This is a genomic window from Nostoc sp. (genome assembly GCF_036917465.1).
GTDB lineage: Bacteria > Cyanobacteriota > Cyanobacteriia > Cyanobacteriales > Nostocaceae > Nostoc.
Genome location: NZ_JBALDL010000067.1, coordinates 115,344 through 162,067 on the forward strand (window position 1 = coordinate 115,344; position 46,724 = coordinate 162,067).

The window sequence follows — 46,724 nt, forward strand, 5'->3', positions numbered from 1 at the left end:
GGGCTTCCCGCGCCTTTTTCTCCTGCTCAAACTTGTATTTCCCGTAGTTCATAATCCGACAAACTGGCGGGTCAGCTTTGTCACTTATAAGCACCAAATCTAACTCTTTCTCTTCTGCTAGTTGTAGTGCTTCTTGTGGGGGCATAATTCCCAGTTGGGCACCATCAGTATCAATAACCCGAATTTTCGGGAAGCGAATTCGTTCGTTAATTTGGGGCAGATCGCGAGTTCTTTTCTTCTCAATCACAGCCATTATGATTAGTGGGAGCTCTTAATGAAGGATTTTGTGTGGTCTTGATTGTTATGCTTCAGAGGGCAATATACGGAAATAACTCAGGACTGAAAACATAGTCTACAGTTCTAGAATAGCTAATCCATAAAAGAGTTGCGTCCTTAGTATTTGTCATTCTACTAACTCTGAGAGAATTCCTCTGCAATAGTTAATCTAAATTACACAACTTAGACTCATATTAAATATTATTACAATTATTTAGCAATACTTTTGGCGATCGCGTAACCGCCCACCGTCAGCGATCGCATTGATCAAGATCATATCTCCAGAATATTAAGCTCATAGATGCAGAATATCTAGCAAAATGAATGTAACATATTATCTTACACTCGGTAAGCCTAGTAGTATTTATAGTCCAATATGCTTGGGTTAAGGTTAGTAGTCTTTGTAAAAGCCATTTTTTTTAACGTTCGCGGAGCATGCCGGAGGTATCACCACAGAGGCGCAGAGAACACAGAGAAAAGAAAGACAAAGAAAAGTTTTCTTAACCCAAGCTTATTGCTTTATAATCCACAAGCGCTGAAAATCTACTTTTAAAAGGGAGAAGCAGAGATAATAGTTTCCCCTCTGCCGCTTTCCACTTCTATTTTGTTAATAAGGCCACTTCCAGTCACGAATTTCCGGCAAATCGTCGCCGTACTTCTGGATGTAGTGCTTGTGTTCGATTAGCTTATCTTGCATTTCCTGTTTAACATAAGCTGCCCTATATCCTAGCTTTGGTACACGAGCAATTACATCCATTACTAGGTGAAAGCGATCGAGATCGTTAAGCACAACCATATCAAAAGGAGTGGTGGTAGTTCCTTCTTCCTTATAGCCACGCACATGCAAGTTATGGTGGTTAGTTTGGCGATAAGTTAGGCGATGAATCAGCCAAGGATAGCCATGAAAGGCAAAGATAATCGGTTTGTCTGTGGTGAAAATCGTTTCAAAGTCTTTTTCGTTCAAACCGTGGGGATGTTCGCTTTTTGGTTGTAGTGTCATCAAATCGACTACGTTCACCACCCGCACTTTTAAGTCAGGAAAGTGCTGGCGCAGAATATCCACAGCCGCGAGGGTTTCTAAGGTGGGAATATCCCCAGCACAGCCCAGCACTACATCTGGTTCGCCACCTTGGTCGTTGCTTGCCCATTCCCAAATGCCGATGCCTTTGGTGCAGTGCTTAATAGCAGCATCCATGTCAAGATATTGCAATGCTGGTTGCTTTCCGGCAATGATGACGTTGACATAATTGCGGCTTCTTAAACAATGGTCAGTTACTGATAGCAAAGTGTTGGCATCGGGGGGCAAATATACCCGAACGATCTCTGCTTTCTTATTAATTACATGGTCGATAAAACCGGGGTCTTGGTGGGAGAAGCCGTTGTGGTCTTGTCGCCAAACGTGGGAGGTAAGTAGGTAATTCAGGGAAGCAATCGGTCTACGCCAGGGAATATCTCTGGTCGTTTTCAACCATTTGGCGTGCTGATTGAACATTGAGTCAATGATGTGGATAAATGCCTCATAACAGGAAAAGAACCCGTGTCGCCCTGTGAGGAGATAGCCTTCTAACCATCCTTGACAATTAGTTTCGCTGAGAATTTCCATTACCCGACCGTCGGGGGAAAGGTGGTCATCTTCCGGGAGGATTTGGGCTACCCAATCCCGGTTTGTTACTTCCAACACAGCGCCCAAGCGGTTTGATACGGTTTCGTCGGGGCCAACGATGCGGAAATTGCGGGTTTCTTGGTTAAGTTGCATGATATCCCGGAGGAATTTGCCTGCAACTTGGGTAGCTTCAGCGATCGCTTGGCCTGGTTTGAGAACATCTACAGCATAGTCTTGAAAGTCGGGCATCTTCAGGTCGCGCAGCAAAATGCCGCCGTTGGCGTGGGGATTGTCACCCATGCGTCGATGACCTTTGGGAGCCAGTTCTGCTAATTCGGGAATCAGCTTACCATTACTGTCGAAGAGTTCTTCTGGATGGTAACTCTTCATCCAATCTTCTAGGAGTTGTAGGTGTTCTGGCTGTTTAGCGATATTGCCAAAGGGAACTTGATGCGATCGCCAAGAACCCTCAGTTTTTTTGCCATCAACTTCTTTGGGCCCTGTCCAACCTTTGGGGGTTCTCATGACAATCATCGGCCACTGGGGACGTTCAGTGAAACCATGTACGCGGGCTTCTCTTTGGATATTTTGAATTTCGGCGATCGCTATATCTAGAGTCGCCGCCATCTGCTGGTGGACATCTGCGGGATCTTCACCTTCGACAAAGTAAGGCTTGTAGCCGTAGCCTACAAATAAGCTTTCTAATTCCTCATGACTAATCCGTGCAAGTACTGTTGGATTAGCAATTTTATACCCATTCAGGTGCAGAATCGGCAATACAGCCCCATCATGGACAGGGTTGAGAAACTTGTTGGAATGCCAGCTAGTTGCTAAAGCACCTGTTTCGGCTTCACCATCACCCACGACAGCAGCAACGATCAAGTCAGGGTTATCAAAAGCAGCACCGAAAGCGTGGACGAGGGCATAACCTAGTTCCCCGCCTTCGTGGATCGAACCAGGAGTTTCTGGTGCAACGTGGCTGGGAATACCACCAGGGAAGGAGAATTGTTTGAAGAGTTTTTGAATTCCTTCAGCATCCTGGGAGATGTTGTGGTAATATTCAGTGTAAGTGCCTTCTAAGTATGTGTTGGCTACCAGTCCAGGGCCTCCATGACCAGGGCCAGCAATATAGATGGTGTTTAGGTCATATTTTTTGATGACCCGATTTAGGTGAGCATAAATTAAGTTCAGCCCTGGCGTTGTTCCCCAGTGTCCCAAGAGCCTGGGTTTGACGTGTTCCAGCTTTAGCGGTTCTCTGAGTAGTGGATTGTCGAGTAGATATATTTGCCCAACGGAAAGATAGTTGGCTGCACGCCAGTAGGCGTTGATGTTACGTAATTCTTTATCAGTTAAAGGCTTTGTTTGTGGAGTCGCTGCTAATGTCATTATCGACACTCCATTACAAAAAGGATTTTGACTGCGCTCATCACTAAGCAACTATACTTTTTTTCCAGATGATGGACATCTAACCCATGATGAATATTTGCAGCCTTTGTGAATAAATTTCTGTTTTTCAGTACAGGATGGAAAGCGATCGCTACCTCGATCATTGATTAATATTATAAATCTATATTTTCTTCATCATAATTATCTAGTTCTAAACTATAGTTTAATGCTACTTTTAGCATTAATAGATAATTATGAGAAAGAGTTCCTAATTTTCGGATTAATCGCTGTTTATCGATAACAACAATTTGATAACAAAGCACTACTGACTATTGCGTTAAACCGTCTTCACCTGAAGGTATGATAATTGTACCTGGTATAGTAGCACGTCGCAGATTAGTGGTTAAAGGAACTACTACTGATGTTGTTGTAAACAGAGCTAGTCTATCTCGCTGAATAATAACTGGGCGTATACCTACTCGCTCAGAACCTCGACTCGGATTCAAATCAGCCAAATAAACATCTCCTCGCATCAAACTTCGTCCTCTTGCTGAAGCCGCGAGAGATAATCAGTTAAAATAGATTCTGCAAAAGCTAAATCTTCATCAGCAAACTCAGTTTTCAATGCAGCAGCCTCTGCATCAGAAATAGCATCCCAATGCTGAGTTAGTTTTTTTTTCTGGAGAGAGATAGCAAGATATAGTACTTCTTTTTGAGAAGACAAGGGCAATTGGGACAATATTTCCAGCAGTTGCGTATGAATAGTTGCTGTTGGTTTTTCTGGCATTGCCACATTTCCTAGATTATCTAGATTATATAGATGGAGTGTATACTCTCATTTTCTCAGATTCATTCGTAGGGTAATAATTACGAATTATTAATTTCCAATAACCCAGGCGGCGGCGTAATTTCAATGCGATTAGATTTCAAGTCTACTACTGGTGCGATCGCTTCCACAAATGGAATCAAAACAGCCTTTTGTTTTTTGTCATTTGTCATTTGTCCTTTGTCAGTGGTAAAAGACGGGTGCAACTTGACTTCTAACAAATCATTGCCGGCGGCGATGATATCTACCACCGTACCAACGAGTTCGCCAGATGCTTGCATGAAGACTTCTAAGCCAATCAAATCGAGGACATGATATTCACCTTTGCCTAATTGGGGGCGATCGCTAACTGGTACCATTAACTTACAACCGCGCAACGCCTCGGCCTGATCGCAATTTTCCACGCCAGCTAATTTGATTACATACAAATTTTTGTTACTAATATAACGTCCTGTCAATAATTCTATTGGTTGTGGTTCTGTGTCATCTAAACGCAACAACCAACGTTTTCCCGGCACCTCGAATCTTTCGGGGAAGTCAGATACAGGATAAACCTTTAATTCTCCAGACAATCCTTGAGGGGAAACAATCTTACCAATTTCTAGCCAATCGTCGAGATTGGGGGCTGGGGATTGGGGACTAGGGATTGGGGACTGGGGACTGGATTTTTTTGATCCTCTTCCTCTTCTGCTTTTCTGCGCCTCTGTGCCTTTGCTCTCTATCTCTTTGTTGGCTTCTTCGTGTTTCATTTATACTTTCCCTACTAGGCAGTCACTGCCGCACTTTTATAAACTTCTTCAGCAACTTTTGCTAAACGTTGCATAGCAGTGGCTATCTCTTCATCTGTACCTGTGAGACTGACGCGGAAACATTGGTGCTTGTGCGCCCATTCTTCCTCTAAACCAGGGAAGAAGCTACTTCCAGGGACAATAATCACACCTACTTGCTTTAATTGCTGGTAAAATTCCCAGTCACTGATGGGTAAATCCTGTAACCACAACCAAGCAAAAATTGCTCCTTCACCGCGATGGAGGAACCAAGGTAAATTCTTGGGCATAGCTTCTTCTAAGCTGGTTTCTAAAACGGTAAACTTATGCTGGTAAAAGGGACGGATGACGGTGTGAGAAATTTCTACTAATGCACCAGAATTAATTGCAAAAGCTGCGATCGCTTGGCCGTAACGTGAAGAATGGAGGCTCATATTTGCCTGGAAACACTCCAGTACTTCAATCCATTTTTCATCCCCAATGGCAATACCAATCCTTTCTCCTGGTAATCCCGCTTTCGATAAACTCATGCAGTGTAAGATATTCTCACCAAACACTGGTGTCATTTCAGTAAAGTTCAATGCTGGGAAGGGAGGCGCATAAGCCGAGTCAATTAACACAGGCAAATTGTAAGGCGCAGCTAGGGCAGCAATTTTCTTCACTTCATCATCAGTGAGGACATTACCAGTAGGATTACAAGGGCGAGAGAAGAGAACACAACCCGTATTTTCTGTAATCGTAAGTTGGCTGAAGTCGGGGCGATATTTAAATCGATGGGCGGCTGCATCGATATCGAGAGTTGGTTTGTAGGCAGTTAAGGCTTTTGGAACTAAGCAAACACCGCCGTAACCTGTGTAATCAGGGCTGAGGGGTAAAACGATTTGTTTTAACTCGCCGCTAGGGGTGTAGCCACCGAAGCTATTTGCAGCATAGAAGTAAAGGGTTTGACTACCGGGGGTGATGAGGATATTGCGATCGCTTAAGTTTAATCCGTAGCGTTTGTTAAAATCATTAGAGATCGCTTCAATTAATGGTGCATAGCCTTGACTTGAACCGTAGCGACAAACTACCTCACCATATTCTGGGCTAGCTAAAAGCTGTGCGGTACAATCTCGCCATAACTGCTCTACTTCTGGCAAAATCAACGGATTACCAGCACTCAAATTAATAAACTGCTGCCCTGCACCCCCTCGCAAAGTCTCGATAATATCCTTCATGATTGCTCTTACGCCAGTCAGGTTGGACATTTGAGCGCCAATTTGAGTTAGGGCAGGGTTCATAAGCTGTAACAAAATAATGTATTAATCTAGGGGTGGACAAATTATTTGGGGGTTGCTGCTGACATCAAGTTTACATCGTTGCCAAAACAGCTGTTACCGCCTTTAACTAATCTAGCTAGAGAATGATATTTTAACAGAGTAATATTTATCCTTATAGCGGCGATATCAGTCATTAGTAAAGACGATGAAGTGATACAAAAGTGTATCATGCGCTCAATTATGTTCAAGTGAAATAATCCTCGTGTTTCAGCACTAGGGAGAACGTCAAATAAAATATAGGAGGCTGACGTTGCAAGTTAAAGCAGCAGTAGCTTACGGCGCAGGTAAGCCATTAACGATTGAAACTGTTCAACTATCGGGGCCACAAGCCGGCGAAGTATTAGTTGAGATGAAAGCCAGTGGAGTTTGCCATACCGATGCTTTTACCCTATCTGGTGACGATCCTGAAGGTTTGTTTCCGGCAATTTTGGGACATGAAGGCGCTGGTGTCGTAGTAGAGGTAGGCGCTGGTGTCACCAGTTTGAAACCAGGGGATCGTGTGATTCCCCTATACACTCCCGAATGCCGCCAGTGCGAATATTGTCTCAGCTTCAAAACTAATCTTTGTCAAGCCATTCGCTTAACTCAAGCACGCGGTGTCATGCCCAATGGCACTAGTCGCTTTAGTATCGATGGGCAGATGATTCATCATTATATGGGTACATCTACTTTTGCCAACTATACGGTGCTGCCGGAAATCGCTCTGGCAAAAATTCGGGAAGATGCCCCATTTGAAAAGGTTTGTTACATTGGCTGTGGCGTGACTACTGGTATTGGTGCAGTTATCAATACTGCCAAGGTGGAACCGGGAGCAAATGTTGTAGTTTTCGGCTTGGGTGGTATTGGTTTAAATGTCATCCAAGGGGCGCGGATGGTAGGGGCGAATATGATTGTCGGGGTAGATATTAATCCCAGCAAACGCGCTTTGGCAGAAAAGTTTGGCATGACGCACTTTGTTAATCCCAAAGAAGTAGAGGGTGATTTAGTTCCTTATCTGGTTGATTTAACAAAAGGCGGCGCTGATTACAGTTTTGAATGTATCGGTAATGTCAAAATTATGCGTCAAGCATTAGAATGCTGCCATAAAGGTTGGGGCGTTAGTGTGGTTATTGGTGTTGCTGGTGCTGGACAGGAAATCAGTACTCGTCCTTTTCAATTAGTAACTGGGCGCGTTTGGAAAGGTTCAGCATTCGGCGGCGCTAGAGGGCGTACAGATGTGCCAAAAATTGTTGATTGGTATATGGAAGGTAAGATAAATATTGATGATTTGATTACTCATGTGATGCCCATTGAGCAAATTAATCATGCTTTTGAATTGATGCACAAAGGTGAATCAATTCGGAGTGTAGTGACTTTTTAATTCGTAATTCGTAATTCGTAATTAGAATGGGTTTGTACCGGATGCTTATGCAGACAGTCCTGTTTCAAATAAGGTTTAAATCTTTATCTGAAACATAATTATGAATTATGAATTTTTAAATTCTAGCGTTTCCAACTCTGGTTAAGTACAAAATCACTCCTCCCCAACCCTCCCCTTACTAAGGGGAGGGTGCGTTACAGCGCGGGTGGGGTGTATTTCATGTGATTGGGAAACGCTATATGTAGACACTACAAACCGGAAAATCGGCAAAAAAACTAATGCAAAATTTCTATGAAGCAGATTTCTACAGTTGGACTCAAGAACAGGCTAACCTTCTGCGTCATCACCAATGGAATCAACTTGACCTACCCAATTTAATTGAGGAAATCGAATCTTTGGGAAGAAAGGAACGCCAAGAATTGAGAAATCGTCTTAGTATATTAATTGGACATTTGCTCAAATGGGAATATCAACCACAGCAACGAAGTCGTAGCTGGTTAGCAACAATTAGAGTACAACGACGGGAAATTCTCAAGTTGTTGAGCGAGAATCCTAGTCTGAAACCTTATTTTGAAGAGGCATTTCAGGATTCATATCAAAACGCTAGGGATTTAGCTTCGGGAGAAACAAATCTGTCACTCTCAACTTTTCCCAAGGGTTGTCTATATCCTTTTGAGGAAATTCTGAGCGATCGCTTTTATCCAGGTGAGGCTGCGACAGATGATTTAATGGAATAAAAGCGATGTCTATGAGTATATACGCTTACGACGCACTCACCAGAAAGTATCGATCAATTTCTGCCGTCAGCATTTCAAAGTCCACAGGTTTGGTCAAGTGGCATTTAAAACCAGACTTCAGCGCAAGCTCCTTTTCCTCCTGGCCACTATAGCCAGTGAGCGCAATCAAAATTGAGTGAGTAAATTTGGAGTCTTTACTCAGTTCCTGTGCAACGGCGAATCCATCCATTTCGGGAAGTCCGATGTCACAAATAATCACATGAGGCTCAATTTCTCTTGCAGTTTCTATCCCTAAAATTCCATTATTGGCAGTGGAAACTTCATGCCCGAAATGCTCAAGCACTGCTTTTAATGTTGTAGCTGAATCGTCATTATCTTCAATGACTAAAATCTTCAACGATTTGTTAGCCGCCTCTATAATCTCCAGATCGTTATCAAAGGTTGTAATCTCTTCACATGCAGGGAGAGTTACTTTAAATTCTGCCCCCAAATTGATCCCTCTACTTGAGGCTTCAACATTACCACTATGAAGTTCCACAAGACTTTTGACTACCGAGAGTCCTAAACCTAGCCCGCCCCTGGAACGATCTAAACTGCGATCGGCCTGGGTAAATGGCTCAAAGAGTTCTGGTAATATTGTCGGTTCTATCCCTATACCTGAGTCTCTTACAGATAAGGCTGCTACACTACCTGAGCCATTTTCACCGCGAATAAGTGACAGAGAAATCCAGATCGTCCCATCTGATTTTGAAAATTTTAAGGCGTTATCAAGAAGATTCCCAAAGATTTGAAAGAATCGCGTCGGGTCAACATAAGCCCACAGAGGCGTGTTTGGCAGGTCTTGTACTATGTTAAGGTTCGATCCCTTGATTGCTTGTGCATGGTCGTTGAGACTTTGGCGAACCAATTCTACCAGATTAACTTTCTCAAGGTTTAATGAAATCTTCCCATAAGTGATGGACGATACATCAAGTAACTCATCGATTAATTTCGAGAGGTGCTTAATCTGGTGTTGCATCTTTAAAACTGTTTCTCCGACTGCACCAGTCTCGCCTAGCTTCAACTTGAGTAGCTGAACCCCGTTCGAGATGGGAGCAACGGGATTCCTCAACTCGTGAGCTAGCATCGCAATAAATTTGTCTTTCAGCGCGTTTTGGTTCGTAAGTTTCTGGAAAAGTTGAACGTTTGCGATCGCCACTGCCGTAGTGTCGGTTAAAATTTCAAGCAGTTCTATTTCTTCAGGTGTGGCTAGGTGTGGTGTACTCCAGTAGGCTCCGATCGCACCCAATGGATCGGCAATCCGTATCGGAACCATCACCAAACTATTGACAAAAGTTACTTTATATGCATCAAGAGGAATTCTTGCATCCTGGTAAATGTCCTCAATTACAGCTGCTTGTTTATTGAGCATTGCCCAACCTGAGATGCAAGACTTGAGCGGAAAACGCATACCTTTCCAAAGCGGCCCGATGGCGTTTTCATCAACATAGTGGCAACATTCACCATCCCGCAATACAAAAGTTACTCCATCAGCATTAGTCAGATCCCTCGCGGCCAAACGCACAATCTCAATAATTTCCTCAATAGTCCGTACACAAGCCAAATCTTTGACGACCAAAAGTAGCCGATTATAAGACGAGATGCTATAGCTCTGATGTGAATTCTGTTCTTGAGAGATGGAGCTTTGTAATATATTTTTCATAAATAACTCCGCAAAAAAGGGATGTCTATGCAAAAACTCAGGTAAGGTGGGTAGACTTCAGCAGAGGCTTACTGTTAATCGTAATCTTAAGTTTAATGTTAACAGTACGAAATGTTACTGCATTTATTACGTTCTCTTTATGGGTATAAATATTTTCGTGCTTGCTAAGTAAATATTTTTAACTATCCGTAGAGGCGAATGCAAATTGTGGAATTTCGAGTCATTGGTCATTGGTACTAAGCTGTTGCGTATTTAATTTGTATATGCGACGCGGGCAATTTGTGCCGCACTACAACAATTTTACGTTTTCGTGTTATGGAATTTAGCTGCACATCAGCTTAATGACAAATGACAAATGACCAATGACCAATGACCAATGACCAATGACCAATAAAATTATTTTGCAACCGATAGATAATATTCAAATCGCGCCCGGAGTTGTTCAACCGTTAGATTTTGAGTCCAGTACTCTACTAGGGCGTGACCAAATGCCCAAGCGTTGCGATCGGGTGAAGTAGAATTTTCTAGCAGTAGCGGCCAGAGGGATAGCAATTCAAAGTTGAGCGGGTTAGTGTTAGCTGTATTCAAAAGCGAGAAAAGATCGTAAGCCATTTGGAGTTTGCCAATTACAATCGGCAACTGTTCCACGGGAATCTGCTCTGCCAGCATATATGCTAGGGCTGGAGATCCGGTTGAGAGGGTAGAAACAAACTGGAGGACGGGACTTTTGAGCAATGACGTTAGTCCCTGTGTTGTCGCCATCTGGAAGGTATAGTGGTCGATGATTTTGGCTGCGGCAACGGTACGGGCTTCAAGGTTACGCAAAAAACGGGCGAGACGGAGTTGCTTGGTAGGCGCGATCGCATCTAATAATCCCAACGATAGCGTTTCCACTCCCCAAGGAGCTCGACTTGTTTTCCTGTCACCTGTAACCACAGGTACAACTAGATTACAAAAGGTTCCCAGCAGTTTGGCACGATACTCAGTAGCTTCTCGAATGGCAATTTCTTTGGGGCGATTCCCCCATACCCAATCATAAGGCGGTTGCCATTCGCGGATGGGACGCAGACGGTCTACTTGAGTAACGATCGCTATTGCTGGTAAATCTGCAACTTCTGCTTTGATGTCTTGCAAAAAGTCTACATCCATTTGCAAGGCAGGATCGAGGGCAGGGGTAACTAATAGCAGCAAATCTGCATTTATGGCATAATCAAGCACTAAATTTCGGAGATTAGCACGGTTGACTTGTTCGTAACCAGGTGTATCTAAAAGCGTCAAACTTTCCCCACCTTGAGTCTGCCATTGATAACTTTTAATGCGATCGGTACTGGGTAAAACATCAACGGCTGCTAAATCTGCCTGAAATAGGGTGTTAATCAGGCTACTTTTTCCTGAACCTGTGCGTCCCACCAGCAGAATATTTACAGGTTTTTGCTCAACGGCTTTGGCTGGTTGAGCTTGAGTCAAGATTTCTCGGAGTGTTTGGGTTTTTGCTTTGGGTAAAGTCGTGGATACTACATTTGCTGAAACTGGTAATGTGCTGCGTCCGTAGAGTGCGATCGCTTGCCGACATAAGTTTCTTAGGGCAGCTTCCCGGAATAACTGACTCAAATTTCCCAATAATTGCTGAGTTGCCTGGTTACTAGAACCCTGACTGGCTTGTTTTGCCACCGCCGCCACCGGATTTAATACCCACTGTGCCCAGCTCCAAGCTTTCCAGAATTTTCGAGCCGATGGTTCCAACTTCCGATAGACTTCGTATCCTTGGTATGCTTGCCCAACCGTCACCTGATTGAGGACGGGAGATAATTTTTGCATCCACTGATCCATATCATCCACCGTTCCCCGAATCAGCCCGTAAGCTTGGGGGACGTAAATGTTCAACAGAGGATATTGAATTTGAGGATTGTAGATATGAGCGATCGCTACTACCAAATCCTGGCATCGCGTCCAAAAAGTTGTCCAGTCTTCCCAAATCGGGCGATCGCTTTGTGCCGCTTGCAGAATCTCTTGGAGTGCTATTTCTGCAAGCTTTGTCACATCACTTCCTACTGGTGCTGTTACTCTATCCTCTGCTGTCGATTCTAATTCTTCTTGAACCTGGGCTAATACAGCTTCCACTTGGTTAACAGCAGGTTGAGTCCATTTTACGAGTAGCCAACGCCAACCAACAAATAAAAAAGTGAATACACCCCAAATCCAACTGATACCCCAGGCGTGAATTTGTGAACCGGCGGATACCAGTAAGAAAATAATGATAAACGCTATCGGGATTGCTAAAACTACCCACTGCCACGGTTTTAATCGAACCATTGCCCCATACCTGCTTTGAAATGTTGGGAAATTCGAGTTTTTGCAAAAATTACTCTTATAAAAAGTTTATCGTCTTCAATCTAAGCAGGATATTTGATTTTCTTGGATTAGTGCTAGACTCCTAATTATTAGGGATAAATGTTTTATTTTGCTGTGGGCAGCTGAATAAACAACTGGGCATTTATATTTCTAGATTAGAAGAAGTTTTAAATTGCTCACTTGCTTATAGAAGCAAAATTTAGTAACCAAGCTATGCAAACCATTACCGACATTGGCACGCTAATTGTCAGCACACCAGGAACCTGTGGTGGTCGCCCTCGGATTGTGGGACACCGAATTACGGTACACAACATTGCGATTGACTTCAACGCAGGCATGAAACCGGAAGAGATAGTTGTCCAAAGACCACAGCTAATGTTGGCACAAGTTTATGCAGCGCTAGCTTATTACTATGCTAACCAGGAAGTAATTGACACGGAGATTGCCGCAGAAATTAAAGAATACGACCGTTTGGAAGCTGAATACACGGCGAAGAGACAGTGAGCCAAATTCGTTTGTATTTAGATGAAGACAGTGTTAAAAAGTCTTTAATCAAAGCTTTCTGTAATGCAAACTTGGATATTGTGACAGTGGCCGATGTCAGTAGGCAGAGCTATTCTGATGATGAGCAGCTAATTTGGGCGATACCTGGCTTGATTTCAAAAATCGAAATTTACTGGTGACATTGGGTTTTAAGTCTCTACTGATAGTTTCGGTTCAAACTCAGTCGGGTCGCTTGGGTGTGATTGTCTGCGAACATAGTAGAGCGCTGCGTTCTTGGAGCGATGATGAGGTCGAACTGATTCGAGGTGTGGCTGACCAGTTAGCGATCGCCATTGACCAAGCCCAATTGTATAATCAAAGCCGCGCTGCTACTACTGCTGCAACTACTCACGCAGAACAACTCAACCAAGTTTTGCACAACCTCAAACAGACTCAAGCTCAACTAATTCAAACTGAAAAAATGTCAAGTTTAGGTCAATTAGTGGCTGGGGTGGCTCACGAAATCAATAATCCAGTTAACTTTATCTACGGTAATCTGACCCATGTAAGTCAATATACGCAGGGCTTGTTGGAACTGGTAGAACTCTATCAAAAGTCCAATGCTAATTTAACGCCTGAAGTACAAGCTCATATAGAAGCCATCGACCTTGACTTTTATGAATAAGTAACAAAAAGGGCAGGTACAAAACCCACCCTCAAAGCAATAAATATTTGACTAAACTAAAGTAGCGATCGCAACTTAATTACCAATCTCCGGCGCACTCAAAGAAACCTTTACTGTTTCGTCTTTTTGCAATGCTAATGTCGGCACGGAATCACGCAATCTTGCTGTCAATTGTACAGTTGTCGCGTCATACATTTGAGTCAGCAATTTTGGATAAAAACCAATCCCAATAATTGGAATTAACAAACAGGCAATGATAAATACTTCACGGGGTTCGGCATCTATCAAAGCTTGGTGAGAAACTAATTCCTTGTTTTCTTCTCCATAGAAAATTTCTCGCAACATCGACAGCAGATAAATTGGAGTTAAAATTACTCCCACTGCCATCAAAAACACCACAATGACTTTGAAGGTAGAGCTATAAGCATCGCTAGTAGCAAAGCCAACAAATACCATTAATTCTGCCACAAAACCGCTCATCCCTGGCAATGCTAAAGAAGCCATTGAACAGGTAGTGAACATGGCGAAAATCTTCGGCATTCTCTTCGCAACACCGCCCATTTCATCCAACATTAGGGTGTGGGTGCGATCGTAAGTTGCGCCAACTAAAAAGAACAAACTCGCCCCAATTAACCCGTGAGAAACCATTTGCAATACTGCCCCACTCAATCCCAAATCGGTGAAGGAGGCAAAACCAATCATCACAAAGCCCATGTGAGAAATTGAGGAGTAGGCAATTTTTCGCTTCAGGTTGCGCTGGGCAAAGGATGTCAAAGCAGCGTAGATGATATTAACTACCCCCAAAACCACCAACACTGGTGCAAAATAAGCGTGGGCATCGGGGAGCATTTGGGCATTCATCCGAATTAAGGCGTAACCGCCCATTTTCAAGAGAATACCTGCCAATAACATGTGTACGGGCGCTGTAGCTTCACCGTGGGCATCAGGTAGCCAGGTGTGCAAGGGAATTATCGGCAACTTGACGGCGTAGGCAATCAGGAAGCCCGCATAGAGGGCTAGTTGGAAATTCAGGGCGAAATCTTTTAAGGCGAGCGATCGCATGTCAAACGTCACCGTATCGCCGTAAAATCCCATTGTCAGGGCAGATAGTAAAATAAACAGCGAACCGCCAGCAGTGTATAAAATGAATTTGGTCGCTGCATATTGCCGCCTTTTGCCTCCCCAAATCGAGAGCAGGAAGTATATTGGTACTAGTTCCAGTTCCCACACCAGGAAAAATAACAGCATATCCTGGACAGCGAACACGGCAATCTGACCGCCATACATCGCCAAAATCAAGAAGTAAAATAGCTTGGGCTTGAAGGTGATAGGCCAAGCTGCTAAAATCGCCAGCGTGGTAATGAATCCAGTCAAAATAATTAGGGGCATGGATAAGCCATCTGCCCCTACTGACCAATTCAAACCCAATTGTGGTACCCAAGGGTAACTTTCCACCAACTGCAAATCTGGATTGGAGAAATCATACCCAGTATAAAAAGCATAAACAATTAGTGCAAAATCTATCAGCCCCACGATCAGGGAGTACCAGCGCACTGTTTTGCCTTCTTTGTCAGGGATGATGGGAAGAAGTAGCGATGCGGCTATCGGAAACAGAATAATCGTCGTCAGCCACGGAAAATTAGCTATATTCATCACAATTAGTCTGCTATCAAAATCATGTTTGGCAAAAAGTCACTAGTTATTAAGTAACAGCTTTTTGGGGATTTCGTCTTCCTCGTTAGGTTGATTTAATTAAATTGGCAATCCCCTGTTTTTTCTGTTGGGAGTCTCTTTTGACACTTGGGGGTGCTGAATGTGGGTTGTGATACTCCGAGTCAAATCTAAAATTTACCCTAAAAAAGCCGATACAATTATAGTTTAGTGGTGCGATCGCAAAGCGAAGTCAGGCTAATAATTGAAACATGGAATTTAGGTATAGGTACAACTTCTGCGACAGAAACTGCAAAGGCACGCATTAAAGAGCGGTTGCTATCTCCTACGCCTGAACTAAAGCTTTACAAAAAGCAAAGGGGTGTAAACCGTACTAAGTAGGTTTAATTGCCGTATCTCCTGCTGAAAACCTTGATATCACTCCATTGTGGCAACCCAAGTAAAAACCTGAGTTATAATTTTAAAAGCATTTTTAGCCTCTGCTTGCGGCTGGCGATCGCCTACGGCGGGCGAAACAGCGCCATCGCTCAAAAGAAGAGATGGGCAATACAATGCAATACAATTATTCCTTTGGGCAAGAGTGGTAAGCGTCGCGGCGTGATGCTGAAGTTTGAGAATCTGAATATGACAAATTTGCTCAATTGGTGACAGATGCCCCACAGTGGACTGAATGGATGGGGTGAGAAAGTTGGGTACAGAAAGCGATCGCTAAAAGGTCAGTTCCTCCCAAGCAAAAAGAACTAACTCTTATCCAGCATCAAGGGATTATTAACTATGGGGGCTGTCTTTGAGCCTCACCAAAATTCTAGTCGCACACCAACGTCATCTGCTCAAAGTCGGCACGTGTCGTCCCCAACTCTGGACGATGAAAAAGAGTCCAGAGTTGTATAAGTTGGTTCAAAACATTCAGTATCTTTGGATCTGTGACTAAATTCGGTTCCATATTCTTCGACACAGTATCACAGTCAATATCCCCTAATATTAGATGGGGCGGCTCAAAGTCGTTTAAACTTTTTCTGGAGAAATCTCAATGAGCATTTCAATGTACCAAGCTTCAATACCTGTATTTATTCGCACACTGAATAATCTGGTAAATATTCTCCAAAAAGGTGCTACTTATGCGGAAACTAAAAAAATAGATCCTTCTGTGTTTATAAATAGTCGTCTATCCCCAGATATGTTTCCGTTATCAAAACAAGTGCAAATTGCCTCTGACATAGTAAATAGAGGGGCTGCACGATTAGCAGGTATAGAAGCACCCCAATTTGAGGATAATGAAACTACATTCCCTCAACTTATTGACCGCATTCAAAAAACTATCTCTCATTTAAATACATTCAAACCTGAACAAATTGACGGTTCAGAAGAAAGAGAAATTACCCTACAAATGCGTGACAAGACTCTATCTTTTCAAGGAATGCCATATCTGTTCTATTTTGTTTTACCAAACCTTTATTTCCATGTCACAACAGCATATAACATTCTCAGACACTGCGGTGTCGAACTTGGCAAACAGGACTTCCTTGGTCAGCCTTAACCCAAGCAATATCTAACCCAATTTTTTCGAGATTTTCCAATCAAAACTTGCGTTACACAAATAATTTAAACTAGCAACCCAATCCCTAATACCCAATCCCTAATACCCAATACCCAATACCCAATACCCAATACCCAATACCCAATACCCAATACCCAAAAATCCCTCAAAGCGCCCACGCTTTGAGGGATTTGCAATTTTCATGGTCATTGGTGACTCGCTAGCCCAAAAGATAATGACCTTGGAGGTGAAAGGCTGTCTGTAGTGGATTGTGGGAGGATAGAGGAGCGATCGCATCTACAGAATTTTGAAAATAAGAGTTCATTCCTCAAACATCGCATTTTCAACCTTGATTTATTGCGCTTGGCTCCATGTACATAATTTCCCAAATATGGCCATCTAAGTCAGCAAATCCATGTCCATACATAAAACCGTGATCTTGCGGTTCATTATAGGTTATTCCACCGGCGGCGACAGCAAGGCGAACCATTTCATCTACTTGTTCTCGGCTATCAGAAGATAAACACACAAGGACTTCTGTGCTTTTTGTGGCATCACAAATTTCTTTGGGAGTAAACGTTTTAAACTTCTCATACGTTAAGAGCATGACAAAGATGTTTTCGGACACAATCATGCAGGTGGCAGTTTCATCAGTGAATTGAGAATTAAACTTGAAACCGAGTTGAGTAAAGAAGTCTATCGATTGATTGAGGTTTTTGACTGGTAGATTGACGAAAATTTGAGTCCTCATGGATTTTCCTTTTAAATAATTGCACAGTAAAGGATCGGTGAAAAGGTTGAGGTTTGAGTCTTAAGGGAGACACCCGTAAGCGCTCCCCAGAATGACGGTTCAAGCAGTCTTCTGGCAGTTGATCATCCACGGAATGCCGAATTGATCGACCAACATTCCAAAGCGGACAGACCAGAAGGTTTGCTCGATCGGCATCTTCACTTTTCCGTTTTCCGCTAGTGCATGAAAGATGCGTTCTGCCTCGGCTGGCTCGTCAACGCTGATTTGCACGTTGAAGCCCTGGGGTGTTTCAAAATACCCAGGCGGACTGTCAGACCCCATCAAGAGGCGATCGCCTAAATCGAGGCAGACATGCATGATTTTGTCATGCCATCCAGCAGGTACATGCTCGGCTGAGGGTGCATCTCTGTGAGTCAGCATCATAACAATTTTGCCACCAAGACAGTGTTCATAGAACTTGAACGCTGCGTCACAGTTGCCGTTGAACATGAGATAAGAATTGATTTTCATGGTGCGCTCCTAAGATAAATTCAGTAGATTAGGCTATACGTCTAGCGTCAGGACAGCTTGAGATGTGTGCGGATCGAAGGGGACGGAACAATGTTCATGCACAATCTGCCATTTACCCTGTTGCCGTTGGTAGCCAGCAGTGAACCTCAGCCAGGTATGCATCGCGGGGTGATCTGGAGCCATCTCTGTGAAGCGTAAGAGCCAGTGGGCAAAAGCCAGTGAGCCGCTCACGAAGATGTTGAGATCCCGCGTCTCTGTTTTGAAGGAGTCTGGAAAGTAAGGGAAACACTCCTCCCAAATGCGACGTAAGGCATCTGCACTTTGGGTTTGGAATGGCGGTTTACAATCGAAGTAAATGACATCCGTGGTGTAATAAGCCATGATTCTGTCTACGTCTTTGGCACAGATGGCACTTTGTTGATCGACGATCAGTTGTCGAATCTGTCCTTCGTCGTGTGTATTGGTGTTTTCCGTTGTCATCTGGGTAGTCATATTTTCTCCTTTTGAAAATTCATCAATTGGTATCTTTGCCGTCGTGATTGCTGCTGCGCTTGGCAGACACTAATGCTCTGGCAAACCTGCGACTTCAATTACGGGGCGAATTTCGACGATGCCAACTTGTACTGCTGGAATTCGGGCGGCGATCGCGATCGCTTCATCGAGATCCTGAGCGTTAATCAGAAAAAAACCGCCCAATTGTTCGCGCGTTTCTGCAAACGGCCCGTCAGTCACAAGCGATTTGCCATCGCGCACCCGAACGCTAGTTGCCGTTGCGACAGGGTGGAGCGGGGCAGTGGCTAGATATTGCCCAAATGAATTGAGTTGCTGTGCCAGTTGCGCGGATTTCACATAACAGTCCTCCCGCTCGGTTTGGCTCATGGCATTTTCTTCCAGGTAAATCAGCAGCAAATATTTCATCGGTTTGCCTCCTTTATTTCCCGTTGTTGCTTCCCTTCTTTAGTAAGTCGAACAGTGCTGACTCAAATCGACACCTCACCAAAAATTTTGATCGTTTAGTACGATTGAGGTATACCTCCCTTGTTTCCCTTCTTTAGTAAGTCGAATGGTGCTGACTCAAATCGACACCTCACCAAAAATTTTTATGTCAGGTATAATCCCAAACGCAAAAATAGACGTAAACCAAGCACTCGCCTCCGTTTACAAAGCTGAGTGGGGGCGGATCGTCGCCATCCTCATCCGGTTAGTTGGAGATTTCGACGTGGCTGAAGAAGCGGTACAGGAAGCCTTTATAGCTGCCGCACATCAGTGGCAGTCTTGCGGCGTGCCCAATCTCCCCCGTGCGTGGCTGATCAAAACAGCCCGATACAAAGCCATTGATCGCCTCCGACGGCGGACACGGCTCACAGAAAAGCTCTCATGGTACGCCGCCTCTGGGTTAATCCCAACCCAAGAGGAGCCAACTTACCATACAGACGAAATTTCAGACGATCAGCTCCGGCTGATCTTTACTTGCTGCCATCCAGCACTGGCAATTGAGGCGCAGGTTGCTTTGACGCTGCGGATGCTGGGCGGGCTTGAGACGGATGAAATTGCGCGGGCGTTTCTTGTACCCACAGCAACAATGGCGCAACGGTTGGTGCGTGCCAAACGCAAGATTCGAGATGCAGGTATTCCCTATAAAGTGCCGGACACGACCGATCTGTCTATGCGGGTAGACGCAGTACTGACAGTGATCTATCTGATTTTCAACGAGGGCTACGCGGCGACTAGGGGTGAGACGATGATGAGGGCTGACCTCTGCACAGAAGCAATTCGGCTGGGTCGCCTCGTAAGGATGTTGATGGCACCGCAACCGCCAGCAGAAGTAACTGCCCTGGTTGCGCTGATGTTGCTGCACGATTCCAGGCGTAATGCCCGTTTGGATGAGGCGGGCGATTTGGTGTTGCTCGAAGATCAGGATCGTCGTCGCTGGAATCAACAGCAAATTGCTGAGGCGCTTCCACTCGTTGAAGAGGCGCTGCGAGGCGAGATTGGGTCGTTTGGAGTGCAAGCAGCAATCGCGGCACTACATTGTCAGGCAGCACAGGCACAAGAAACCGACTGGTTACAAATTGTCCGCCTCTACGATTTGCTCGAACGCTTACAGCCCTCGCCGATTGTTTCACTCAACCGGGCGGTGGCGATCTCAATGGTAGACAGTCCTCAGACCGCTCTCCAACTCGTCGATGGGCTTGCCTCTCAACTTAATGGCTACCATCTATTTCACGCCACCCGTGCAGATTTGCTGCGCCGCATCGGAGCCTCCCAAGAAGCCGCACAGAGCTACGCGCTAGCCCTCATGCTGGTAACAAATGACAGCGAACGCCGCTTTCTGGAGCGTCGGCTGCGCTCAGTTCAGCCCTAACGTCCAGCATCGCCGGACGTGCGAACAATTATTGATTATGGAATACGGCATTGATGCACTTATTGAATTACTCAGTACCCTAATGAGTGATGAACTGTGGGGCGTGACTTCAAGTTTGAGGATATTGAATCATCTAAATTTGCTCAACTGGTGACAGATACACCTGATTGGGTTGAGTGGATGGGGTATTTTGTGGAGATGTTATTGTCAGTATCTTTGCCAACTTATTAAGCTAGAGTTAAAAAACTTTAATATTTGTAATATTTAAAATTATCTTGCTCTGGTTGTCAAATCACTCCAGCGAAAGAACAACAGAGATTGTAGAAGAGGTTAGATGTAATTTGAAAACCATCTTTTAAACCTTAGTTTATACAGCATAATTTTTTGATCTCAGCCGAGGAAAAGAAAAAAATATTTCATATAGAATTAGTCAAATACGGTGTGGAGTATGAACAAGCTCGAAAAGCAGCACAAATTTTAGCTTGCAGTCAAGCAGATGAGCTTTTATCACAACAAGACAGACAAGATGATAACCTTCCCTACATCACAGGGACTCAAACTATTACTGAGTTGCAGATGTAGGATTAAAAAATATTCGGTAACTAGATTAGAAATTGATGGGAGAGATATGACGGAGTTCTTCTCAAGAAACTTTATTTGGTTGAATGAAATGACAGACAGACTTGCACTATCGCTAGAAGATAATCAACAGATATCAGAGGCTATATTGGAGTACTTTAATTTTAATGCTTAGTCCAGTTCTAAATTTGCAAAAATCGGGACTGAGAAATAAATCTCAGTCCCGATAAAAAAGCGGGCTAACCGCTAATTTATGTGGTTAACCCGTGCAGCTTTGGGAACGCGCAGAGAATTTGTTATTGCAATACCAACTTCACATTGGCGTTTTGCAAACCGCGCTGTTTTACTTCAGCCAAAGTTTTGTTAACAGCATACTTTTGGTTGATTGAGTTGATCAACTCGGTTTGGTTGTGCTTCTTAGCAACGCCCCACAGGTCAGCAATTAGGTCAAAAGAACCATCACTGTTGCGAGACCAGCCGAGGTCATATTCGCCATCCAACATAGCAACGATGTCAGAACGGACACGCTGACCGTTATAACCACGGACATCAGCTTCAGTCTTTACGCTGATACCGAGGTCGCGCAAAGAAGCTTTGAGGATTTCGGCATCGGTGATTTTGGTACGCAGGGTGCTAAAGTGAGACATTTGGGTTTCCTCCAATGAGAAGATTGAGAAAAACGACAACGGTTTGTTTTGAGCGAAGCCGCGCTTAACAGGATGCGGCTTTTTTTATAACTGCTAGCATTTTCAGCTAGCCTTTCCCCCTGGGATGGCAGAGGAAAGCTTTTAAAACTCCATTCGCTGATATTCAGCTACGGAGGATGCTGCGGGGCGGGCGCGCTGTCTGGCCCAATCTCTCAGAGCCGTTACTTGTTCTTGCATCGTTCGAGACAGCGGCAATGTTGCCTTCAGTGCAGCAATAATATCTAGTTGGGTGAACTCCCGATCTTGGGCAAAAGCTTCATACATTGCCGCAACGATCGCTTGCTCAACTTCTGCTCCAGAAAATCCGTCAGACATCTTGGCTAGTTGCTCAAGATCGAATCGAGAGATGTCTTCACGGCGTTTGGTCAGATGAATATTAAAAATGTGTTGCCGTTCTTCCGGTGTTGGCAGATCGACAAAGAAAATTTCATCAAAGCGTCCTTTCCTCAAAAACTCGCCAGGTAAGCGTTCTACTCTGTTGGCGGTTGCCATCACGAACACTGGTGATTTCTTATCTTGCATCCATGTGAGGAAAGAGCCGAAGATTCTACTTGAAGTCCCCCCATCGGAATCAGAAGAACCTCCACTACCAGCAAAGGATTTATCTAATTCATCGATAAACAAAATCGCTGGGGAAATAGATTCTGCTGTTTTCAAGGCGTTCCGCAGATTTGCTTCACTTCGTCCCACCATTGAGCCGTCGTAAACTCGCCCCATATCTAACCGCAGCAGGGGTAAACCCCACAGTCGGGAAGTAGTTTTGGCAATTAATGACTTACCGCAACCGGGAACTCCGAGAATTAACATCCCCTTTGGTTGAGGCAAACCATACTCTCTCGCTCTCTCTGTGAAAGCGTTAGAGCGTTGCTTGAGCCATCTTTTTAACTCTTCTAAGCCACCTACTGCATCAATGGTTTCATCTTCTTCCATGTATTCTAAGATACCATTGCGCCGAATTAGTTGCTTTTTCTCAGATAAAACGATATCTACTTCATCTTCCGTCAAACGCCCTGTAGTTACCTGCGCCTTTCGGTAGACTTTCTCAGCTTCATCTTTAGTTAGACCTAAAGCTGCTCTGAGAAGCTTTTCTCTGGCCTCTGTTGTCAACCGCCGACCACGATTTTGGTCTACGTGATGAGTCAGTACTTTATTCAACTCTGCCATATCTGGCAGTGTAAAGTCAATAACAACAACTTCTTTTTCCAACTCTATAGGTACTTGTTGCATTGGGGACATCAAAATGATGTTCTTTTGCGTACCTTTAAAGCTAGCGATCGCATCTCGTAACGATCTGTTTGTTGCTGGCGCATCAATAAAGGGGTGTAAATCTTTAAGAATAAATATACTGGGTTCTTTCTGCCGGATGATCCACTCAATGGCCGCCTCTGGAGATACGGTATTATGTTGCGTAACATTCCGGGGTTGACCATACTCCACAATCCCGTGTGTTACTGTCCAAATAAATACTCGGCGCTGGGGCTTTAACAACTGGGCGATTGTGGAAACGGCTTGCTCGGCCCGCTCTTCCTCGGAGGTCACAAGGTAGATTAAAGGGTATTGAGCTTGAATTAGGATATTGAGCTCTTCTTTCATACTTCGACCTACTTGAGACCTTATAGAGACAGTAGAGACATTGCTTCTGGTAAAGACAACCGAATCATGAATGAATAATCCATAATTCTTATCTATTTAGCAAGGAACTAACTCTTCCTCGCCCTTGGGATGGGTTTCATCTTCATCCATTTCATTAATGGAAAGATGGTCTTGACCAACTACTCCTGGTTGATTGCCCAAAGTAACCAGTTCCCCATCACGTAAGACTAGCGAGCTATCACAAGTTGGGCATGAATAAACTCTATGAGTCCGCCCGAAAGAAGAGTCTTCTAACTCGTCAACCAATTCTTGATTAGACAGGTAAAAACCAAGGGCGCGTTCGGCAAGTTCTGACATTGGTTCAGAATCTACTGCTGAACGAATCTTCAGTTTTCTGTGCAACTCTGGCGATAAATACAAAGTGACCTTTTGCTTAGTTTGCGTTTGCATATAACTCTTTAACGGTCTTACCCGGGTATGTATATAAACTTATCGGTTCTTCTATTGGTTGTCAAGACAGCAAAACGTTTTAACGCCAGTTTTGTTACATTTGTTTACATTTTGGGCTGAAATGCTGCTTATTGAGTGATAAATCCCTCACGACAAACCTCTGAGAATTAATCAGGGTTTAGGATTCAAATCCTGAAACCTCAATGGGAATTAGCGATCGCTAATTCATGATCGCCTAATTTGGCTTACTTTTTAACTATTTGGAGTGTAAGCGGATTGAAGTTGAACACCTTGCCGGTTGTAAACAATTGATATCCAGAGGAAATGCCAGCGAATGACACCAGCATCGAAAAAAGAGACACAGAGCCGATGACAACACCACTGGCGATGAATAGAGCAATTCCGATGCCAATCAACACCCATCCGAGTTTGCGATTATCGCGCCCATCCCAATTTAGAGCTACTACACCTCCCATACACAGCAAAATTCCCGGTGTGCTGCGTAAGTAAACACTGACATAAATGCTTGTACTTAAAAATGTAATGCCAGCTAGGATTAGTCCTAAACCAATAAGCTTACTGGCAAGGATTACTTGTTCCTCTTCTTTACTGGTGGTAGGTGCTGTAATTTTTGTTAGTGCAGAGTTTGGGATAGGATTTTTTGTGGCAGATGCAGAGTGTTGCTGCACCCGAAACATGAAAGTTATTTTGTCTGCCTGCCCAAGGGAAACTCTGTCTCCTGGATGGAGTGGAAAAAAAATTTGAGGTTGAAGTTTCGCACCGTTAATGTATGTACCATTAGAACTACCCAAATCGGTGATATGGTATTCGTCCCCATTTACCCAAATTTGGGCGTGAACGCGAGATGCCACATTCGAATCTGGTAAGCCAGAAATATCAATATCTGGTGGTTTTTGGTCGTTTGGCTTACCGATGCAAATTACAGAAAGATTTGGCGGAAATTGCAAAGATGTGTTGCTTTGGAAGTGAAAAAGCTCCAAAGTTGGTTCGCCTGTCTGAGATGCACTGTACATAAAATGTGTGATAAAGCACTCTTTATAAGCTTCCCCACTGAGGAGTCAAAAGAGAATGGTAAATATCCTGAAAGAATATTTAATTTTTAATGAGCGCTCTTTCAGTGCAAGGTATCGATCTGAGTTTCTGGTATTTCTATAAAATCAGTGACTTTGGCAAAATGTGTAATGTAAATGGCTACTGTTAATAAAATCTGTAGTTTGGGGCGAAGAATTTATCAGTTCGCCGCCAGCATTAGCGGGGTTACTGCCCTGTTAGTAGTTCTGTGGGGTTGTACTGCAAATGATTTTAACGCTGGAGCGATCGCATGGAAAACTTATAAGAACTCTCGTTATGGCTTTGAATTTCCATATCCGAGTAACTGGACTTCTTCAGCAGCCCCAGCAAACGGTGATGGGATTGCGTTTATTTCATCACAGGATAACTCAGTGGAAATTCGAGGTTGGGCAAGTCATGATTTACCAAATTCGATTGTTACAGAGCAAGAGCCGTTAAAAAAGATAAAATCCAACTTTCAAACCACCCAAGGAGTCTCTGGGGTAATGGTTGTAGAAGTTGATAAAGATATAGGTTCAATGACACTGACACTAACTCAGAGTCAAGTTAAATACTATTGGCAGGGACGAAGTAAGAGCCAAAAATTTCAAGATTATTATCGTTTTTTTTATTACATTGCCCAACAGTATCGGATTTCAAAATCTTAATGGGGCATTGGGCATTGGGCATTGGACATGGTGTATCAATACGGTTCGGTTAACGTGTTTATTCCTCGAAGATCCCGCCAACCCCCCTTAAAAAGGGGGCTTAGAACCTTCTTTTACCCCTTTTTTAAGGGGGTCGCCGTAGGCGAGGGGATCTTAACCGAACCGTATTGCATGGTGTATTAGTTCTTCTCCCCCTACCTCCCTTGCCTCCCCTCCCTCGCTTCCCCAGATGCCTAAATCTAAATTTCCGCCAGAATGATGATTGAGAGGGGACAAAAACCTGATAGATTTAGCTATCAGCGAGTAAAAACTGGTGAAGATGAAAGTCCTGGTTATTGGCGGTGATGGATATTGCGGTTGGGCAACTGCTCTTTACCTTTCCAATCGAGGTTATGAAGTTGGAATTTTAGATAGTTTGGTGCGGCGGCACTGGGATAATGAACTTGGTGTTGAAACTCTCACTCCGATCGCACTAATTCAACAACGTCTCCAGCGCTGGCAAGATTTGACGGGTAAATCTATCGATTTGTTCATCGGCGATATTACAAATTACGAATTTCTCAGCAAAACATTACATCAATTTCAGCCAAATGCCCTAGTGCATTTTGGTGAACAGCGTTCAGCCCCATTTTCCATGATTGACCGAGAACACGCAGTTCTCACTCAGGTCAATAATGTAGTTGGGACGTTGAACTTGTTGTACGCCATGCGGGAAGATTTCCCGGACTGTCATTTGGTGAAGCTGGGAACAATGGGTGAATATGGTACACCCAACATCGACATAGAAGAAGGGTATATCACCATTGAACACAATGGCCGTAAGGATACCTTACCTTATCCGAAGCAGCCTGGTTCGATGTACCATTTAAGCAAAGTCCATGATAGTCATAACATCCACTTTGCTTGCCGGATTTGGGGATTGCGAGCGACTGATTTAAATCAGGGTGTAGTTTATGGTGTCTTAACCGAAGAAACGGGAATGGACGAACTATTGATTAATCGGCTGGATTACGATGGTGTGTTTGGGACTGCACTGAACCGCTTTTGTATTCAAGCTGCGATCGCACACCCCTTAACTGTCTATGGTAAAGGTGGACAAACTCGCGGGTTTTTGGATATTCGGGATACAGTACGATGTGTGGAATTAGCGATCGCTAATCCTGCCCAAGCTGGCGAATTCCGCGTATTTAACCAATTTACCGAACAATTCAGCGTCGGTGAATTGGCATTAATGGTAAAAAATGCTGGTAACGCTATGGGATTGAAGGTAGAAATCAATCACTTAGATAATCCCAGAGTTGAGAAAGAAGAACATTACTTCAACGCTAAAAACACTAAATTGCTCGATTTAGGTTTACAGCCTCACTTGCTTTCTGATTCTTTACTCGATTCTCTGTTAAACTTTGCCATTAAGTATCAGAAACGAGTCGATCATAAGCAAATTCTGCCCAAAGTCTCTTGGCACAGAAATTAGGATAAACCCCAGTAAATCGTGGTTTTAAAAATGGTCGCCATATCTTAGCATAATATGACGACCAATTAGTTGTTTTTTATCACGCTTATCGTCTAACTATTGTTAACTTTGCCTTTTACCACAGTTATTTTGACTGTGCAGAATTGATTACAGCACGCGAGACAGTTTATTCTGTGTTTAATAGCAAAATGCACTCCGAAGCTGAGATTATAGGGGTTCTCAATTGCATGGAATACAGACCTAACCCCCAGCCCCTTCCCTGCAAGGGAAGGGGAGTAAGATTCAAAGCCTCTCTCCTTTTAGGATAGGTTTGGAGAGAGGTCAAAGTATATTACATCCAAAGAAGAAGCGCTATATCTGCCTGTACTGAATAGTTTTTTATGAGAATTGCCCTATTTACCGAAACCTTTTTACCCAAGGTTGACGGCATTGTAACGCGGCTGCGCCATACTGTTGACCATTTACAGCGTAGTGGCAATCAAGTATTGGTAATTGCCCCTGATGGAGGCATTACAGAACACAAAGGCGCTAAAGTTTACGGCATTACTGGCTTTCCTTTGCCATTGTATCCAGAATTAACAATGGCACTTCCCCGCCCAGCCATTGGTTATGTTTTAGAAGAGTTTAAGCCAGATGTGATTCATGTCGTAAATCCAGCCGTTTTAGGTTTAGCTGGCATATTTTACAGCAAAATCCTCAAAATCCCCTTAGTTGCGTCTTATCATACCCATTTACCCCAATATCTTCAACATTACGGCTTGGGGATGCTGGAAGGCTTTCTTTGGGAACTGCTCAAAGGCGCTCATAATCAAGCAGATTTGAATCTGTGTACCTCCACAGCAATGGTAGAGGAACTGACAGCACATGGGATTGAGCGTGTAGATTTATGGCAGCGTGGGGTGGATACGGAATTATTTCACCCTGATTTAGCTAATGTAGAGATGCGATCGCGTTTATCACAAAATCATCCAGAAAGTCCATTGCTACTTTATGTTGGGAGGCTTTCGGCTGAAAAAGAAATTGAGCGTATCAAACCAATTTTAGAAGCAATTCCCGAAGCGCGGTTAGCATTGGTTGGAGATGGGCCACACCGTCAAGCACTAGAAAAACACTTTGCTGGGACAAATACTTATTTTGTTGGATATCTCATGGGGCAAGAATTAGGTTCTGCCTTTGCCAGTGCTGATGCCTTTATCTTCCCTTCCCGTACAGAAACACTAGGCTTAGTCCTACTAGAAGCGATGGCTGCTGGCTGTCCGGTAGTAGCAGCCCGTTCAGGGGGAATTCCTGATATTGTGACAGATGGCGTAAATGGATATCTTTTTGAGCCTACAGCAAATGTTCAAGGAGCCTTAACTGCTACTATTCGCCTCTTAGAACAAAAAGAACAACGAGACATAATGCGTCAAAATGCTCGTCAAGAAGCAGAAAGTTGGGGTTGGGCGGCTGCTACCAAGCAGCTACAAGATTACTACCAAAAGGTCATACTTTCTGAATAATTAACAAAATAGGGGAGTAGAGAGTGGAAATAGAAGGGGGACAAGGCAGACAATGGGGACAAGGAGGACAAAAAAATAACCATACCCAATCCCCAATCCCTAATCCCCAATCCCCATGACACTCCCCAACCCTGGTAGCGTCTTGGCTACATTAACTGAACTGACTCAAGTTAATCGTACTCATGCTCTATTGCGTCGTGTTAAAGACTTATCTGTTAATGAATTTGTTTGCTTACTTGACTTCATAACTGCTGAGTTCCAGCAATTTCTTAGAGCTATTGAACTAATCAATAATGAAGCTCTAGAAACTATGTTGGAGAAGGTGTTAGAAGCTATCACACTCAAAATTGGTCAAATCCTACAAGCAGAACACACAGCTATTTTTTTAGTTGATTATGACAAAGGTCAACTGTGGTCAAAAGTTCCTCAAGATAATAGCCAAAAGTTCTTAGAAATTCGTACTCCCATTACGGTAGGTATTCCCGGTCATGTTGCTAGTACAGGTCAATATTTAAATATATCAGAAACTCATAGTCATCCCCTATTTAGCCCAGAACTTGAAAAACAAATGGGCTATAAAATTCATAATATTTTATGTATGCCTGTTATCAGTAGTAAAAACCATACTGTAGCGGTAGTACAACTGGCTAATAAAACCGGAAATGTTCCGTTTAATCATGATGATGAAGAACGTTTCCGAGACTTTGCCGCTTCTATTGGGATTATTCTGGAAAGCTGTCAATCTTTTTATGTAGCCGCTCGTAATCAACGAGGTGCTACGGCTTTGTTGCGGGCGACTCAGACGTTAGGGCAAAGTTTAGATTTAGAAGCAACTTTGCAGATAGTCATGGAACAAGCTCGAATTTTAATGCAAGCAGACCGCAGTACGCTGTTTTTATATCGTAAAGATATGAGCGAACTTTGGACAAAAGTTTCGGCCGCAGCAGATGCTACAAAGTTGTTAGAAATCCATATTCCCGCAAACCGTGGCATTGCTGGCTATGTGGCTTCCACTGGCGAAACCCTAAATATTTCCGATGTCTACAAAGACCCCCGCTTTGACCCAAGTACAGATAGAAAAACTGGTTATGTGACTCGCAATATTTTATGTTTACCAGTATTTAATTCTGCAAACGAATTAATCGGTGTAACGCAATTAATTAATAAGCAACAAAGCAGTTTTACCGCTTCTGATGAAGAGTTTATGCGGGCTTTTAATACCCAGGCAGGAATTGCCTTGGAAAATGCTCGTCTCTTTGAAAATGTGTTGTTAGAGAAACAGTATCAAAAAGACATTTTGCAAAGTCTGTCAGATGCGGTTATTTCTACAGATATGGCAGGTCAGATTGTCACGATTAATGATGCAGCACTGGAGCTATTAGGTTGCCCGATAAAAAACACTAATACCAAAACAAACAAGCTTTTGTGGGAACAAAATTTGATTGGTCGCTTTGTTTGGGAAGTTGTACCGATTGAAAACCTGCAAATGCGACTAGAAGATAGTTTAAAAACTGGAGCTAAACATTATGCGCCAGAGCAAAGTTTGATAGTAGGAATTTCTAAAGTTAATAATGCTACTCAACACTCGATTTTAGCAGTCCGCGATCGCACTAGCCCTGATGTGTTCATTCCCTGGAATCTATCGCTCACTCCCCAATCTGAGTTTCTCACCCCTGATGAGGTGCAAACACTAGAACGCAGTACGAATCTCACTGTCAATCCCCTAACTAACCCAGAAGGCGGTGTCCGGGGTGGTTTGGTGGTATTAGAAGACATCAGTCGGGAAAAACGGATGAAAACCACTATGTCCCGCTACTTAACGCCCCATGTAGCCGAACAAGTTATGGCACTAGGGGAAGATGCTTTAATGGTGGGTGAGCGCAAGGAAGTAACCGTCTTGTTTTCTGATATTCGGGGCTACACAACACTTACAGAAAATCTTGGTGCAGCTGAAGTGGTATTGCTGCTCAATCAGTATTTTGAAACAATGGTGGAGGCTGTTTTTAACCACGAAGGCACTCTCGATAAATTTATTGGTGATGCCTTAATGGCTGTATTTGGTGCGCCCTTACCTCTGACAGAAAATCATGCTTGGAGGGCTGTACAGTCAGCATTAGATATGCGACAACGCTTAGAGGAATTTAACCAGCGACGAATTATCCAGGCGCAGCCACAAATTCGTATTGGCATCGGGATTAGTTCTGGGGAAGTCGTTTCGGGTAATATTGGTTCGCCCAAACGGATGGATTACACCGTGATTGGAGACGGCGTAAATTTAAGTTCGCGCTTAGAGGCGGTAACTAAGGAATATGGTTGTGATATTATCTTAAGCGAATTTACTTATCAGCTTTGCAGCGATCGCGTTTGGGTACGCCAGTTAGACAAAATTCGAGTTAAAGGGAAACACCAGGCTGTAAATATTTACCAGTTAATTGGCGATCGCAATACTCCTTTAGAGGCTAACACTCAAGAGTTTTTGTATCACTATCATACTGGACGCGCTGCCTATTTATCGCGCAACTTCTCACAAGCGATCGCTTGTTTTGAAGCCGCCAAATGCATCCAATCCAAAGACCAAGCTGTTGATATTCATTTGGAACGTGCGCGTAATTATTTACAAAACCCGCCCCCAGAGTCCTGGGATGGTATTTGGACAATGCTTACTAAGTAATTTAGTTATTGGTCATTGGTCATTGGTCATCGGTTATTCCCCTTGTTCTCACCTCTCCATGTCAACCTTGAGCCTCACCCTGATCATCTTGAAACGGGTCTTCGCCAATTCGCAGTTCTTTTTTAGAGTGTTTCAACTGTTTCCATAGCTGCTTGATTTGTTCATAAGCTACACCTGGAGGCAATTTTCCACCTGTTTCTAAGTTGCAAATATAGCTTACACGTTGGGCAAATTCTTGTAGATTCGCATTAAAAACCAAGTTTTCTGGCTTTACCTGACCGTAATAGCGACCACGAGGGTAGAGAAAATCATCTTTATCCACTATTTCTTTCTCCATTTATTCAATTCACCTTTTATCGAAACAGAACTCAGGAGTCAGAATGAATTCTGACTCCTGAGTTTTGAATTTTTCTTGATCAAGCTTGAAATACTGTTGTCGTTAATGTTACAAAAAAAAGCTTCTACTAAAGTCACTAGAGAGAATATTTGATTTTCCTCCCAGTTGATAATTGATCTCATCTTAATTTATGAAATTCCAGTTGTAATTAACTTCAGTCGAAACCCTGACTTATAAACTCTTAAAACATACCCGTATATATGGTCTAAATTTTCTTTACAAAAATAATTACTACTTAGATACTAAAACTAGTTACATAACTATACTAAGTAGCAAAGTTAATTACCCTCTGTTAAAAGTTAGAGATTTAGTTCTCAATCTTTGTCAACTGGCTAATTTGGGCATTGGAAATAAGGCTTTGGGCATGGAGCATTGAGTATTAGTTCTTTATTCTTTCTTCCCCTGCTTCCCCTGCTTCCCCTGCTCCCTCATCCCAATTCCTAAAGTCCTTGCTTTTTCTTTAAAAAATCACCAATGGTTAATAGTTAAGAACTAAAGATAAAATGGTGAAGCCCGAAACGACAAAAATCGTTCATCGCCTAGAACTTTACCTGCCACCATGTCTGTTAATTCCAAGTTATACGAAGGCAAAGCAAAAATTCTTTATACAACGGACGATCCGGAAGTCTTGTTGGCTGATTTTAAGGACGATGCCACAGCGTTTAACGCCCAAAAACGTGGCAGTATCCAAGAAAAAGGAAAAATTAATTGTAGCATTTCCAGCCAGCTTTTTAAACAGTTGGAAGCTTATGGTATAAAGACTCACTTTATCGACAGCCCTATCCCAAATCAGATGCGGGTGAGGGCAGTAAAGATTTTGCCCTTAGAAGTAGTGATCAGAAATATTGCGGCTGGCAGTTTGTCTCAACAAACAGGGTTGCCAGTGGGTACAATTCTGAAACAGCCTTTGGTTGAATTTTATTACAAAAACGATCAGTTAGGAGATCCTTTGTTGACACGCGATCGCCTTTACCTTCTAAAACTAGCTACTGCGGAACAAGTAGATGCCATTACACATCTAGCATTGGAAATCAATGAATTTCTCAATAAATTTTGGCAACGATGCGGTATTACCCTAGTAGACTTCAAACTAGAGTTTGGTTTGGACTCACAACAGCAGTTGCTCTTGGCAGACGAAATTAGCCCTGACACCTGCCGTTTGTGGGATACCGCAGAAGAGGACTCAAACCGCCGGGTAATGGACAAAGACCGCTTTCGCCGAGACTTAGGAAATGTAGAGGATGCCTACCAGGAGGTTTTACAAAGAGTGCTAAAAGCAGTAGAAGCTACAACTTAAACAGGTAAAAGCCAAAAGATCAGAAGGAATTATATTTTACTTTTGCCTTTTGCCTTTTGCCTTGTAAAGTAAAAAAGCAAAAGAAAAAAATTATATTTTTAATTTTACCTTTGGCATAAGGGCATTATTGCCTTGTGATGGTGTGTGTGGTCGTGAAGAGGAATCATAAGTAAAATGCGTTTATCTCCCGTATTGCTGGCAGCAGTAGCAATTACAGTCCCTTTGGGCGGCTCATTGAGTGCAAATGCAGAAACCGCCAACAGTTCAAAACAGACAACAGAAGTTTTGACACTAGGAACAAATCAGCAGCCAGAAAAGAACACTAGTCAGCAAGACTTTAGTAAGAGTCTAGAGTCTCTAACTAATCCCAAAGTAGTTATAGAGCAACCAAAATCCCGCATTGTCGCAGTTTACCCTGCTAATCCAGCAGCCATAGCGAAACCAGGGGTAATAGTGCCAACCTCCACAACGCCAAAAACTGCACAACAAACCCCTCAAATCAATCCCAGCACAACTCAACAGCCCTCTCCCGCCCCAGACATTCCGCCGCCAGAAATTCAACAACCAACGCCTTCCCCAACCCCTGAGACTACTCCAGTCCCAGAGAATGTCAATCCACCGACAACGCAACCTATATTACCCACAACTCCAGAACCATCTACTGCTCCAGAGGTTCCATTCCCAGATGGTCAACAACGAACACCTGCTCTAAGACCAAGTGCTACCCCCAGTCCGCAGAATGTTAACCCACCTACAACACCCATAACTCCGGGAAATACTCAACCCAGCACAGCCCCAGAAGCCAATGACCCTCGCGTACTAGTATCGGAAGTACTCATTAGATCGCAGACTGGGCAACTACCACCAGAACTGGAAGAACAAGTTTACAGAGTAATTCGTACCCAACCAGGACGAACAACAACTCGCAGCCAATTGCAAGAAGATATTAACGCCATCTTTGGCACTGGCTTTTTCTCAAACGTCCAAGCATCGCCAGAAGATACCCCTTTGGGAGTGCGGGTGAGCTTTGTTGTACAGCCTAACCCCATTCTGAGCAAAGTCCAAGTGCAAGCTAATCCTGGCACTGGTGTCGCCTCCGTACTGCCAGCTAATACCGTAGATGAAGTATTTAAGGAGCAGTATGGTAAAATTCTCAACTTGCGCGACTTGCAGGAAGGCATCAAACAGCTAAACAAGCGGTATCAAGACAAAGGTTACGTGCTAGCCAACGTAATTGGAGCGCCCCAAGTCTCTGAAAACGGAGTTGTTACCTTGCAAATAGCAGAAGGGGTAGTAGAAAAGATTAGAGTCCGGTTCCGCAATAAAGATGGTCAGGAGACAGATGAGAAGGGACAACCAATTCGCGGACGGACACAAGATTACATCATTACCCGAGAATTAGAGTTGAAACCAGGACAAATATTCAACCGCAACACGGTACAAAAAGACTTACAGCGCGTGTATGGACTGGGACTGTTTGAAGATGTAAATGTGTCTCTTGACCCTGGTACTGACCCCAGCAAGGTGGATGTAGTCGTGAATGTAGCTGAACGCAGTAGTGGTTCTATTGCGGCTGGGGCAGGGATTAGTTCTGCTAGCGGACTTTTTGGAACAGTTAGCTATCAACAGCAAAACCTGAACGGTAGAAACCAAAAACTGGGAGCAGAAGTACAGGTAGGAGAACGAGAACTGCTGTTCGACCTGCGGTTTACAGACCCCTGGATTGCGGGAGATCCTTACCGGACTTCCTATACAACCAATATTTTTCGCCGCAGTTCCATTTCGTTGATTTTTGATGGCAAGGATGAAGACATTAGAACATTTGACCCAAATGATATCAAGAATACAGATTCTCAGGATCGCCCCCGTATTCTCCGTGTAGGTGGTGGTGTAACCTTTACTCGTCCCCTATCCTCTAATCCTTACAAAACTTCCGTCTGGACTGCCTCTGCTGGTTTCCAGTATCAACGAGTTTCCGCCCGTGATGCCGATGGCAATCTCAAAAAAACAGGAGCGGTATTCAATAATGATGGAATTCCTCTAGACCAGAATGGAAACCCCACCAGCAATGGTCAACCACTCGAAATTCCACTTACCTTGTCTTCGGGAGGTCAAGACGATTTACTGCTGCTGCAACTGGGGGCACAGAGGGATCTCCGTAATAACCCATTGCAACCCACTAGTGGTTCTTATCTCCGCTTCGGGGTAGATCAGTCGGTTCCCATCGGACTAGGCAATATTTTCCTCACTAGATTCCGGGGTAGTTACAGCCAATATTTACCCATCAAGCTGATTAGTCTAAGCAAAGGGGCACAAACTTTAGCATTTAACCTGCAAGCAGGAACCATTATCGGTGATTTGCCTCCCTACGAAGCTTTTACTCTTGGGGGTAGTAACTCTGTCCGAGGTTATGAAGAAGGAGCATTAGGTAGTGGACGCTCTTACGTGCAAGCATCAGTTGAGTACAGGTTTCCAGTTTTTTCAGTAGTCAGTGGCGCACTATTTTTTGATCTCGGCAGCGATCTGGGAACTACTACCAGGGCGGGTGAAGTGTTAAACAAAAATGGTAGTGGCTTCGGCTATGGTCTTGGCGTTCGCGTCCAGTCTCCACTGGGGCCAATTCGGATTGACTACGGTATCAACGATGATGGGGATAGTCGGATTAACTTCGGTATTGGCGAAAGGTTTTAATTAGTCATTAGTCATTAGTCATTAATCATTGGTCAGTAGTTCAACAAATGACAAAGGACAAATGACAATTAGCTTGCTAATTTTTACATTTACCTCAATACTGTTCCGATAAAGGGATTAATGACATTTTTCGGGGAATATCAGGGATTCTACCAAAACAGACGATGAACAATACTAAACGAAATATATTGACTTTTTGGCTATGCAACAGCACACTCTAGCAGCTGAAATCACCCAAATAGGGGTGGGGCTGCATAGTGGTGTGAATACCCAGGTGCGGATACTACCATCTGAGGCAGGAAGTGGACGCTACTTTGTACGGGTGGATTTACCGGATTTACCGATCGTTCCAGCCCAAGTTACAGCAGTTAGTCACACTGTTCTCTCAACTCAGTTGGGTGAAGGGGAAGTATCTGTTCGCACGGTAGAGCATTTATTGGCAGCACTTTCAGGGATGGGCGTGGATAATGCCCGGATTGAAATTGATGGGCCAGAAGTCCCACTTTTGGATGGTTCCGCAAGTGTATGGACAGCCAACATTGCCCAAATAGGCTTAGTATCACAACCTGTTAACAAACAAATTCCTTTGGCTGTTACAGAACCCTTATGCATCTATCAAGGGGATGCCTTTGTTTGTGTCCTCCCAGCACCAGAAACTCGCTTTAGTTATGGTATTGATTTTGACTTGCCTGCCATTGGTAATCAATGGCATAGTTGGTCACTAACCACTGAACTAGAAAAAGCTTCTCCTAGCTTTGCGACGGAAATTGCTCCTGCCCGAACTTTTGGGTTGCTGCATCAAATTGAACACTTGCAAAAAACAGGGTTAATTAAAGGTGGCAGTTTGGATAATGCACTCGTTTGCGGGCCAGAAGGTTGGCTAAATCCCCCATTGAGATTTGCAAATGAGCCAGTCCGTCATAAAATCTTGGATTTAGTAGGAGATTTAAGTTTACTAGGAACTTTTCCTCTTGCTCATTTCTTAGCGTATAAAGCCAGCCACAATTTACACATTCAACTGGCTCAGAAAATTTTAGATTTGGGACTTCGGCTTACTTCGACTTAGCTCAGTACAAGTCGCTCAGTCGAACGATTTTAGATTTTAGATGGCTCTAAAGCTTAAAATCCTGGATTATTAAGACTTTCGACATACGTCTACCTGCTAAACTTTCAGATGAAAAATTAACTACACCGCCAATGTCAATCTTCGCTGAAGTGAATACCATCGATACAACTATATCTACCGAACCACAGGCTATAAATGAGACTACAATCATATCTGAGATTAAAACAACTTTTACATCTGAAGAAATTCAGAAATTGCTACCTCACCGCTACCCATTTTTACTTGTAGACAAAATAATTGACTACGTTCCAGGTAAAAAAGCTGTTGGGGTTAAAAATGTCACTATCAACGAACACCATTTCCAGGGACATTTCCCCGGTCGTCCACTGATGCCAGGGGTGCTAATTGTCGAAGCAATGGCACAAGTTGGGGGCATTGTTCTCACTCAAATGTCTCCGGTAGAAGGCGGATTGTTTGTTTTCGCTGGTATCGATAAAGTTCGCTTTCGCCGCCAGGTTGTACCGGGGGATCAACTAGTAATGACGGTGGAACTGTTATGGGTAAAACAACGTCGTTTCGGTAAGATGCAAGGTCGTGCCGAAGTTGATGGTCAACTTGCTTGTGAAGGAGAATTAATGTTTTCTCTGGTTAACTAAAAGTTTGCTTTCGTGGTGTGGGCATAGCCGTGAAATGCCCTTACTGAATCCCGATAAAGGATAACAGTAAAAAAAAATCCACAACAGCATTTGATAATTTCTTGATTTTCGACTCCCTCTTTACGAGATACTGCTCGAACACACTTAACTTGCTTTGCCCGACACTTTCGTTCACTGAAATACTTAATGCTCTACCAGTCGCCTTGATGGGAGGGCAGTCTGTACAAATCTCTTAACCAGAGTAACACACTGCCTCATAAACCCTACCTGGCGCTGACTTATCAAGACAGTTCTGGAGATTCACCCTTGAAAACGCTAATTCATCCAACTGCTGTAATTCATCCGAAATCGGAACTCCACCATACAGTGCAAGTCGGTGCCTATGCTGTGATTGGAGCGCATGTCAAAGTGGGCCCTGAAACAATTATCGGCGCTCATGCTGTGTTAGAGGGGCCTTGTGAAATTGGGGCGCAAAATCAGATTTTTACAGGTGCAGCCATCGGCATGGAACCCCAGGATCTCAAGTTTGTGGGAGAACCAACTTGGGTCAAAATTGGTGATAACAACTTAATTCGTGAGTACGTTACGATTAACCGCGCTACCGGTGCTGGTGAAGCAACGGTGATTGGCGATGGTAACTTGCTGATGGCTTATGTCCATGTAGCTCATAACTGCGTGATTGAAGACCAGGTAGTGATTGCCAACTCTGTAGCGTTGGCAGGTCATGTGCATATAGAGTCACGTGCTAGGCTGAGTGGGGTTTTAGGTGTCCATCAATTTGTGCATATTGGTAGACAGGCAATGGTGGGAGGCATGGCACGTATTGACCGGGATGTAGCCCCATATATGTTAGTAGAGGGAAATCCGGCGCGAGTACGAACCCTCAACCTGGTGGGACTCAAACGATCTGGTATGGACTCGGCAGATTTGCTTGCACTAAAAAAAGCCTTCCGCATTCTCTACCGTTCTGATTTGTCCTTTAAGGATGCCTTGGAAAAACTGGAACTGTTAGGGGATAGCGAACAATTACAACATCTGCGCCGTTTTTTACTACTTTCTCAGATGCCAGGAAGACGTGGTTTGATTCCCGGTAAGGGGAAAAAGGGCGCGAGTGATGAATCGTGAATTATGAATTAGGAGAGACGCGATGAATCGCGTCTCTATAGGAGTTATGAATTGATGAATTAAATTTTTAACTCCGCATTCCTAAGTATTCACTGCTAACTATTCATTTCTAAGTTTTTACTAATTATCAATTATCAAATGCGGATTTTTATCAGCACTGGCGAAGTATCTGGCGATTTACAAGGAGCGCTGCTAATTACAGCGCTGAAGCGTCAAGCTGTGGCGATTGGGTTGGAATTAGAGATTGTGGCGCTGGGTGGCGAAAAAATGGTGGAGGCTGGGGCAATTCTGCTGGGCAATACTAGTAGTATTGGCTCAATGGGTATTTTAGAAGGGCTGCCTTATATTTTACCGACTCTCCAGATGCAACGTAGTGCGATCGCTTTCCTAAAACAAAATCCACCTGATTTAGTGGTGCTGATCGATTATATGACTCCCAATCTGGAAATTGGCACTTATGTGAAACGGCAGTTACCAGATGTGCCTGTGGTGTATTACATCGCTCCTCAAGAGTGGGCTTGGTCGATAAGTTTGCGTAGGACTAGCCGGATTGTTGGTTTTACAGATAAGCTCTTGGCAATTTTTCCACAAGAAGCGCGTTACTTTCGTGAGAAAGGGGCAAAAGTTACTTGGGTAGGGCATCCTTTGGTTGACCGAATGCAAGACGCTCCCAGTCGTCAAGCAGCGCGTGCAACACTGGGAATTCCACCAGAACAAATTGCGATCGCACTCCTCCCCGCTTCTCGCCGCCAAGAACTAAAATATCTTTTACCAATTATTTTTCAAGCCGCCCAAACTCTTCAAGCGAAATTACCTGAAGTTCATTTCTGGATTCCCCTATCTCTGGAAGTCTATAGACAGCCAATTGAGCAGGCTATTGAGCGTTACGGTTTGCGGGCTACAGTTCTATTAGATCAACAAAAGGAAGTTTTTGCTGCTGCTGATTTAGCCATTAGCAAATCTGGTACTGTCAACCTAGAACTTGCTTTGTTAAATGTGCCGCAAGTTGTAGTTTACCGCCTAAGTCGCCTGAGTGCTTGGATAGGTCGTAAAATCCTCAAAGGTTCTGTAATCTTTGCATCGCCGCCTAATTTAGTAGTAATGAAACCGATTGTGCCAGAATTTTTACAAGAGCAAGCTACGGCGGAGAATATTATCCAAGCAGCGATGGAACTGCTACTCAATCCCAGTCGCAGACAGCAAACTTTGCTAGATTATGAAGAAATGCGGCAGAGTTTGGGAGAAGTTGGAGTGTGCGATCGCGCTGCTCAAGAAATTTTGCAAATGCGATCGGGAACTGGGGACTGGGGACTGGGGACTAGGGACTGGGGACTGGGGACATGAGATGAGAAAACCAAGAGCGATCGCAGTTGATTTGTTCGCTGGCGCGGGTGGTATGACTCTTGGCTTTGAACAAGCTGGTTTTGATGTGCTAGCGTCTGTAGAAATTGACCCGATCCACTGTGCAACACATGAGTTTAACTTTCCTTATTGCTCAGTGTTATGTCAAAGTGTTGTGGATACAACCGGGGAAGAAATTAGGAATCGCTCTAAAATTGGCGATCGCGAAATTGATGTGGTAATTTGTGGCTCACCATGTCAAGGATTTTCTCTAATTGGTAAACGGGTTGTTGACGATCCACGAAATTCTTTGGTGTTTCACTTTCATCGACTGGTTTTTGAGCTAAAACCGAAATTTTTTGTAATGGAAAATGTTCGGGGAATTACAGTTGGTCAACATAAAGAAATTCTCCAATCTCTAATTAGCGAGTTTAAAATTCACGGCTATAAAATAGAAGAGAATTACCAAATTCTCAACGCCGCAAATTACGGAGTTCCACAGTCCCGTGAGAGATTATTCCTCATAGGTGCAAGAGAGGATGTAGATTTACCGAAATATCCTCAGCCGATTACTAAACCAGCATTACCAAATAATTTAACTCATAAAAAAATCTCTGATATCCCATTGAGTCCGACAGTATGGGATGCAATTAAAGATTTACCCCAGATAGAAAACTATCCTGAGTTAGTAAAAAGAGATTGGGTTGTAGGAGAATACGAAAAACCTAGTAACTATGCTCGTATACTTCGGGGTCTTAAATGCATAAGCAATGATTATTCTTATAAACGTGAGTATGATTTACGAATACTTTCTTCAAGTTTAAGGACAAAACATTCTGCGGAAATTATTCAACGTTTTCAGGAGACTCAACAAGGCGAGAGAGAAAAAGTTAGTCGTTTTCATAAGCTACATCCTGATGGTGTCTGCAATACTTTAAGAGCCGGAACAGATAAGTATAGGGGTTCTTTCACATCTCCTAGACCGATTCATCCATTTACACCCCGTTGTATCACAGTCAGGGAGGCGGCGAGATTGCATTCTTACCCTGATTGGTTTAGATTTCATGTAACTAAATGGCACGGATTTCGGCAAGTTGGTAACTCTGTACCACCGCTATTAGCAAAGGCTGTGGCGGCGGAAATTATTCGTAGTTTGAATATTTCGCCTTTTAAGCCAAGTTTGCAATACAAGTTGGGAGAGGAGAAGCTACTACAGTTTAAGATGTCGCAAGCGGAACAATATTATCAGCGTGATTTGAATAGCATCTAGAATTCCCATGCATCTCGTTGTTGGCGAATAAATCCTAAACGTTATATTATAATGCATGAATTGCCTCGCTGCCTGATATTCTTGGTAATCTAGGCATAGCTGACCTCTATACTCGTTACAAACCTCAGACTAGTATCAGTGTCGAGGAAAGAACATTCTTCTAAGTCTAGCCTTGTCGCTTCTTTCAGATTAGCGAGAGCTTCTTCAATTGTTTCACCTTGGTCAATTGTGCCGACTTCAGGACATTCAGCAACATAATCTATAGGAAAAAGCAACATTTTCAGAGATTTTATAGCCCAATATTTAAAAGGATGTTTTAAAAGTGATTGGCTGTAATTTTAGGCATTTTTAGATCCCCCCTAGCCCCCCTTAAAAAGGGGGGAACCGGAATCAAAGTCTTCCTTTTTAAGGGGGATTTAGGGGGATCTAAAAGGTTTTGCTACCAACCAGAGGACTTTTAAAACATCCTCTAATATTTAGCTGTAATTATTATAATTCTTGCAAAAATCATAGTTTTAGACTTTTTCTCTACGCCTATAGGTAAGGCAATTTAAATACTAACGTTCTTTTGTAATTACAGAACTACCATTACTAATACTTACTTTTTGAATAAAGATATCATTGCAAGATGATAAAATATCAGCGCCTATTTGATTAGCAATAAATTCAAAATCTTGGTTTGTTAATTCCCGTGCAGTATCACCACTTAAGTTAATAAAAATAGTGAGAAGTTGAGGCTCACGAGAAGACTCTTCATTATCTGCCGTTTCTAATTCATCTTCTACTATACCGAGATTAAACTCTTTACTCCAAGCTGGAAACTTCTTACCAGTTTGTTGTCCGTAAACTTTCACACTTTCAACAGATACAGCCCCTAAAGCCGTTAAACCTTTGCGGATAAATGCAACTAAAATTTGCTGATTTGGTACTCGATAAGATTCTAGCGTTACCTCTAAACAAGCATCTTTGAAGGCAACTTTTGCAGCGATCCCTTTGGGGTGTAAGTGGCGGTTCATTAGAGATGCGATCGCATCTACATCTCCCTGTTTTGCAAGTTCCAGAATATTGGGCTGTGTCATAACCACTAAAAGAGAAAATCTAGGAAAATAAACTTATATTCTTAGGATTCCCTCTTGACAGCCTTAAGTAACATTATGATGCAGAATATCAGCTAATCTGCGTTAAAATATTTAGTATAAAGATAGTCTTTCACAGACTTTTGCCAAAAATATATTTTCCCTGTATCAACATCAAAAACTCTTGTTTTTGTGCTTGTCAAATTAACAGGATTAATATTAATCAGTTTAATTCCCATTTTGAATATGAAATTTGATCGAGATCATGTTTGGCCTTCGACGCTGGAAGAAGCCATAGTTATCCAAGAAAAGCTGCGAGATCAGGTAATTACTGAAGATCAACTACAAGAACCTATCCAGTACGTTGCTGGAGTAGATATGGGTTTTGAAGCTGATGGAACCATTAGCCGTGCAGCTGTGGCAGTACTGAGTTTTCCTGATTTGCAAGTAATCGAGACAAGCCTAGCACACCGTCCTACGACCTTTCCTTATGTTCCTGGGTTCCTCTCATTTCGGGAAATTCCAGCTGTTCTCGATGCCCTGGAGAAAATTCAAACAACACCAAATATTATCCTGTGTGATGGTCAAGGAATTGCCCATCCCCGCAGATTAGGTATAGCTAGCCATTTAGGGTTACTTATAGATATGCCAACAATTGGTGTAGCCAAGTCCAGATTGGTAGGTAAGTATGAGGAATTGCCAGAAGCCAAAGGCAGCACACAACCACTGATATATAACGGTGAAACCGTTGGGGCTGTTTTGCGATCGCGCACCGGAGTAAAACCTCTGTACATCTCCAGTGGTCATCGAATTAGTTTACCCACGGCGATTGACTATGTATTACGCTGCACACCCAAATATCGGCTACCAGAAACTACACGTATTGCAGATAGATTAGCATCTGATAGATAAAGCTTGTTGAAGTTTTTTCTAAATACTTGCTTACACCTACTCAATCGTGTTAGGAATCGCACAGAAAGAAGTTCAAGTAGCTAAATACGATTTCCGAAGTTAGAACAATGAACGCACTAACTTTACAGTGGCACGATGCAGGTCAAGATAAAACTCAGAAAATCTACGAACAACAGCCAAGTCAAAATCCTGGTACTGTCCGCATTGGCCGCGATCCACTGCGGTGCGATATTATTCTGAGTCACCCTACTGTCTCTGGCCTGCACGTTGAAATATTTTTTCATCACCAGCAACAGTGCTTTTATATCAGAAATTTGCGATCGCAAAATCCCCCCCTAATCGATGGACGGCAATTAGTTCAAGGTGAAATGCCTTTAACTGAGGGCATTAGCATCTCTTTGGGACAAGTAAAACTCAACGTTACTAACATTTCCACGGGTAGCATTCCAGCAACAATTTTAATGCCACCACATCCCGGACATCACCACCATTCACCAACACCTTCCGCACCATCGCTAGGAATTTATGGCTTAGAATGCCCCAAATGTCATAAAGTTTCCCCACCAGAAAACCTACAAATTGGCTGTCGTTGGTGTGGGACATCTTTAGCTGCGGCTATGAGTGTATTAGTAGCACCGGGTAGTTGAGAAGGAGGAGCAGGGGGCAGGGGGAGAAATCAATTCAAAATTCAAAATTAAAGAATTCCTGCCTCCTCTTTCCCAATTCCCAATTCCCAATGCCCAATGCCCAATGCCCAATGCCCAATTCCCAATGCCCAATGACAAATGACAAATGACTTACAAATTCAATTAAGTTGGGATGAACCAGCGACAGGAGAACGGCGAGAACCAAGGTTGAATATGCCGATCGCTTTTGGTCGAGAATTCCCTCGCTTACCTGCCGAACTTAGGGGAGTGCGCGTTTCGCGGATGCTGCTTAACAGTAACGAAGTTTCTCGCTACCATGCCCTAATTGACTGGGAACAAGACCATCTAGTAGTAATTGACCAAGGCAGCGTTAACGGTGTGTATGTCAACGGTCAACCACAAAAGCGCAGTGTTTTAACTAATGGCGATACATTGCAAATTGGCCCTTATGTAATCACAGTTAAATTTGGTGCTAGCATCTCTGAACCAGATACCAGCCCACCTTCAACGATTCACTTCAACGCAAATACCAATCGTCCAGACCCCAGCTTGCCTGTAGCCCAGCCGTTAACGCCCTTGGCAAGTAATTTCCCGCCACTGGCATTTCAGGCGGAAAATGTCGCCGTGCAAGCACTTCATGCTACGGGTTTATCGGTAGATGAATCTGATTATCTAGCGATCGGGGCGGGACTTGGTAGCTTTGTTTGGGCTGATTTGCTGCGACTTAGCGGTGTGCGTCCTGACAAAATTGTAGCTTTGGGATTAGAGGCGGAACCTTATGCCCGTTACAAGCGCCTTTGTTTAAATTCGCAAATTCCCTTATATGAAAGACTGCGATCGAATTCTGACTCATGTCCTGATAATATTTGGGGCTGGCCAAGTTATGCCTTGCGCGAGGCTTGGCACGATTGCAGCAAGGGACAGATAAATTCAGCCTTGAAGTATTTGTGGCAAGTATTTGCTGAACCAACATTTGCCGAAACTTATACACCGCGTGCGGGTAATGTCTTTAATTCCATAGACAGGGAAGCGAAGCGTATTGGTTGGAATCAAATGTATCGCTATGGACGAGTTAGGGCAATTCGCAAAACTGATGATGGCAGATATTGCGTAGCCTATTCTCGCGCCCCAGGAAATTATGCTTTTTTAGTTACTCGTTATTTACATTTAGCTACTGGATATCCAGCAATTCAGTTTCTTCCAGATTTGCAAGCTTATAGAGAAAAATATCAAGATTTTAAATCTGTCGTCAATGCTTATGAAGCACACGATCATGTTTATGAGCAACTAGAGCGACAAGGTGGTACGGTATTGATTCGTGGACGGGGAATTGTGGCTTCGCGGATTATTCAGCGCATTTATGAAGCGAGAAAACGAAATCGGAATATTGCAGTTTTGCATTTAATGCGATCGCCTAAACCCCAAGGCAACAAATTTCAAAATACCCAGCGCCTAGTCAAAAATCATTACGAATTTCAACCCTTTAACTGGCCTAAAGCTTGTTGGGGCGGCGAACTCCGGGCAATGTTAGAAAAAGCCACCCCCGATGAACGCAAACGTTTACTAGCAGACTGGGGTGGAACTACCACAGCCGATCGCCACGACTGGCAGCAAATTGCCGCCCAAGGGATCAGCGAAGGCTGGTATCAAATTACCTTCGGAGAGGTTTTGGATGTAGAACGAGATGCCCAAAACCGGACTATTACCCATATCCGAGAGCAAAGCTTTGGGGAAATGAAATTGCTAGCTGATTTTATTGTTGATGCTACTGGGTTGGACGCTAAAGTAGATGCCAATCCCCTAATAGCAGATTTGGTGAAACATTACAATCTCCCAGTGAATCATCTGGGGCGATTGACTGTAGCGAACAATTTTGAACTAGTAGAAATGCGTAGTGGCAAAAGTCAAATGTATGCTGCTGGGGCTATTACTTTAGGTGGCCCTTATGCCGCAGTTGATAGTTTTTTAGGCTTGCAATATGCTGCATTAGTCGCCGTTGATGGACTTGCCGCCACTCGTGCGCCTGGAGTTCAAAAGTTAAATGTTGTAAGTTCCTTGGGGCAGTGGTTGAAGTGGGTGTTAAATCAGTCACCTTAGAGGATGTTTGAAAAGTATTTTTGGTAACATCAAAGCATTAAGAACCTAACCCCCCTAGCCCCCCTTCCCTACGAGGGAATGGGGGTTTCAAAGCCTCTCTTCGCTTGCCTAACGGCAGGCTAACGCCAACGGGGAGAGGTTTGGAGAGGGGTTTATAGTATACTTTACGACTTCTCAAACATCCTCTTAGTTTAAGAAGGCATAAGAAATACAGTATTTACCTGACCGTTTTGAGTACCAAATCCCAAATTTAAGGTTCAAAGACTCAACGTTCGAGTAAAAAGGCTCGACGTTGGAGTAAAAAGGCTCAACGTTCGAGTAAAAAGGTGCAACGTTCGAGTAAAAAGGCTCAACGTTCGAGTAAAAAGGTGCAATGTTCGAGTAAAAAGGTGCAACGTTCGAGTAAAAAGGCTCAACGTTCGAGTAAAAAGGCTCAACGTCGAGGATAAAAGGCTCAACGTCGAGGATAAAAGGTGCAACGTTGAGGATAAAAGGTGCAACGTCGAGGATAAAACACTCAAGTGGCGATGTCTACGACGGGCTACGCCTACGCACAATTCTTGCTCTCTGATATGCTGAGTTAAATCGGCGGTTAGAAACCTCACTCCATGTATTCCCCACCTTGCAGAAGTTGCAACCCACCTATCCCAATATCTAAGCGACGAGGATTTAATTGGGCTTTTCAGAGGTTTAGGCTGGTTTTATTACGGTCAAGGACTTTATCAGCAAGCAGAACCTTGGTACAAACTATGTATTGAGGTAGCTAAAAATCGTCTTGGTTTAGAACATCCCGATGTCGCCGCTAGCCTGAACAATCTCGCAGAACTCTACTTTTTTACAGGACGCTATGGCGAAGCTGAACCCATGTATCAGCAAGCTTTGAGAATGAGAAAACGCTTACTGGGAGACAACCATCCCGATGTCGCCGCTAGCCTGAACAATCTCGCAGCACTCTACTTTTTTACAGGAGGGTACAGCGAAGCCGAACCCCTGTATCTGCAAGCTTTGGAACTGAGAAAACGCTTACTGGGAGACAACCATCCCGATGTCGCCGCTAGCCTGAACAATCTCGCAGCACTCTACTTTTTTACAGGAGGGTACAGCGAA

46 protein-coding genes and 1 pseudogene (1 of these 47 only partly in view) are annotated in these 46,724 nt (G+C 43.5%); 25 read left to right on the forward strand and 22 right to left on the reverse strand.

The window, feature by feature from the left end; all coding sequences use genetic code 11:
• The 6 genes and pseudogenes from infC to V7K38_RS15675 all read right to left on the reverse strand — a co-directional run.
• Positions 1 to 253, reverse strand: partial view of a translation initiation factor IF-3 gene (gene infC, locus V7K38_RS15650; protein ID WP_334859097.1) — the 5' portion only. It extends 281 nt beyond the left edge of the window; only the first 253 of its 534 coding nucleotides appear in the window; its start codon is at positions 251 to 253; its stop codon lies off the left edge, out of view.
• Between the two features lie 630 nt (positions 254 to 883).
• Positions 884 to 3,265 carry a phosphoketolase family protein gene (locus tag V7K38_RS15655; RefSeq protein ID WP_334859098.1) on the reverse strand — a complete coding sequence of 794 codons (2,382 nt, stop codon included), beginning with the start codon at positions 3,263 to 3,265 and terminating at the stop codon, positions 884 to 886.
• A 173-nt stretch (positions 3,266 to 3,438) separates the two neighbouring features.
• Positions 3,439 to 3,798 (reverse strand): annotated as a pseudogene (locus V7K38_RS15660) (type II toxin-antitoxin system PemK/MazF family toxin).
• Entirely contained in the window at positions 3,798 to 4,052 is a 255-nt protein-coding gene (locus V7K38_RS15665) for a hypothetical protein (RefSeq protein WP_334859100.1), read from the reverse strand. The pseudogene V7K38_RS15660 and the gene V7K38_RS15665 overlap by 1 nt, the downstream one beginning before the upstream one ends.
• Positions 4,053 to 4,132: 80 nt before the next feature.
• Complete coding sequence (gene rimM / locus V7K38_RS15670) at positions 4,133 to 4,840, reverse strand: ribosome maturation factor RimM (protein WP_334859101.1); 708 nt, start codon at positions 4,838 to 4,840, stop codon at positions 4,133 to 4,135.
• A 14-nt stretch (positions 4,841 to 4,854) separates the two neighbouring features.
• A complete protein-coding gene (locus V7K38_RS15675) occupies positions 4,855 to 6,138 on the reverse strand; it encodes a valine--pyruvate transaminase (RefSeq protein WP_334859102.1) in 1,284 nt (427 codons plus the stop codon).
• Between the two features lie 289 nt (positions 6,139 to 6,427).
• Between V7K38_RS15675 and V7K38_RS15680 the strand changes: the two genes are divergently transcribed.
• Entirely contained in the window at positions 6,428 to 7,537 is a 1,110-nt protein-coding gene (locus tag V7K38_RS15680; RefSeq protein WP_334859104.1) for an S-(hydroxymethyl)glutathione dehydrogenase/class III alcohol dehydrogenase, read from the forward strand.
• A 278-nt stretch (positions 7,538 to 7,815) separates the two neighbouring features.
• Positions 7,816 to 8,274 carry a DUF29 domain-containing protein gene (locus V7K38_RS15685; RefSeq protein ID WP_334859106.1) on the forward strand — a complete coding sequence of 153 codons (459 nt, stop codon included), beginning with the start codon at positions 7,816 to 7,818 and terminating at the stop codon, positions 8,272 to 8,274.
• Between the two features lie 25 nt (positions 8,275 to 8,299).
• Here the strand turns inward: V7K38_RS15685 and V7K38_RS15690 are convergent, their stop codons facing one another.
• Together V7K38_RS15690 and V7K38_RS15695 are read right to left on the reverse strand one after the other, a co-directional pair.
• On the reverse strand, positions 8,300 to 9,976 hold the full coding sequence (locus V7K38_RS15690; RefSeq protein WP_334859107.1) for a hybrid sensor histidine kinase/response regulator: 1,677 nt from the start codon (positions 9,974 to 9,976) through the stop codon (positions 8,300 to 8,302).
• A gap of 396 nt (positions 9,977 to 10,372) precedes the next feature.
• On the reverse strand, positions 10,373 to 12,289 hold the full coding sequence (locus V7K38_RS15695) for a GTPase family protein (protein WP_334859109.1): 1,917 nt from the start codon (positions 12,287 to 12,289) through the stop codon (positions 10,373 to 10,375).
• A 252-nt stretch (positions 12,290 to 12,541) separates the two neighbouring features.
• On the opposite strand from V7K38_RS15695, the gene V7K38_RS15700 reads away from it, so the two are divergent.
• From V7K38_RS15700 to V7K38_RS15710, 3 genes are read left to right on the forward strand one after another with little or no spacing between them, the layout of a single operon-like run.
• Positions 12,542 to 12,832: a DUF433 domain-containing protein gene (locus tag V7K38_RS15700; protein ID WP_334859110.1), complete on the forward strand. Its 291-nt coding sequence runs from the start codon at positions 12,542 to 12,544 to the stop codon at positions 12,830 to 12,832.
• Positions 12,829 to 13,011, forward strand: a complete 183-nt coding sequence (locus V7K38_RS15705) for a hypothetical protein (RefSeq protein WP_334859111.1) — start codon at positions 12,829 to 12,831, stop codon at positions 13,009 to 13,011. Before V7K38_RS15700 ends, V7K38_RS15705 begins: the two co-directional genes overlap by 4 nt.
• Entirely contained in the window at positions 13,008 to 13,496 is a 489-nt protein-coding gene (locus V7K38_RS15710) for a GAF domain-containing protein (RefSeq protein ID WP_334859113.1), read from the forward strand. The genes V7K38_RS15705 and V7K38_RS15710 overlap by 4 nt, the downstream gene beginning before the upstream one ends.
• A 75-nt stretch (positions 13,497 to 13,571) precedes the next feature.
• Here the strand turns inward: V7K38_RS15710 and V7K38_RS15715 are convergent, their stop codons facing one another.
• Complete coding sequence (locus V7K38_RS15715) at positions 13,572 to 15,149, reverse strand: NAD(P)H-quinone oxidoreductase subunit 4 (protein WP_334859115.1); 1,578 nt, start codon at positions 15,147 to 15,149, stop codon at positions 13,572 to 13,574.
• Positions 15,150 to 15,377: 228 nt separating this feature from the next.
• Between V7K38_RS15715 and V7K38_RS15720 the strand changes: the two genes are divergently transcribed.
• Entirely contained in the window at positions 15,378 to 15,548 is a 171-nt protein-coding gene (locus tag V7K38_RS15720; RefSeq protein WP_334859116.1) for a hypothetical protein, read from the forward strand.
• A 36-nt stretch (positions 15,549 to 15,584) separates the two neighbouring features.
• Here V7K38_RS15720 and V7K38_RS15725 read toward each other — a convergent pair whose 3' ends face one another.
• Both V7K38_RS15725 and V7K38_RS15730 read right to left on the reverse strand, forming a co-directional pair.
• Positions 15,585 to 15,827 carry a hypothetical protein gene (locus V7K38_RS15725; RefSeq protein WP_334859117.1) on the reverse strand — a complete coding sequence of 81 codons (243 nt, stop codon included), beginning with the start codon at positions 15,825 to 15,827 and terminating at the stop codon, positions 15,585 to 15,587.
• A gap of 145 nt (positions 15,828 to 15,972) precedes the next feature.
• Entirely contained in the window at positions 15,973 to 16,110 is a 138-nt protein-coding gene (locus V7K38_RS15730) for a hypothetical protein (RefSeq protein WP_334859118.1), read from the reverse strand.
• An 87-nt stretch (positions 16,111 to 16,197) separates the two neighbouring features.
• Between V7K38_RS15730 and V7K38_RS15735 the strand changes: the two genes are divergently transcribed.
• Positions 16,198 to 16,704, forward strand: coding sequence for a DUF1993 domain-containing protein (locus V7K38_RS15735; RefSeq protein ID WP_334859119.1), 507 nt, complete (start codon positions 16,198 to 16,200; stop codon positions 16,702 to 16,704).
• 343 nt (positions 16,705 to 17,047) lie between these two features.
• Here V7K38_RS15735 and V7K38_RS15740 read toward each other — a convergent pair whose 3' ends face one another.
• The 4 genes from V7K38_RS15740 to V7K38_RS15755 all read right to left on the reverse strand — a co-directional run bounded on the left by V7K38_RS15740 (position 17,048) and on the right by V7K38_RS15755 (position 18,883).
• Positions 17,048 to 17,455 (reverse strand): VOC family protein, encoded by a 408-nt coding sequence (locus V7K38_RS15740; protein WP_334859121.1) that lies wholly within the window; start codon positions 17,453 to 17,455, stop codon positions 17,048 to 17,050.
• A 99-nt stretch (positions 17,456 to 17,554) separates the two neighbouring features.
• Positions 17,555 to 17,965, reverse strand: a complete 411-nt coding sequence (locus V7K38_RS15745) for a VOC family protein (RefSeq protein WP_334859123.1) — start codon at positions 17,963 to 17,965, stop codon at positions 17,555 to 17,557.
• A gap of 33 nt (positions 17,966 to 17,998) precedes the next feature.
• A complete protein-coding gene (locus V7K38_RS15750; RefSeq protein ID WP_334859124.1) occupies positions 17,999 to 18,457 on the reverse strand; it encodes a YybH family protein in 459 nt (152 codons plus the stop codon).
• 69 nt (positions 18,458 to 18,526) lie between these two features.
• The gene (locus V7K38_RS15755; protein WP_334859125.1) at positions 18,527 to 18,883 is read right to left on the reverse strand and encodes a YciI family protein; all 357 of its coding nucleotides are present in this window, start codon (positions 18,881 to 18,883) and stop codon (positions 18,527 to 18,529) included.
• 145 nt (positions 18,884 to 19,028) lie between these two features.
• Here V7K38_RS15755 and V7K38_RS15760 point away from each other — a divergent pair, with 145 nt between their 5' ends.
• The 3 genes from V7K38_RS15760 (at position 19,029) to V7K38_RS15770 (ending at position 20,912) form a co-directional block, all read left to right on the forward strand.
• Complete coding sequence (locus V7K38_RS15760; RefSeq protein WP_334859127.1) at positions 19,029 to 20,330, forward strand: RNA polymerase sigma factor; 1,302 nt, start codon at positions 19,029 to 19,031, stop codon at positions 20,328 to 20,330.
• 96 nt (positions 20,331 to 20,426) lie between these two features.
• Complete coding sequence (locus V7K38_RS15765) at positions 20,427 to 20,561, forward strand: hypothetical protein (RefSeq protein WP_334859128.1); 135 nt, start codon at positions 20,427 to 20,429, stop codon at positions 20,559 to 20,561.
• A gap of 153 nt (positions 20,562 to 20,714) precedes the next feature.
• Entirely contained in the window at positions 20,715 to 20,912 is a 198-nt protein-coding gene (locus V7K38_RS15770) for a hypothetical protein (protein ID WP_334859129.1), read from the forward strand.
• Between the two features lie 293 nt (positions 20,913 to 21,205).
• Here the strand turns inward: V7K38_RS15770 and V7K38_RS15775 are convergent, their stop codons facing one another.
• From V7K38_RS15775 to V7K38_RS15790, 4 genes are all read right to left on the reverse strand, one after another.
• A complete protein-coding gene (locus tag V7K38_RS15775; protein ID WP_012407317.1) occupies positions 21,206 to 21,556 on the reverse strand; it encodes a DUF1257 domain-containing protein in 351 nt (116 codons plus the stop codon).
• Positions 21,557 to 21,697: 141 nt separating this feature from the next.
• On the reverse strand, positions 21,698 to 23,209 hold the full coding sequence (gene ycf46 / locus V7K38_RS15780) for a stress-responsive protein Ycf46 (RefSeq protein ID WP_334859131.1): 1,512 nt from the start codon (positions 23,207 to 23,209) through the stop codon (positions 21,698 to 21,700).
• A gap of 96 nt (positions 23,210 to 23,305) precedes the next feature.
• Positions 23,306 to 23,659 (reverse strand): hypothetical protein, encoded by a 354-nt coding sequence (locus tag V7K38_RS15785; protein WP_334859133.1) that lies wholly within the window; start codon positions 23,657 to 23,659, stop codon positions 23,306 to 23,308.
• 245 nt (positions 23,660 to 23,904) lie between these two features.
• Positions 23,905 to 24,693, reverse strand: a complete 789-nt coding sequence (locus V7K38_RS15790) for an FHA domain-containing protein (protein ID WP_334859135.1) — start codon at positions 24,691 to 24,693, stop codon at positions 23,905 to 23,907.
• Positions 24,694 to 24,867: 174 nt separating this feature from the next.
• Between V7K38_RS15790 and V7K38_RS15795 the strand changes: the two genes are divergently transcribed.
• From V7K38_RS15795 to V7K38_RS15810, 4 genes are all read left to right on the forward strand, one after another.
• Entirely contained in the window at positions 24,868 to 25,398 is a 531-nt protein-coding gene (locus tag V7K38_RS15795) for a hypothetical protein (RefSeq protein ID WP_334859137.1), read from the forward strand.
• A 319-nt stretch (positions 25,399 to 25,717) separates the two neighbouring features.
• Positions 25,718 to 26,872 carry an NAD-dependent epimerase/dehydratase family protein gene (locus V7K38_RS15800; protein WP_094331401.1) on the forward strand — a complete coding sequence of 385 codons (1,155 nt, stop codon included), beginning with the start codon at positions 25,718 to 25,720 and terminating at the stop codon, positions 26,870 to 26,872.
• Between the two features lie 380 nt (positions 26,873 to 27,252).
• Positions 27,253 to 28,371 carry a glycosyltransferase family 4 protein gene (locus V7K38_RS15805; RefSeq protein WP_334859138.1) on the forward strand — a complete coding sequence of 373 codons (1,119 nt, stop codon included), beginning with the start codon at positions 27,253 to 27,255 and terminating at the stop codon, positions 28,369 to 28,371.
• A 115-nt stretch (positions 28,372 to 28,486) separates the two neighbouring features.
• Positions 28,487 to 31,042 carry a GAF domain-containing protein gene (locus V7K38_RS15810; protein ID WP_334859139.1) on the forward strand — a complete coding sequence of 852 codons (2,556 nt, stop codon included), beginning with the start codon at positions 28,487 to 28,489 and terminating at the stop codon, positions 31,040 to 31,042.
• A 61-nt stretch (positions 31,043 to 31,103) separates the two neighbouring features.
• Here V7K38_RS15810 and V7K38_RS15815 read toward each other — a convergent pair whose 3' ends face one another.
• Positions 31,104 to 31,379 (reverse strand): DUF7219 family protein, encoded by a 276-nt coding sequence (locus tag V7K38_RS15815; RefSeq protein WP_334859140.1) that lies wholly within the window; start codon positions 31,377 to 31,379, stop codon positions 31,104 to 31,106.
• 619 nt (positions 31,380 to 31,998) lie between these two features.
• Between V7K38_RS15815 and purC the strand changes: the two genes are divergently transcribed.
• The 7 genes from purC (at position 31,999) to V7K38_RS15850 (ending at position 40,885) form a co-directional block, all read left to right on the forward strand.
• Positions 31,999 to 32,736 carry a phosphoribosylaminoimidazolesuccinocarboxamide synthase gene (gene purC, locus V7K38_RS15820; RefSeq protein ID WP_334859141.1) on the forward strand — a complete coding sequence of 246 codons (738 nt, stop codon included), beginning with the start codon at positions 31,999 to 32,001 and terminating at the stop codon, positions 32,734 to 32,736.
• 174 nt (positions 32,737 to 32,910) lie between these two features.
• On the forward strand, positions 32,911 to 35,427 hold the full coding sequence (locus V7K38_RS15825) for a BamA/TamA family outer membrane protein (protein WP_334859143.1): 2,517 nt from the start codon (positions 32,911 to 32,913) through the stop codon (positions 35,425 to 35,427).
• Between the two features lie 202 nt (positions 35,428 to 35,629).
• Complete coding sequence (lpxC, locus tag V7K38_RS15830; RefSeq protein ID WP_334859144.1) at positions 35,630 to 36,493, forward strand: UDP-3-O-acyl-N-acetylglucosamine deacetylase; 864 nt, start codon at positions 35,630 to 35,632, stop codon at positions 36,491 to 36,493.
• Positions 36,494 to 36,624: 131 nt separating this feature from the next.
• Complete coding sequence (fabZ, locus tag V7K38_RS15835; RefSeq protein WP_334859145.1) at positions 36,625 to 37,149, forward strand: 3-hydroxyacyl-ACP dehydratase FabZ; 525 nt, start codon at positions 36,625 to 36,627, stop codon at positions 37,147 to 37,149.
• Between the two features lie 306 nt (positions 37,150 to 37,455).
• Complete coding sequence (gene lpxA, locus V7K38_RS15840) at positions 37,456 to 38,274, forward strand: acyl-ACP--UDP-N-acetylglucosamine O-acyltransferase (protein ID WP_322641053.1); 819 nt, start codon at positions 37,456 to 37,458, stop codon at positions 38,272 to 38,274.
• Between the two features lie 138 nt (positions 38,275 to 38,412).
• Positions 38,413 to 39,618 carry a lipid-A-disaccharide synthase gene (gene lpxB / locus V7K38_RS15845; RefSeq protein ID WP_334859146.1) on the forward strand — a complete coding sequence of 402 codons (1,206 nt, stop codon included), beginning with the start codon at positions 38,413 to 38,415 and terminating at the stop codon, positions 39,616 to 39,618.
• Between the two features lies 1 nt (position 39,619).
• Positions 39,620 to 40,885 carry a DNA cytosine methyltransferase gene (locus V7K38_RS15850; protein WP_334859157.1) on the forward strand — a complete coding sequence of 422 codons (1,266 nt, stop codon included), beginning with the start codon at positions 39,620 to 39,622 and terminating at the stop codon, positions 40,883 to 40,885.
• 89 nt (positions 40,886 to 40,974) lie between these two features.
• On the opposite strand, the gene V7K38_RS15855 is transcribed toward V7K38_RS15850, so the two are convergent.
• On the reverse strand, positions 40,975 to 41,163 hold the full coding sequence (locus V7K38_RS15855) for a type II toxin-antitoxin system HicB family antitoxin (protein WP_334859147.1): 189 nt from the start codon (positions 41,161 to 41,163) through the stop codon (positions 40,975 to 40,977).
• Positions 41,164 to 41,442: 279 nt separating this feature from the next.
• Positions 41,443 to 41,964 carry a hypothetical protein gene (locus V7K38_RS15860; protein WP_334859148.1) on the reverse strand — a complete coding sequence of 174 codons (522 nt, stop codon included), beginning with the start codon at positions 41,962 to 41,964 and terminating at the stop codon, positions 41,443 to 41,445.
• A 243-nt stretch (positions 41,965 to 42,207) separates the two neighbouring features.
• On the opposite strand from V7K38_RS15860, the gene nfi reads away from it, so the two are divergent.
• From nfi to V7K38_RS15880, 4 genes are all read left to right on the forward strand, one after another.
• Positions 42,208 to 42,873, forward strand: a complete 666-nt coding sequence (gene nfi, locus V7K38_RS15865; protein ID WP_334859149.1) for a deoxyribonuclease V — start codon at positions 42,208 to 42,210, stop codon at positions 42,871 to 42,873.
• Between the two features lie 107 nt (positions 42,874 to 42,980).
• Positions 42,981 to 43,520 carry an FHA domain-containing protein gene (locus V7K38_RS15870; RefSeq protein WP_334859150.1) on the forward strand — a complete coding sequence of 180 codons (540 nt, stop codon included), beginning with the start codon at positions 42,981 to 42,983 and terminating at the stop codon, positions 43,518 to 43,520.
• A 138-nt stretch (positions 43,521 to 43,658) separates the two neighbouring features.
• Positions 43,659 to 45,617, forward strand: a complete 1,959-nt coding sequence (locus tag V7K38_RS15875; RefSeq protein WP_334859152.1) for an FHA domain-containing protein — start codon at positions 43,659 to 43,661, stop codon at positions 45,615 to 45,617.
• Positions 45,618 to 46,289: 672 nt separating this feature from the next.
• Positions 46,290 to 46,724 (forward strand): tetratricopeptide repeat protein (locus V7K38_RS15880; protein WP_334859159.1); only part of this gene is annotated, 435 nt, incomplete at its 3' end.

Bases quoted from the DNA above. Each gene is read 5' to 3' on its own strand.
- V7K38_RS15655 (WP_334859098.1), bottom strand. From the start codon at position 3,265: ATGACATTAGCAGCGACTCCACAAACAAAGCCTTTAACTGATAAAGAA.
- V7K38_RS15665 (WP_334859100.1), bottom strand. From the start codon at position 4,052: ATGCCAGAAAAACCAACAGCAACTATTCATACGCAACTGCTGGAAATA.
- rimM (WP_334859101.1), bottom strand. From the start codon at position 4,840: ATGAAACACGAAGAAGCCAACAAAGAGATAGAGAGCAAAGGCACAGAG.
- V7K38_RS15675 (WP_334859102.1), bottom strand. From the start codon at position 6,138: ATGAACCCTGCCCTAACTCAAATTGGCGCTCAAATGTCCAACCTGACT.
- V7K38_RS15685 (WP_334859106.1), top strand. From the start codon at position 7,816: ATGCAAAATTTCTATGAAGCAGATTTCTACAGTTGGACTCAAGAACAG.
- V7K38_RS15690 (WP_334859107.1), bottom strand. From the start codon at position 9,976: ATGAAAAATATATTACAAAGCTCCATCTCTCAAGAACAGAATTCACAT.
- V7K38_RS15695 (WP_334859109.1), bottom strand. From the start codon at position 12,289: ATGGTTCGATTAAAACCGTGGCAGTGGGTAGTTTTAGCAATCCCGATA.
- V7K38_RS15700 (WP_334859110.1), top strand. From the start codon at position 12,542: ATGCAAACCATTACCGACATTGGCACGCTAATTGTCAGCACACCAGGA.
- V7K38_RS15715 (WP_334859115.1), bottom strand. From the start codon at position 15,149: ATGAATATAGCTAATTTTCCGTGGCTGACGACGATTATTCTGTTTCCG.
- V7K38_RS15730 (WP_334859118.1), bottom strand. From the start codon at position 16,110: ATGGAACCGAATTTAGTCACAGATCCAAAGATACTGAATGTTTTGAAC.
- V7K38_RS15735 (WP_334859119.1), top strand. From the start codon at position 16,198: ATGAGCATTTCAATGTACCAAGCTTCAATACCTGTATTTATTCGCACA.
- V7K38_RS15740 (WP_334859121.1), bottom strand. From the start codon at position 17,455: ATGAGGACTCAAATTTTCGTCAATCTACCAGTCAAAAACCTCAATCAA.
- V7K38_RS15745 (WP_334859123.1), bottom strand. From the start codon at position 17,965: ATGAAAATCAATTCTTATCTCATGTTCAACGGCAACTGTGACGCAGCG.
- V7K38_RS15750 (WP_334859124.1), bottom strand. From the start codon at position 18,457: ATGACTACCCAGATGACAACGGAAAACACCAATACACACGACGAAGGA.
- V7K38_RS15755 (WP_334859125.1), bottom strand. From the start codon at position 18,883: ATGAAATATTTGCTGCTGATTTACCTGGAAGAAAATGCCATGAGCCAA.
- V7K38_RS15760 (WP_334859127.1), top strand. From the start codon at position 19,029: ATGGTGCTGACTCAAATCGACACCTCACCAAAAATTTTTATGTCAGGT.
- V7K38_RS15775 (WP_012407317.1), bottom strand. From the start codon at position 21,556: ATGTCTCACTTTAGCACCCTGCGTACCAAAATCACCGATGCCGAAATC.
- ycf46 (WP_334859131.1), bottom strand. From the start codon at position 23,209: ATGAAAGAAGAGCTCAATATCCTAATTCAAGCTCAATACCCTTTAATC.
- V7K38_RS15785 (WP_334859133.1), bottom strand. From the start codon at position 23,659: ATGCAAACGCAAACTAAGCAAAAGGTCACTTTGTATTTATCGCCAGAG.
- V7K38_RS15790 (WP_334859135.1), bottom strand. From the start codon at position 24,693: ATGTACAGTGCATCTCAGACAGGCGAACCAACTTTGGAGCTTTTTCAC.
- V7K38_RS15795 (WP_334859137.1), top strand. From the start codon at position 24,868: ATGGCTACTGTTAATAAAATCTGTAGTTTGGGGCGAAGAATTTATCAG.
- V7K38_RS15800 (WP_094331401.1), top strand. From the start codon at position 25,718: ATGAAAGTCCTGGTTATTGGCGGTGATGGATATTGCGGTTGGGCAACT.
- V7K38_RS15805 (WP_334859138.1), top strand. From the start codon at position 27,253: ATGAGAATTGCCCTATTTACCGAAACCTTTTTACCCAAGGTTGACGGC.
- V7K38_RS15810 (WP_334859139.1), top strand. From the start codon at position 28,487: ATGACACTCCCCAACCCTGGTAGCGTCTTGGCTACATTAACTGAACTG.
- V7K38_RS15815 (WP_334859140.1), bottom strand. From the start codon at position 31,379: ATGGAGAAAGAAATAGTGGATAAAGATGATTTTCTCTACCCTCGTGGT.
- purC (WP_334859141.1), top strand. From the start codon at position 31,999: ATGTCTGTTAATTCCAAGTTATACGAAGGCAAAGCAAAAATTCTTTAT.
- V7K38_RS15825 (WP_334859143.1), top strand. From the start codon at position 32,911: ATGCGTTTATCTCCCGTATTGCTGGCAGCAGTAGCAATTACAGTCCCT.
- lpxC (WP_334859144.1), top strand. From the start codon at position 35,630: ATGCAACAGCACACTCTAGCAGCTGAAATCACCCAAATAGGGGTGGGG.
- fabZ (WP_334859145.1), top strand. From the start codon at position 36,625: ATGTCAATCTTCGCTGAAGTGAATACCATCGATACAACTATATCTACC.
- lpxB (WP_334859146.1), top strand. From the start codon at position 38,413: ATGCGGATTTTTATCAGCACTGGCGAAGTATCTGGCGATTTACAAGGA.
- V7K38_RS15850 (WP_334859157.1), top strand. From the start codon at position 39,620: ATGAGAAAACCAAGAGCGATCGCAGTTGATTTGTTCGCTGGCGCGGGT.
- V7K38_RS15855 (WP_334859147.1), bottom strand. From the start codon at position 41,163: ATGTTGCTTTTTCCTATAGATTATGTTGCTGAATGTCCTGAAGTCGGC.
- V7K38_RS15860 (WP_334859148.1), bottom strand. From the start codon at position 41,964: ATGACACAGCCCAATATTCTGGAACTTGCAAAACAGGGAGATGTAGAT.
- nfi (WP_334859149.1), top strand. From the start codon at position 42,208: ATGAAATTTGATCGAGATCATGTTTGGCCTTCGACGCTGGAAGAAGCC.
- V7K38_RS15870 (WP_334859150.1), top strand. From the start codon at position 42,981: ATGAACGCACTAACTTTACAGTGGCACGATGCAGGTCAAGATAAAACT.
- V7K38_RS15875 (WP_334859152.1), top strand. From the start codon at position 43,659: ATGACAAATGACTTACAAATTCAATTAAGTTGGGATGAACCAGCGACA.